The organism is Alkalihalobacterium sp. APHAB7 (assembly GCF_048323755.1).
In the GTDB taxonomy this organism is placed as follows: domain Bacteria; phylum Bacillota; class Bacilli; order Bacillales; family Bacillaceae_F; genus Alkalihalobacterium.
The window spans coordinates 114,253-171,923 of the sequence record NZ_JBLWFS010000007.1 but is presented as its reverse complement, the minus strand read 5'-3'; the positions used below and the strand labels follow the sequence as shown (position 1 = coordinate 171,923).

Annotated in this window: 58 protein-coding genes, 1 tRNA gene and 2 riboswitches (2 of these 61 only partly in view); of the genes, 11 read left to right on the top strand and 48 right to left on the bottom strand. The window is 37.6% G+C overall.

The window, feature by feature from the left end:
- Positions 1-142: the 5' portion of a cold-shock protein gene (locus ACNSTQ_RS09835; protein ID WP_075384919.1), read on the bottom strand. Its footprint begins 56 nt before the window's first position; the window shows 142 of its 198 coding nt (coding positions 1-142); it begins with the start codon at positions 140-142; its stop codon lies off the left edge, out of view.
- Positions 143-553: 411 nt separating this feature from the next.
- Here ACNSTQ_RS09835 and ACNSTQ_RS09830 point away from each other — a divergent pair, with 411 nt between their 5' ends.
- Positions 554-727, top strand: coding sequence for a hypothetical protein (locus tag ACNSTQ_RS09830; protein WP_418199664.1), 174 nt, complete (start codon positions 554-556; stop codon positions 725-727).
- 50 nt (positions 728-777) lie between these two features.
- Here the strand turns inward: ACNSTQ_RS09830 and ACNSTQ_RS09825 are convergent, their stop codons facing one another.
- From ACNSTQ_RS09825 to ACNSTQ_RS09810, 4 genes are all read right to left on the bottom strand, one after another.
- Complete coding sequence (locus tag ACNSTQ_RS09825) at positions 778-1,875, bottom strand: M24 family metallopeptidase (protein ID WP_418199663.1); 1,098 nt, start codon at positions 1,873-1,875, stop codon at positions 778-780.
- Positions 1,876-2,449: 574 nt separating this feature from the next.
- On the bottom strand, positions 2,450-3,712 hold the full coding sequence (locus ACNSTQ_RS09820) for a diguanylate cyclase domain-containing protein (protein WP_418199662.1): 1,263 nt from the start codon (positions 3,710-3,712) through the stop codon (positions 2,450-2,452).
- Between the two features lie 61 nt (positions 3,713-3,773).
- A complete protein-coding gene (gene panE, locus ACNSTQ_RS09815; RefSeq protein ID WP_418199661.1) occupies positions 3,774-4,697 on the bottom strand; it encodes a 2-dehydropantoate 2-reductase in 924 nt (307 codons plus the stop codon).
- Positions 4,698-5,149: 452 nt separating this feature from the next.
- Positions 5,150-5,488, bottom strand: coding sequence for a hypothetical protein (locus tag ACNSTQ_RS09810; RefSeq protein WP_418199660.1), 339 nt, complete (start codon positions 5,486-5,488; stop codon positions 5,150-5,152).
- 129 nt (positions 5,489-5,617) lie between these two features.
- Here ACNSTQ_RS09810 and ACNSTQ_RS09805 point away from each other — a divergent pair.
- Positions 5,618-5,701, top strand: a tRNA-OTHER gene (locus tag ACNSTQ_RS09805).
- Between the two features lie 16 nt (positions 5,702-5,717).
- Here the strand turns inward: ACNSTQ_RS09805 and ACNSTQ_RS09800 are convergent.
- The 9 genes from ACNSTQ_RS09800 to ACNSTQ_RS09760 form a co-directional block, all read right to left on the bottom strand.
- Positions 5,718-5,873: a hypothetical protein gene (locus ACNSTQ_RS09800; protein ID WP_418199659.1), complete on the bottom strand. Its 156-nt coding sequence runs from the start codon at positions 5,871-5,873 to the stop codon at positions 5,718-5,720.
- A 50-nt stretch (positions 5,874-5,923) separates the two neighbouring features.
- Complete coding sequence (locus ACNSTQ_RS09795) at positions 5,924-6,184, bottom strand: sporulation protein (protein WP_418199658.1); 261 nt, start codon at positions 6,182-6,184, stop codon at positions 5,924-5,926.
- Between the two features lie 108 nt (positions 6,185-6,292).
- Positions 6,293-7,480, bottom strand: a complete 1,188-nt coding sequence (locus tag ACNSTQ_RS09790; RefSeq protein ID WP_418199657.1) for a thiolase family protein — start codon at positions 7,478-7,480, stop codon at positions 6,293-6,295.
- 114 nt (positions 7,481-7,594) lie between these two features.
- On the bottom strand, positions 7,595-8,107 hold the full coding sequence (locus ACNSTQ_RS09785) for a TRAP transporter small permease (protein WP_418199656.1): 513 nt from the start codon (positions 8,105-8,107) through the stop codon (positions 7,595-7,597).
- 37 nt (positions 8,108-8,144) lie between these two features.
- Positions 8,145-9,455, bottom strand: a complete 1,311-nt coding sequence (locus tag ACNSTQ_RS09780) for a TRAP transporter large permease (protein ID WP_418199655.1) — start codon at positions 9,453-9,455, stop codon at positions 8,145-8,147.
- An 82-nt stretch (positions 9,456-9,537) separates the two neighbouring features.
- Complete coding sequence (dctP, locus tag ACNSTQ_RS09775; protein ID WP_418199654.1) at positions 9,538-10,716, bottom strand: TRAP transporter substrate-binding protein DctP; 1,179 nt, start codon at positions 10,714-10,716, stop codon at positions 9,538-9,540.
- 69 nt (positions 10,717-10,785) lie between these two features.
- Positions 10,786-12,303, bottom strand: a complete 1,518-nt coding sequence (locus ACNSTQ_RS09770; protein WP_418199653.1) for a class I adenylate-forming enzyme family protein — start codon at positions 12,301-12,303, stop codon at positions 10,786-10,788.
- A gap of 214 nt (positions 12,304-12,517) precedes the next feature.
- A complete protein-coding gene (locus ACNSTQ_RS09765; RefSeq protein ID WP_418199652.1) occupies positions 12,518-13,102 on the bottom strand; it encodes a TetR family transcriptional regulator in 585 nt (194 codons plus the stop codon).
- Between the two features lie 28 nt (positions 13,103-13,130).
- Positions 13,131-14,279, bottom strand: a complete 1,149-nt coding sequence (locus ACNSTQ_RS09760; RefSeq protein ID WP_418199651.1) for an acyl-CoA dehydrogenase family protein — start codon at positions 14,277-14,279, stop codon at positions 13,131-13,133.
- A gap of 259 nt (positions 14,280-14,538) precedes the next feature.
- On the opposite strand from ACNSTQ_RS09760, the gene ACNSTQ_RS09755 reads away from it, so the two are divergent.
- A complete protein-coding gene (locus tag ACNSTQ_RS09755) occupies positions 14,539-15,576 on the top strand; it encodes a LuxR C-terminal-related transcriptional regulator (RefSeq protein ID WP_418199650.1) in 1,038 nt (345 codons plus the stop codon).
- 139 nt (positions 15,577-15,715) lie between these two features.
- On the opposite strand, the gene ACNSTQ_RS09750 is transcribed toward ACNSTQ_RS09755, so the two are convergent.
- The 7 genes from ACNSTQ_RS09750 to ACNSTQ_RS09720 all read right to left on the bottom strand — a co-directional run bounded on the left by ACNSTQ_RS09750 (position 15,716) and on the right by ACNSTQ_RS09720 (position 21,819).
- Positions 15,716-16,387 (bottom strand): GNAT family N-acetyltransferase, encoded by a 672-nt coding sequence (locus ACNSTQ_RS09750; RefSeq protein WP_418199649.1) that lies wholly within the window; start codon positions 16,385-16,387, stop codon positions 15,716-15,718.
- A gap of 88 nt (positions 16,388-16,475) precedes the next feature.
- A complete protein-coding gene (locus tag ACNSTQ_RS09745) occupies positions 16,476-17,141 on the bottom strand; it encodes a GNAT family N-acetyltransferase (RefSeq protein ID WP_418199648.1) in 666 nt (221 codons plus the stop codon).
- A gap of 4 nt (positions 17,142-17,145) precedes the next feature.
- Positions 17,146-18,024 (bottom strand): carbon-nitrogen hydrolase family protein, encoded by an 879-nt coding sequence (locus tag ACNSTQ_RS09740; protein WP_418199647.1) that lies wholly within the window; start codon positions 18,022-18,024, stop codon positions 17,146-17,148.
- Between the two features lie 121 nt (positions 18,025-18,145).
- A complete protein-coding gene (locus ACNSTQ_RS09735; RefSeq protein WP_418199646.1) occupies positions 18,146-18,514 on the bottom strand; it encodes a winged helix-turn-helix transcriptional regulator in 369 nt (122 codons plus the stop codon).
- A gap of 72 nt (positions 18,515-18,586) precedes the next feature.
- Positions 18,587-19,405 carry a metallophosphoesterase gene (locus tag ACNSTQ_RS09730; RefSeq protein ID WP_418199645.1) on the bottom strand — a complete coding sequence of 273 codons (819 nt, stop codon included), beginning with the start codon at positions 19,403-19,405 and terminating at the stop codon, positions 18,587-18,589.
- 183 nt (positions 19,406-19,588) lie between these two features.
- Positions 19,589-21,127, bottom strand: a complete 1,539-nt coding sequence (locus ACNSTQ_RS09725) for a class I adenylate-forming enzyme family protein (protein WP_418199644.1) — start codon at positions 21,125-21,127, stop codon at positions 19,589-19,591.
- A 395-nt stretch (positions 21,128-21,522) separates the two neighbouring features.
- Entirely contained in the window at positions 21,523-21,819 is a 297-nt protein-coding gene (locus ACNSTQ_RS09720) for a Dabb family protein (RefSeq protein WP_418199643.1), read from the bottom strand.
- A gap of 459 nt (positions 21,820-22,278) precedes the next feature.
- On the opposite strand from ACNSTQ_RS09720, the gene ACNSTQ_RS09715 reads away from it, so the two are divergent.
- Complete coding sequence (locus tag ACNSTQ_RS09715; RefSeq protein WP_418199693.1) at positions 22,279-22,437, top strand: 2-phosphosulfolactate phosphatase; 159 nt, start codon at positions 22,279-22,281, stop codon at positions 22,435-22,437.
- Between the two features lie 77 nt (positions 22,438-22,514).
- Here ACNSTQ_RS09715 and asnB read toward each other — a convergent pair whose 3' ends face one another.
- Positions 22,515-24,362, bottom strand: a complete 1,848-nt coding sequence (gene asnB, locus ACNSTQ_RS09710; protein ID WP_418199642.1) for an asparagine synthase (glutamine-hydrolyzing) — start codon at positions 24,360-24,362, stop codon at positions 22,515-22,517.
- Positions 24,363-24,697: 335 nt separating this feature from the next.
- Here asnB and ACNSTQ_RS09705 point away from each other — a divergent pair, with 335 nt between their 5' ends.
- Positions 24,698-24,877, top strand: a complete 180-nt coding sequence (locus ACNSTQ_RS09705) for an H-type small acid-soluble spore protein (RefSeq protein ID WP_418199641.1) — start codon at positions 24,698-24,700, stop codon at positions 24,875-24,877.
- Between the two features lie 67 nt (positions 24,878-24,944).
- Here the strand turns inward: ACNSTQ_RS09705 and ACNSTQ_RS09700 are convergent, their stop codons facing one another.
- From ACNSTQ_RS09700 to ACNSTQ_RS09685, 4 genes are all read right to left on the bottom strand, one after another.
- Positions 24,945-25,424, bottom strand: a complete 480-nt coding sequence (locus tag ACNSTQ_RS09700; protein WP_418199640.1) for a low molecular weight protein-tyrosine-phosphatase — start codon at positions 25,422-25,424, stop codon at positions 24,945-24,947.
- 162 nt (positions 25,425-25,586) lie between these two features.
- Positions 25,587-25,871 carry a hypothetical protein gene (locus ACNSTQ_RS09695; RefSeq protein ID WP_418199639.1) on the bottom strand — a complete coding sequence of 95 codons (285 nt, stop codon included), beginning with the start codon at positions 25,869-25,871 and terminating at the stop codon, positions 25,587-25,589.
- 180 nt (positions 25,872-26,051) lie between these two features.
- Entirely contained in the window at positions 26,052-26,384 is a 333-nt protein-coding gene (locus tag ACNSTQ_RS09690) for a YolD-like family protein (protein ID WP_275116758.1), read from the bottom strand.
- 14 nt (positions 26,385-26,398) lie between these two features.
- A complete protein-coding gene (locus ACNSTQ_RS09685; RefSeq protein ID WP_418199692.1) occupies positions 26,399-27,607 on the bottom strand; it encodes a DNA polymerase thumb domain-containing protein in 1,209 nt (402 codons plus the stop codon).
- 314 nt (positions 27,608-27,921) lie between these two features.
- Between ACNSTQ_RS09685 and ACNSTQ_RS09680 the strand changes: the two genes are divergently transcribed.
- Positions 27,922-28,404 carry a YqeG family HAD IIIA-type phosphatase gene (locus tag ACNSTQ_RS09680; RefSeq protein WP_418199638.1) on the top strand — a complete coding sequence of 161 codons (483 nt, stop codon included), beginning with the start codon at positions 27,922-27,924 and terminating at the stop codon, positions 28,402-28,404.
- A gap of 55 nt (positions 28,405-28,459) precedes the next feature.
- Here ACNSTQ_RS09680 and ACNSTQ_RS09675 read toward each other — a convergent pair whose 3' ends face one another.
- Positions 28,460-29,257 (bottom strand): SDR family NAD(P)-dependent oxidoreductase, encoded by a 798-nt coding sequence (locus tag ACNSTQ_RS09675; protein WP_418199637.1) that lies wholly within the window; start codon positions 29,255-29,257, stop codon positions 28,460-28,462.
- A 570-nt stretch (positions 29,258-29,827) separates the two neighbouring features.
- Between ACNSTQ_RS09675 and proB the strand changes: the two genes are divergently transcribed.
- Genes proB through proC form a run of 3 tightly spaced genes read left to right on the top strand, consistent with a single transcriptional unit; the run spans position 29,828 to position 33,041 of the window.
- The gene (proB, locus tag ACNSTQ_RS09670) at positions 29,828-30,949 is read left to right on the top strand and encodes a glutamate 5-kinase (RefSeq protein ID WP_418199636.1); all 1,122 of its coding nucleotides are present in this window, start codon (positions 29,828-29,830) and stop codon (positions 30,947-30,949) included.
- Complete coding sequence (locus ACNSTQ_RS09665; RefSeq protein ID WP_418199635.1) at positions 30,946-32,190, top strand: glutamate-5-semialdehyde dehydrogenase; 1,245 nt, start codon at positions 30,946-30,948, stop codon at positions 32,188-32,190. Before proB ends, ACNSTQ_RS09665 begins: the two co-directional genes overlap by 4 nt.
- 17 nt (positions 32,191-32,207) lie before the next feature.
- Positions 32,208-33,041: a pyrroline-5-carboxylate reductase gene (gene proC, locus ACNSTQ_RS09660; RefSeq protein ID WP_418199634.1), complete on the top strand. Its 834-nt coding sequence runs from the start codon at positions 32,208-32,210 to the stop codon at positions 33,039-33,041.
- 116 nt (positions 33,042-33,157) lie between these two features.
- On the opposite strand, the gene ACNSTQ_RS09655 is transcribed toward proC, so the two are convergent.
- The gene (locus ACNSTQ_RS09655; RefSeq protein ID WP_418199633.1) at positions 33,158-33,916 is read right to left on the bottom strand and encodes a class I SAM-dependent methyltransferase; all 759 of its coding nucleotides are present in this window, start codon (positions 33,914-33,916) and stop codon (positions 33,158-33,160) included.
- A gap of 22 nt (positions 33,917-33,938) precedes the next feature.
- Entirely contained in the window at positions 33,939-34,976 is a 1,038-nt protein-coding gene (locus tag ACNSTQ_RS09650) for an NAD(P)/FAD-dependent oxidoreductase (RefSeq protein ID WP_418199632.1), read from the bottom strand.
- Between the two features lie 202 nt (positions 34,977-35,178).
- Between ACNSTQ_RS09650 and ACNSTQ_RS09645 the strand changes: the two genes are divergently transcribed.
- The gene (locus tag ACNSTQ_RS09645; protein WP_418199631.1) at positions 35,179-36,012 is read left to right on the top strand and encodes an ion transporter; all 834 of its coding nucleotides are present in this window, start codon (positions 35,179-35,181) and stop codon (positions 36,010-36,012) included.
- Between the two features lie 96 nt (positions 36,013-36,108).
- Here ACNSTQ_RS09645 and ACNSTQ_RS09640 read toward each other — a convergent pair whose 3' ends face one another.
- Positions 36,109-37,479: an aspartate kinase gene (locus ACNSTQ_RS09640; RefSeq protein ID WP_418199630.1), complete on the bottom strand. Its 1,371-nt coding sequence runs from the start codon at positions 37,477-37,479 to the stop codon at positions 36,109-36,111.
- A gap of 390 nt (positions 37,480-37,869) precedes the next feature.
- Positions 37,870-37,981, top strand: a riboswitch (TPP riboswitch).
- A 197-nt stretch (positions 37,982-38,178) separates the two neighbouring features.
- Between ACNSTQ_RS09640 and thiC the strand changes: the two genes are divergently transcribed.
- Positions 38,179-39,933 carry a phosphomethylpyrimidine synthase ThiC gene (thiC, locus tag ACNSTQ_RS09635; RefSeq protein WP_418199629.1) on the top strand — a complete coding sequence of 585 codons (1,755 nt, stop codon included), beginning with the start codon at positions 38,179-38,181 and terminating at the stop codon, positions 39,931-39,933.
- A gap of 100 nt (positions 39,934-40,033) precedes the next feature.
- On the opposite strand, the gene ACNSTQ_RS09630 is transcribed toward thiC, so the two are convergent.
- The 18 genes from ACNSTQ_RS09630 to bioB form a co-directional block, all read right to left on the bottom strand.
- Positions 40,034-40,378, bottom strand: coding sequence for a hypothetical protein (locus tag ACNSTQ_RS09630; RefSeq protein WP_418199628.1), 345 nt, complete (start codon positions 40,376-40,378; stop codon positions 40,034-40,036).
- Positions 40,379-40,463: 85 nt separating this feature from the next.
- Positions 40,464-41,477 (bottom strand): ABC transporter substrate-binding protein, encoded by a 1,014-nt coding sequence (locus ACNSTQ_RS09625; RefSeq protein WP_418199627.1) that lies wholly within the window; start codon positions 41,475-41,477, stop codon positions 40,464-40,466.
- Complete coding sequence (locus tag ACNSTQ_RS09620; protein WP_418199626.1) at positions 41,474-42,568, bottom strand: methyltransferase domain-containing protein; 1,095 nt, start codon at positions 42,566-42,568, stop codon at positions 41,474-41,476. The genes ACNSTQ_RS09625 and ACNSTQ_RS09620 overlap by 4 nt, the downstream gene beginning before the upstream one ends.
- A gap of 9 nt (positions 42,569-42,577) precedes the next feature.
- On the bottom strand, positions 42,578-43,393 hold the full coding sequence (locus ACNSTQ_RS09615) for an ABC transporter ATP-binding protein (protein ID WP_418199625.1): 816 nt from the start codon (positions 43,391-43,393) through the stop codon (positions 42,578-42,580).
- Positions 43,393-44,391, bottom strand: a complete 999-nt coding sequence (locus tag ACNSTQ_RS09610; RefSeq protein ID WP_418199691.1) for a FecCD family ABC transporter permease — start codon at positions 44,389-44,391, stop codon at positions 43,393-43,395. Before ACNSTQ_RS09610 ends, ACNSTQ_RS09615 begins: the two co-directional genes overlap by 1 nt.
- A 310-nt stretch (positions 44,392-44,701) precedes the next feature.
- Positions 44,702-45,466 carry a uroporphyrinogen-III C-methyltransferase gene (gene cobA / locus ACNSTQ_RS09605; RefSeq protein WP_418199624.1) on the bottom strand — a complete coding sequence of 255 codons (765 nt, stop codon included), beginning with the start codon at positions 45,464-45,466 and terminating at the stop codon, positions 44,702-44,704.
- 13 nt (positions 45,467-45,479) lie between these two features.
- Entirely contained in the window at positions 45,480-46,556 is a 1,077-nt protein-coding gene (gene cobT / locus ACNSTQ_RS09600; RefSeq protein ID WP_418199623.1) for a nicotinate-nucleotide--dimethylbenzimidazole phosphoribosyltransferase, read from the bottom strand.
- Complete coding sequence (locus ACNSTQ_RS09595) at positions 46,537-47,937, bottom strand: cobyrinate a,c-diamide synthase (protein ID WP_418199622.1); 1,401 nt, start codon at positions 47,935-47,937, stop codon at positions 46,537-46,539. The genes cobT and ACNSTQ_RS09595 overlap by 20 nt, the downstream gene beginning before the upstream one ends.
- Before the next feature lie 9 nt (positions 47,938-47,946).
- On the bottom strand, positions 47,947-49,026 hold the full coding sequence (locus ACNSTQ_RS09590; RefSeq protein WP_418199621.1) for a cobalt-precorrin 5A hydrolase: 1,080 nt from the start codon (positions 49,024-49,026) through the stop codon (positions 47,947-47,949).
- On the bottom strand, positions 49,019-49,813 hold the full coding sequence (gene cobM, locus ACNSTQ_RS09585) for a precorrin-4 C(11)-methyltransferase (protein ID WP_418199620.1): 795 nt from the start codon (positions 49,811-49,813) through the stop codon (positions 49,019-49,021). The genes ACNSTQ_RS09590 and cobM overlap by 8 nt, the downstream gene beginning before the upstream one ends.
- 9 nt (positions 49,814-49,822) lie before the next feature.
- Positions 49,823-50,530 carry a precorrin-2 C(20)-methyltransferase gene (gene cobI, locus ACNSTQ_RS09580; protein WP_418199619.1) on the bottom strand — a complete coding sequence of 236 codons (708 nt, stop codon included), beginning with the start codon at positions 50,528-50,530 and terminating at the stop codon, positions 49,823-49,825.
- Complete coding sequence (cbiE, locus tag ACNSTQ_RS09575; protein WP_418199618.1) at positions 50,531-51,739, bottom strand: precorrin-6y C5,15-methyltransferase (decarboxylating) subunit CbiE; 1,209 nt, start codon at positions 51,737-51,739, stop codon at positions 50,531-50,533.
- Positions 51,718-52,836, bottom strand: coding sequence for a cobalt-precorrin-5B (C(1))-methyltransferase (locus tag ACNSTQ_RS09570; protein WP_418199617.1), 1,119 nt, complete (start codon positions 52,834-52,836; stop codon positions 51,718-51,720). Before ACNSTQ_RS09570 ends, cbiE begins: the two co-directional genes overlap by 22 nt.
- 3 nt (positions 52,837-52,839) lie before the next feature.
- Positions 52,840-53,490, bottom strand: coding sequence for a precorrin-8X methylmutase (locus tag ACNSTQ_RS09565; protein WP_418199616.1), 651 nt, complete (start codon positions 53,488-53,490; stop codon positions 52,840-52,842).
- Complete coding sequence (cobK, locus tag ACNSTQ_RS09560) at positions 53,491-54,261, bottom strand: precorrin-6A reductase (protein WP_418199615.1); 771 nt, start codon at positions 54,259-54,261, stop codon at positions 53,491-53,493.
- Positions 54,262-54,269: 8 nt separating this feature from the next.
- Positions 54,270-55,154: a sirohydrochlorin chelatase gene (locus ACNSTQ_RS09555; protein WP_418199614.1), complete on the bottom strand. Its 885-nt coding sequence runs from the start codon at positions 55,152-55,154 to the stop codon at positions 54,270-54,272.
- A gap of 33 nt (positions 55,155-55,187) precedes the next feature.
- On the bottom strand, positions 55,188-56,801 hold the full coding sequence (gene cobJ, locus ACNSTQ_RS09550) for a precorrin-3B C(17)-methyltransferase (protein WP_418199613.1): 1,614 nt from the start codon (positions 56,799-56,801) through the stop codon (positions 55,188-55,190).
- A 188-nt stretch (positions 56,802-56,989) separates the two neighbouring features.
- Positions 56,990-57,178, bottom strand: a riboswitch (cobalamin riboswitch).
- A gap of 267 nt (positions 57,179-57,445) precedes the next feature.
- Positions 57,446-57,671 carry the 3' end of a biotin synthase BioB gene (gene bioB / locus ACNSTQ_RS09545; protein ID WP_418199612.1) on the bottom strand. Its footprint extends 776 nt past the window's final position, so only the last 226 of its 1,002 coding nucleotides appear in the window; the start codon falls outside the window, past its right edge; the stop codon is at positions 57,446-57,448.

The following is a 57,671-nucleotide window of genomic DNA, read 5'->3' as shown; positions in this document are numbered from 1 at the left end:
AAACAGTTTGACCTTCTTCTAAAGTTTTGAAACCATCGCCTTGAATAGCAGAGAAGTGTACGAATACATCGTCTTGTCCTTCTACTTCAATGAAACCGAAACCTTTTTCTGCGTTAAACCATTTAACTGTACCTTGTACCATAATCTTGTTCCTCCTATATGGCGATATGCCACATTGTATTACTATTTTTGCTCTTCAAATTCATTCAAGGCGAAAATACTTATTTAAGACTTTTCTTCCTTCAATCTTATCCGAACAACAATAAGTAAGTTTATTATAACAGGAATAGCAACAAAAGGAAACTAAAAAATAGTGTAATCGGAAAATTAAAATGATTTTCTCGAAGTACTGAAAATCACTTATCGTTTAGCCACTGACACCCTGTTACACAAGACTATGGTGATGATTATGTTGTATAGCACCGGAACTAGAAAACCTAATTTCATTTCAAAAAAGAAAGTAAATTTATTTAAGCGTAAAAAATATGAAAATTATGTTTACGTTCCTTAATATAGGCAATCCTATTAGTATTCTTAAGTAGGAGGTTTGGTCATGGAAGTAAACATGAGTCCCGAAGAAGTCTTACTTGAAATCCAACAACTTAATACTAACGGTGCCAATTTAAGCAAGAAATCGATTAAGAAATCAAATCCACAACTAATGAGATCTGCACTGCATTATTATCCTGATTGGGATAGTGCCATTGAGAAAAGTTTTACAGGATAATTCTCTTTGGAACATCTAGCTACCCAGTCAAGGTAGCTAGATGTTTTTTATTATTTTATAATTTGCAAGTTCTTCGGAAAAGCTGTTAAACATTCTGAACCCTCTTCTGTTATTAGTACATCATCTTCAATACGAACCCCACCTATTTGAGGAACATAGATACCTGGCTCTATCGTATAGACCATTCCGGAATACAAATAATCACCGTTATTTTCGTTCATTGAGGGAAATTCGTGAACTTCAATCCCTAACCCATGACCAATTCTATGGGTAAAATAATCACCATACCCTGCATCATTTATATAATCACGAGCAATTGTGTCGATATCGCCGATCCTCGTTCCTGGGTTACTAATAGAAAGAGATAAGTTTTGGGCTTGTAACACTGTTTCATAAATAAATTTTTGTTGATCAGTAACCGTTTGATAAGCAACGGTACGTGTAATATCGGAACAGTACCCTTCGTAAATAACCCCCAAGTCAAATAAGACAAAGTCACCTGAGGCAATTTCCTTTAAACCTGGATGTCCATGTGGCTCTGCCGATTTCGCACCTGATAATACCATCGTTGAAAAAGACATTTCACGGATCCCTTTTTTCTTTAATTCGTATTCTATGCTTGCAATGATTTCCATTTCGTTTTTTCCTTTACTGATCTCATGAACACCGACTTCAACTCCGAAATCCGCTAGTTTCGCAGCTTCACGTAAAATTGAGATTTCCATCTCATCTTTTATCATACGAAGTGTTCGTAATTTCTGATCTGCTGAAACAAACTTTGCTTCTGGAAATAACGATAGTAACTGCTCACTTCGACCATAAGATAAAACCTCTTTTTCAATCGCAATCGTTTCTACTTCTGAAACTCTTTGTTTAACGGCCTTTTGAAATACCTCCCATACATTGTCAGAGTCGTTATATCCGACTATTTCTCCCTTCCATCCTGAGGCTTTCACTGATTCTCTCTCCATATTTGGACAAATGAGAAAAGGCTCACTTTCAGGGAAAATCACTAAACCTAATAATCTTTCATGTGGTTCACTTCTAAAATTAGACAAGTAAAAAACATTATACTTAGATTGTATAAAAGCATATGTATAATTATTTTCCTTAACCCAATTTGCAAGATCTTCTAACCGCTTATTCACTCTTATCACAGCCTTTTTTAAAGTTATTTGCTCTATTAATGATTGGTGCGGAAATGCTATTTACAATTATATTATACTGAGCTTTTTCCAAGTTTTACACTAAACAGTATAGTCTCTGATACAAGGATTTGCTTTTATTATCTATTCATAGTATAATGATTTAATTACTTATAAAACACTTAAAGTTTTGATTTTATTCTTCAACCATAACATTAAAAAACATATATATAAAAGAAAAAATCATCTTGGCGTCTTTTAGGAAACTTCGTTAGCCTTATTTAAATGGCACGGCCTCGGAGCCGTAATGATGAAAGAGAGGTAGGGCTTTCATTATTTAGGGGTATCAAAGACAACACAGAGATATAATCGCGGCGAATTTTAAGTAACGATAAGAAATATATGAAGAAGGCGAGCTAAAAGAGAGCTCGCCTTCTTTTTTATAAACTATTTTACCAAACATCAGCTTGGCTTACAGTCCAAAAGCAAGATAAACAACCTATGAGGAATGTACCTTTTTATATGATTTTGAATTAAGTATGCGGATAATTCTCACTCACCATTAACATTCCATTACTTAATAAAACTCATATCGATTTCTTCCCTGTTTTTTTGCCCTATACAAGGCATTATCTGCTTTTTTCCCTAGCACACGGAGCGTGGCACCATTCGTTGGATAGATTGCAACTCCTACACTTATACTCATAGTAATCACTTGGTCTCCATACTTCCAAGGACTGCTTAAATGATTATAGATACGCTCAATAATTTTCTCTACATCTTTTCTCTCGCTTAGTTCCGTTAATAATATATTAAATTCATCTCCACCTATTCGAGCGACTATGTCAATATTTCTAACACTACTTTCTAAACGACTTGCAATTTCTTTTAAGAATTCATCTCCAACCTCATGACCATACGTGTCATTAATTATTTTAAAATGGTCTCCATCAATAAACAATAATGCAACCATATGACCATTTTTTTCCGCAACCTCGATAGCATGTTGAAATTTGTATTGAAACAAATCTCTATTCGGAAGTTTAGTCAAAGAGTCATAATACGCCATCTTTTTAATTTTTTCTTCAAATTGTTTTCTTTCTGTTATATTTTCTCCAACGATTAATATTTTTTGAATTTCATCTTTTTCCAAGATCGGAATAATGTCTAAGGCGAGCGCCAATTTTTTTTCTAGCTTTGATACCACAGAAACTTCAATACTTTCATGCTTTTTATTAGCTATCACTTGTGATATTGCTCGTTGTACCTTGCTAACCTCATCTCCATCTGCAATATATGTATCTAAGGATTGTTGTAATAGTTCTTCGGCAATAATGCCAAGTACTTTTTTATGAGAAGGAGATGCATAAGAAATCTTTCCATTCAATTCAACTAATTGAATTAAATCTGTCGAGTTTTCAGCAATTAAACGATATTTTTCTTCACTTTCTATAAGCCTTTTTTCGGCTAATTTTCGTTGAGTAATATCTCGTGTAATAGAAATAATATGCGAGACTTCATTTTTATCATTCATGATAGGACTTAGAATTGATTCTCCAAAATGATCGTGATCATCACTGAATTCAAAGGTAACCTGTTCTCTTCTCGTCAGCGCTTCTTGATATTTTCCGATTAAATGCTGTGCCTTGTCTTGCATAACATCCTCTACGGTTTTACCAATAATCTCATCATTAAATTTTAATTCCTCTTCCGCAGCTTCATTTAAAATCGAATAGCGAAATTCTGAGGGGCCGTGCACTTCCATTACAAAGATCAAATCTTTTATGTAGTTAATAAATCGTATAAATTCATGACGGTTCTTAATAAATAAGTTTTCCATTCTGTTACTCCTCTTTAACTACAGCAAACTGCTTAATTCTACCAACTTTCTAAATACACAGCTAGTTATTATTTATATTGACTTCATATACTTTTAGATGATGATAAATGATATGAAGTAACGGTACGTCTATATGAAATTGCTCAGCCAATGTGAGGATATATCCTTGAAGGTGATCTGCTTCTATTGTTATCCCCTTCTCAATATCTCTCAACATTGATGCCTTCATCGTGTAATCTTGTTTTTTCATAATATTCATTTGTTTTTCAACAATATCGTCTGCTATTGGTGCATTAGCAGCTCTCATTATAGAAGCTACTTCATTAAATAACTGAAGAGTTAATTCTTCTCCGCCTTCTACCTCAAGAATAGGACCAATGGATGAACGCATTAGTGTAGTAATTCCCGATAAAGCAGTGATAAATAAATATTTATGCCACATATCCTGATGGATGTTTGCGCTGACTTTAAATGATGCTTTTGTTTGACTAAAAACCTGTTGTAACATTTCGATACGAGAACTTCTTTGTCCATTAAGTTCTCCAAATATTAGTTGATGACTATTACTCGTTTGTATGACATGTCCCAATTCGTTTAGAGTAGTTTCAATAAAGCAGAAGCCACCTAACACCTTGTCATTTCCAAACACCTCTTGCAACCGATATATGTGATTAATCCCGTTTAACAATGGAATTATAGTCGTGGAAGGTCCTACATAAGGTCCAAGAGACTTTATGGCTTCTTCTAAATGTTGTGCTTTCGTTGCAAATATAATAACATCAAATGATTTATCTTCTTCACCAGACACTAACGTTTTAGGTTCAAGTTGAAGATCTCCATGAATACTTTTAATAACAAGCCCCTGTTGTTTTAGTTGCTCTTGTCGTTTTTCTCTAACTAAAAAAGTAACATCGACGCCACTTTCTACTAGACGCCCACCAAAATAGCCACCTACAGCACCTGCACCTAATATAAGAACATTCATTTTCATTCCTCCAGTATTAGACGTAACCATAATTTAGTAATCTACCACATATAGCGAACTTAGGCTAGTTTCTTTTTATAAGGCTCTTTTCTAAAAGAATGTTGCTTTTAGCTATTGGACCGTTAACCAATCGAAAGCTTGGTTCTTCACGCTTTCGTGAAGCTTTTGAATATAAATCAGCCAGATGGATAAATGAATTTATCCATTAGGGCTGATTTATATTCAAAAAACGGTCCAATAGCAACAAAGTTTACAAAAACAGCCTTTTATAAATACATTCCTATAGATTATAATACCTTATCTAGGACACGAAGGACGTTTAAAATTCAAAATCATTGTAACTTTTCTATATCCATCCAATAAGAAAATCTGCATAAAAAAGAGACGAATTAAAACCTCGTCTCTTTTCCCATGCCTTTCTAGACATATTTTACACCATTAATAACTAAACATTATTGCACATGTACAAGTTCAACTGGTCCGTGATCATCACAATGATCGCCATGAACATGATGGAGACGACCATTAACTAAATAATCAAAATGATCACCATGTGGTACAAGTTCATGTCCACAATCTTCTTCATGATTGCAGCCACATGAAATCGGTTTGCATTCTTCTGGATTTTCTTCACTTACAGGAATTGCACATTCAACCCAGTTTCCTTCTTTTTCATGATGCAAATGTCCATTATGAACATAATCAATATGGTCAGCATGTCTAATTTTCGTATGACCACATGCAATACTATGCTGATGGCTATGGTCTTCATGGTTATGCTGCTTACTCAAAAGAAATCACTCCTTATTAAACTTAGGTTTATTTTTCATTGTCAAAGCAACATCTATGCTTCATCTTTATTAATTTTTTGTGTATATAAATGAAAACAAAGCACAAGATATAGTTAAAGGGTCAGAAATGGATTTGTAGCTCAATGGTAGAGCGGCTAGTCATTCCATACGGAATAACTGAGCATTTAGTGGGTTCGATTCCCACCAAATCCACCTCTTTTTTTTTCCTCTAATCTTCCCCATCATTTGATCTTTGTTTATTTTCTCTTGTAGTATTACTTGCCTTTGGTACAAAACCAAATCCGGTTGAACTTAATTCCATTTGTTCATTGTTTCTTTTCTTACCATTCATTTGATCTTTTTGAGTCGTGTTTTTATTTTCCATATTTTCTCCATTCTGTCTTTATACTTAACAAATGAACTCCTTAATGGACATTAAAATAGTTGTTCAAATACTTCATTTAGCTGTTTGGTACGTTCCTCATCTTGTTCCTCTTCTGCATGTTTAATCTCTTGCTTTAGAATGATATCAAGTACTTTCATTTCTTCTTCTGCTAACCCACCAACAAACTCTTCTTCAGTTGAATAATTATTGTTCTCTAACCGATCGTAAACTCCTTGGCAAATTGGATGATCCTCTATGTAATTAGATAGTGCTTCTCTTAAATATGCCAGTGATTGATCCAATTCAAACACCCTTTCTCTTATAACGTTTATTGTACTTACTAAATTAGATTGTGTTATAGGGTAAAATTTATACATCACATGAAAAAAGACGCCTATTAAATAGACGTCTTTTTGTACTTATACATTTTCATTTTCAATAACAACGGCAATACCTTGGCCGCCGCCAATACAAAGACTGGCAACCCCATATCTAAGACCATTTCTTCTTAATTCATTAGCAAGTGACAATACGATACGTGATCCACTTGCACCGACTGGATGCCCGAGTGCTATTGCTCCACCGTGTACATTTGTTTTATTACGATCAAGTCCTAATTCTTTTTCAACGGCTAAATATTGAGCTGCGAAAGCTTCATTTATTTCAATTCGATCCATTTGGTCAAGAGTCAGTTCAGCACGTTGTAGTGCTTGTTGTATTGCTGGAACTGGACCAATCCCCATAATACTTGGATCAACGCCTGCTATTCCCCAGGAAACTATTTTAGCTAACGGTTTTTGATTACGTTTTTTCACTTCTGACTCACTCGATAAAATTAAAGAAGCTGCACCGTCATTAATTCCGCTTGCATTACCGGCAGTCACCGTACCATCCTTTTTAAAAGATGGCTTTAATGATGCAAGCTTTTCATATGTCATATCTTTTTTTACATGCTCATCTTCTATGATTTGTTTGCTTCCACCTCTTGAAGGAACTTCTACAGCTGTTATTTCTTCGGCAAAGATGCCCGATTGGATCGCTTCTGTCGCTCTTTGTTGGCTGAGTAAAGCAAATTCATCTTGTTCTTCTCTAGAAATCTCGTATTTATCTGCTAGATTTTCAGCTGTTATTCCCATACCAATCCCAGTATACTGATCAGTAAGTGTATTTAATAACATATCTTCAAACTGGAAGCTTCCGTATTTTACACCTGAGAAGCGACTTGTAAAATTAGAGTGAGGAGACATTGTCATATTTTCAGCTCCACCAACTAAGGCTAAGTTAGACTCACCTAAACGGATGCTTTGGGCAGCTGAAATGACCGATTGCATACCAGATCCACAAAGACGATTTACTGTTAATGCAGGTGTTTCAATTGGCACATCTGCCTTCAAAGCAATATGGCGGGCTAAATAAGCCGCATTCGTCGAACTGTGAATTACATTTCCAAAAACCACTTGATCAATATCTTTACCTTCCACTTCTGCACGTTTTAAAGCCTCTTGCGCAGTTACTGTTCCTAATTCAGTAGCGTTAACAGATTGAAAAGAACCTCCGAAAGCTGTAAATGCTGTTCGTGCTCCACCTAAAATGTAAATATTGTTCATATTATGTCCTCCAAACGATGTAATAAGTAATTAAAAATATAAATAATTCTCTTTATTCCATATACTAATTTCTATAACGCCCCGAAAAAATCCTACCAAAATTTTAAATATTGTCTAGGTGGTGCTCTTGTTTTTAATTAGCGGTTTGATAGCTGATAGAAGTACTTCTATTACTATTAACCCAAAACCAATAGGTATTAAAAAGTAGACTGGATAAACGGGTGTTAACTTCCCCCCGACAGCAATAGCCATTTGATCACCAACACCTGCCATTGCAAATTTCCACCCATATATTGTTAATAATGTAAAAATAGTAATCTCAATAATAATAATGATCCAAGTCGATACTTTTTTGAAACCATTCGGTGCTTTTTCAACTAATTCACCCAACCTAGGTAAGACGCCTGAACTATACGTATATGCTAGTGCAGGAAAAATCGCCAAGGGCATTAAGAAGTACTGTACAATTTCATAGGTACCAGAAATGGGAGAAGTAAAGATATTTCGCATAAATACATCAGCAACAATAATTAGCATCATGAATACTGCTGCTAAACCTCCTATAAATACACCGATTAACTTTAATTTTTCGTTAATATATATAATTTTATCAAAAGTTCCGTTCATCTCTATCACCTACTTTCTAATTGTAAAGTATAGATTTTCACCTCATTGTTTGTGGTAGCCACGTTGCTAATTGCGGGAAGGCAATCAATAACCCACCGACTACAACAGCAGCAACAACCGCAAATACTAATGACGTTCTGAAAAGTTTCTCGATTGGGATTTTGGTTACGCCTCCTACTGCATAAACACTTATTCCAACAGGCGGTGTAATAAGGCCTAACGTACAGATAACAGATACTAATATACCAAACCAAATTAGATCAATATTCGCTGCCGTTAATATTGGCAACAGAACAGGTACCGTCATTAAAATAACTGCAACTCCCTCAATAAACATAAATAAGAAGAAGTAGATTATCATGATAATCATTAGTAATATAACAGGATAATCCATTAAAGGTCCAAGCATCTCAATAATTTTTCTCGGAAGAAGTGACAATGAAATAAATCGGCCAAATAGAGAAGCTCCAATCACTATTAGCATCGCCATAACTGTAACTTTTGTTGTCTCAATAAGAGAACTTGCAATGAAATTTTTATTCACTTTTCCTAACACTAGCGCTACGATTAAACTAATAAATGCACCTACTGCACCTGCTTCTGTTGGAGTAAACTTCCCTGTATAAATTCCACCAAAAATTGAAAGTATGATTAAGGCTCCAGCTATTAAAATGATAATATAGCGACTGATCGGCGTGTCATGATCATCAACCTCTGGTGCAGGCATCACCATTTTGCCTTGGTATACCTTGAGATAGACGATAGTAACTGCGGAAAACACCACCATCATAAGGATACCTGGAATAAAGGCTGCAACAAACAATTGACCAATAGAAATCTGAACTGTTACTCCGTAAATAATTAAAATTACGCTTGGAGGTATAATCGCTGAAAGCGATCCAGACGCAGCTGCTAATGCACCAGCAAGTCCGTCTGGGTACCCTCTCCTTTTTAACTCTGGAACGGCAACTTGACCTAGCGATGCCGCTGTTGCTGTACCGGAGCCAGAAACAGCACCTAGAATTCCTCCTAAAAATACCGTTAATACACCTAGTAAACTCGTTTTCCCTTTTGAAAGCTTAAATACGAGATTATAAAAATCTTTGACAATTCCCGCTTGCATAATGAACTGCGCCATTAAAATGTAAAGAGGAATAGTCGTCAAAGCATAGCTTGCAGTACGATTGTATGGTTCGCTTTGTAAAAATCCATTAAGTAAGGGCATTCCTCCCAAAATATAAATACCTAGAATTCCTGATGTTAAAAGTAGAGAACTAATGTATTGCCCTGTTAGTAGCAAAAATAAAAACACGATAACAACAACAATAATTGCAATATTTTCGACCATTCCTTCACCTCACCATCGTATAAATACTGATATTAAATTTTAATGATAGGGAGCTGAAAATCAGCTCCCTATCACTTTAAAATTACTCCATATCCATGATTTCTTGCGGTAAAACCCCACCTGCTTCTACGATCATATCTCTCCATAGAAGAGCCATTTCTTTACCTGCATGACCTTGACCTTCTAAGTTCTCAATCCATTCAACCCAAGTGTCAACGATAGCTTGACTAATAAACTCTCTTAATTCTGGATCGAGATCATTAAGGTGTGTGAATTCTCCACCTTTTTCCATTGTAGAGTCTCTATTCTCTTCAGTTTCATCCCTCGTTAAACTTGCACCATCAAAGATAATTTCATCTGCTGCTGCCTTAAATTTTTCTTGAACTTCAACAGGTAATTTATCCCAAGTTTCTTGTGTCATTGCAGTATGACCAACAAAGTGGCCAAAGTTAGCTCCTTCTACTGCATGTTTAATTAATTCATCAAAACCAAATGCTTTCCAGTCTGGAATATTGTAGAAAAATCCGTCTAATGCGTTTCGGCTTAAGGCATCATAAGCATCAGTAATTGGCATTGAAATTGCTGTGATGCCTAAATTATCAGCTAAGATCTCATGTACACGCGAAGCTGTTCTAAGTCGAATCGCTTCTGAAAAATCAGATACACTTTCGATCTTTTGTCTTGTCGTTCCTAAAACATATGGCTCTGTTAATGGATTAGCAAAAGCAACTAAACCTTTATCAGCAAACTCTATCTCATAATAAGTTTTGCCATCTTTTAATTCACGATCGCTCTTCATCATATTTTGCATTGCTGTCGAGGCAATTACAGCATCTGATTCAAGCAATGGGAGCATTGTAACCTCTGAATATGGAAAACGTTGAGGATCATAAGGTGCCATGAATGTTAACGCAATGTCGATTGTTCCTTGACGAAGAGCATCAAATTCCGTACCTAAAGGAACAAGTTCTCCTGAAGTAAATGCTTCAAAGCTAATTGCACCATTTGTTTCACTATCAATTCGTTCCATTAAAGGTGTGAAAAACCCGCGATCCCAAAAGTGTTTAGCTGTAACTCCAGAAGAAGCTCTTAGTCGCATTTCTTCAATAGCCTCGGTTTCGCCACCATCATTACTTTCTGACGGAGCCGATGCACCTTCATTACTTCCTCCACACGCAACAAGTCCTAATGCCATTGTTGCTGCGACTGCAGCACCAACGATTGGTTTCATCAGTTTTTTCATTCTTTTCATTTTTTTCATGTTTAAACCCCCCATATGTTTTTAATTACAACTTCATCGTTTCATTTTTATTAAACTAGCAACCTATAATTAAATTGCTTCTGTGGAACTTCTTAATTCTGTTTTCAATACTTTTCCACTAGCATTTCTAGGAAGCTCTTCAACAAATTCAATCTCTTGAGGCACTTTATATTTAGCTAATCGATTTTGACAATATTGTAAAATGGTAGTTTCATCTATTTGCATACCTTTTTTCGTTGCTACGTAGGCTTTAGGAACTTCACCTAGAACTTGATGTGGTACTCCGATAATAGCTGCCTCTAAAATTTCAGGAATTTCATATAGAACTTCCTCAATTTCGACAGGGTATATATTTTCACCACCGCGAATGATCATATCTTTCTTTCGATCTACGATATAAAGCAATCCATCTTCATCTAAGCGACCAAGATCCCCGCTATAAAGCCATCCATTTTTAATTGTGTCTCTAGTTGCGGCTTCATTCTTTAGGTAACCCTTCATTACATGTGGACCTTTTACAATGATTTCACCAACTTTTCCAACAGGTAAATCTTCTCCTGTTTCATCGACAACTCTAACCTCACATTGTGGTAATGCTTCACCAACTGAACCTACTTTAGTTAAAGCATGTTGATCTTTTAATGTAGTAGCACCTGGAGAGTTTTCCGTTTGTCCATAAATGTTTTGTACTTGAACCTTTGGAAAAATATCCTTTACTCGTTTAATTAATTCGTACGGCATAGGGGCTGCACCATAAGTGAGAAGTCGTAAATTTGGAAATGATGATTCTTGTAAACTCGGTGTTGTTAAGAGAATACTGTACATTGCTGGAACACCAAAGAATATCGTAATGTTTTCTTTCTCCATCGTTTTTATCGTTTGTTCTGGAGAAAACCCTTCTTCAATGACAACAGCTCCTCCAGCATATATCGTTGGTATTGAAAACACATGAGCTGCAGCACAATGGAAAAGCGGGGCAACAATTTGCATTCGGTCCTTATTCGTTATTTCCATCGATTCCTTATGGATTTGGGCAATAGATAGGACATTTCTGTTCGTTAACATTACACCTTTTGGTCTGCCAGTTGTACCAGATGTGTAAAAGATTACAGAAGTATCATCATCTTCTCGCGATACCTCACCGACTTGTCGATCTCGTCCATTAATGATGTCCTCTAAACGATTTGATGTGTTTTCGTAACCTGTTGTAAGAATACCTTTTATTGCTGGTAAGTTAGGTAAAATTTCATGAACAGTCTCTTCAAATCGTTGATCATATATAATTCCTTTAGCTTCTGAATGGTTTAAGATATATTCGATTTCCCTTGGAGCCAGTTTGGTATTGATTGGTAATACTGCAAATCCTCCAATCTGACACGCATAATACGAAGTCAAAAAATAATCCGAGTTAGGTAGGACTAGCGCAACAATATCGTCCTTACCATATCCTAGTTCCTTAAAATACCCTGCAAGTCTCTCTGCTTGTTTATAAAATTGCTGATAAGTAGTTTCTCTTCCTAAGTATGATGAAATGATCGCATTTGGTTGACGTTCTACCATCTCTTTTAATTGCTCTGCAATAAACATGAGTAAATTCCCCTTTCAAGCCTTGAATATTTTGTAAGCGCTTAACTTTTATAACAATATAAATAATATAATATTCAGAAAATAAGTGATGGAAGTTCCCCTTCTGAACCTAAACCTAATATTAGCTGAACAATAATTAGTAAGCATCACCCAAAAGTGTGAAAAGTACCATTACCTAGTACTCATGAAACTTATTCTTAAGGTAACTGCTACTTTATTTAAGTAGTTTTAATAAGTAGTCCGAATATATATCTACAATTTCCTTCTTGCTTTTCTTACCTTCTGGTAAATACCACTGTTGAATCCAATTCAATGCCCCTAGTATCATCATTCTCGCCATCTTTACCTCAGTAATTTTAAATTCACCACTATCTATTCCTTGTTGAATGATCTCGTCAAAAATGTTCGCATACTTTTGTCGCTTTTCAAGTATAGGAGTGAGACGTTTTTCTGTAAATGTTTGCTGTGGTTTAATAATCATATTAAATGTTTCTTTTTCTGTGATTGCAAACTCCACATGAACTTCAACTGCTTTTTTGAACTTCTCTATAGAAGAGACATCGCTTCTTAAATAATCCTCTAACGTTTTTATCGCTGAAGATAAAATTAAATCATGACAGTGATAAACTAGATCATCTTTATTGTCAAAATAGTAGTATAACGCTCCTTTTGTCATCAATAACTCTGCTGCAATGTCTTCCATTGTTGCGCCGTGATATCCTTTTCTTGAAACTATTTTTGCTGCAGAGCGAATGATATCTTCTTTTTTCTTAGCTGTTTTCATTTCTCTAAGCCCCATTTAGTCGCTCCTCTACCTTATAGTTTTTTTATAACTCTAATTGTTTAGCAATAATTGTTTTCATGATTTCTGTTGTACCTGCGTAAATAGAAGCGACTGGTATATCTCTGTATCGACGTGCGATTTCATACTCCTCCATATATCCATATCCCCCATGTAATTGTAAGCATTCTGCTGCTACTCTTTTTGCCATTTCACTTATCCACCATTTGGCCATGGACACTTTTTTAGTGATGTCTTCTCCTTCCATATGTCGAACAATTAAATCATCAAGAAATGTTCTGCCTATCTCAATTTCTGTTGCCATTTCAGCAATCTTAAATTGTGTATTTTGGAATTGGCTTATTGATTTTCCAAAAGCTCTTCTATTTTTCACATAATCCATTGTAATTTTTAACATCTCTTCAGCTTCAGTTTGACACTGGATAGCCACAACAAGCCTTTCCTGTTGTAATTTTGTCATTAAATAGGAGAAGCCTTTTCCTTCTTCACCTAATAGATTTGCTACAGGAACCTTCGCATCCTCAAAGATTAATTCAGCTGTATCACCACTGTGCATTCCGATCTTATCTAGTTTTTTTCCTCGTGAAAATCCAGGAGTATCACGCTCAACTACTAGTAAACTTATCCCTTTATAAGCTGGATTAGCTTTTGGATCTGTTTTACAGACAACGATGATTAAGTCAGCATGAAGACCATTCGTTATAAATATTTTTCCGCCGTTTAAGATATAATGATCGCCATCTCTTACAGCTGTTGTTCGAATTCCTGCTAGATCAGACCCTGCACCAGGCTCTGTCATTGCTACCGCTGTAATTAGGTCTCCTGTAATACATCCAGGAAGCCAACGCTGCTTCTGTTCTTCACTACCGTACGTTGAAAAATATGGGGTTACGATATCATTGTGTAAACAAATTCCACTAGATACTCCTTGGCCTACTTTCTCTAACTCTTCATTCAATATGACAGAATACACAAAGTCCGCATTTAAGCCTCCGTAACTTTCATCGATCCAAGGACAAAGAAAACCATTACCGCCCATTTTTTTCCAAAATTGACGAGGTATCTCTCTGTCCTTCTCCCATTGTTCAAAATGAGGGTAGGCTTCTTTCTCTAAAAATTTTCTTAGCGTGCTTCTAAAAATACGATGTTCTTCTTGAATATAATTATTGTTCATAATTGAAGCCCTCCCTTTTAAAAAACTTTATAAATGAATACTAACACTTATTGAGTTTTCAAAAATCACCCATAAGGATGAATTAGAGTTGAATATTTAAAATTTAAACAAGATTCAAAAAATTGTGGACATTTTACAGATCTTTATTATAATAAGGTTTAACTAACCCTTTCTCAAACTAAATATCAATTTACATAAAAACAAAAAAATTGTTTTCAATTTTTAAAGAAAGTTTATATTTTATTAGGAGGGGAGCTTTTTGCTAAAAACGGAAGATTACGAAAAAGTTTTAAAGTTTGTTTCTTTAATCCAGGAAAATCATGAGGAATATTACGAGATCCTATTAGAAGGTATAAAAAACGTACTTGGATATAACAACTTATCTTTGTTTATTAACAATAACTCCTTTCAAAGAACAACAACTACATTTTATATAAATAGCAAAGTACTAGAGGCAAGCAAGAGGCATTATTATCAAATGGAGCTTTTAAACAAAAAGAAAATTCAAAATAAACACATACTTACTATTGAAGACTTAATATCTTACACACCCTTTCAAAATAGTGACTATCACCTAAATCTCCAAAGAAAAAATAAAGAGTACTACACTGTATTTATACCTTTAAAATGCGAAAGTAAAATAATTGGCCTAATCGGGATTCACAAGCCACTTTGCTCTGGTAACTACTCCTCTAATGAAATACAGATTCTTGAAAGCGTATCCAAATTCATTTCTATTAATTTAAAACGACATTTGGAATTTAAACAATTACAATATGCAAAGTCGATGTTAACTCGTTCTATGGGTGAACTTCCTATCGGTGTTTTAGTCGTAGATAAGAATTTCTCCATACTTTATAAAAATGAAGTTGCGATAAAATATTGTCCTAATTTAAACTATGCCGACAAAAATAACCCACTCACCAAAGTAAAAGAAGCTGTATTGGCAAGAATAAATTCTAATTTAACAGATGGACTAAATTTAACTATCGGAGAACTTTCATTTAGAATAAACACTCACGAGACTTGGGATATTAAGGACCAACATTTTACTATCTATATTTATTCTGAAACTAAACAAAATGAAGATCCTATAGAAAGGGCAACCATTGAGTTTGGACTGTCTAAAAGAGAAGCTGAAATTATCGGTCTTATTTCTAAAGGCTACAGTAATAACGATATTGCTAATAGGCTGTTCTTAAGTATTAATACTGTTAAGACTCACCTAGCCAATATCTTTAATAAATTAGGTGTGAATAACAGAACCTCTGTCATTCACAAGATTTCGGCAAGCTAATCAAATTTTTTTATGCAAACAGTTCGCACGAAAGTCTCGATACAGCCCATTTTTTCATTTATTTTTTATGCTAATTGTCAATACATCAAAGAGTCAGGTTGACCCTTTTGGTCATCCTGACTCTTTGATGTATTGTTATTTATAACGGTAAAAGCTTAATTGTACCTCTCCCTTTTAACACCTCAATCATAGTTAACCATTCTTGCGGTTTGTTAGAAAGAACTGCATAGTAAGTCGTTAAGAAATTGACTACTAAATTCGCTTCTACTTCAGTCGAATCCTCATTAAAAGGCATAAAACCTAAGTCAAGTCCACTGACTGCTTCACCGTCGTTCTTCCAAGAAGGGTGTACATAATTAAAATCAAGTTGTTGATACCCTAAATGTGAAAGTACTTCTCTTCGAACAAGCGGGTCCATTGACTTCACTTTTAGAGTACTGGAATGATCCACAACGTTCGGGTTATAAATTTCTGCAAACATACCGTATAACTCTTTTCCATTCTCGTTGGCTAACTGCTTCAAGTCTTTTAAACGGTGGTTAGCAAGGAACGGTCCAATTCCACGCCCGTCTTGACCTATAATTGTAAAGTCTGTCATTGCGATATTCCAATCTACATAGTAGCGATATTCAGTTGCACCTACAACCTCGTCTTCATTAACCGCTACAAATACGCGAATGTCTGGATCCTTTAAAGGTTCTTCCCAAAGTTCAAATTCAAGTACTTCTTCTGGTGGAAATACTTCTTGCATTAAGTTATGCATTTTTTTAAATAGAGGATCTTCAATACTAGTTATTCTAATGTAATCCAACAATATCACTTCTTTCATTGTAATCCTAAATACTAAATACTAACACTGTTGTATTTTTTCGATACTATTCTTACCAGCCTTAAAAGATTTATTTAAAAGGGTTTTTCCATTCCATTAAAACGCCATAGTTACATGATTCTTCATCATCTAAGTAATTTTCTACAATATGAATCGGTTTCCTACCGCATCTTAGGAGAAATGAAATCACAGGATCTTTCATGCTTCCCTTTATTATCGCACTCACATATTGACCTGGAGTCATTTCTTTTGCAGCTTTATGATAACTAGGCATCCGTCCCCCACCTAATAAACGATCTAGACCTTGTTGAATGACAACGTGATACATGGATTGCATCATCACTTTGCCAAGTCCCAATTTGCGATATTTCGGACGGACACTTATATCGACAATATAAAGCGTATTTCCTTTGGGGTTATGATTACGGATATACCCGTTATCCGTAATTTCTTCCCATGTATGATCAGCATCAGTTGGATCAAAGTCGACGCATAACCCTGTTAATGAACCAGCCAGCTCACCGTCAACTTCAACACATAGGGCACCAGCTTGAAACAAATCGACATGATTCGTGAGTTGTTCCTTATCCCACCATAACTCAGATGGAAAAGGTGGAGGAAAGCATTCTTTCTGGATTTGAATTAGATCATCAAAGTCGTTCTTTGTGTAATTCCGAATGACAGCAGGTACTGTCTGACCTTGATCATACGCATAGAATTCACTTCGATATAACATGATATTAAAATCCTTTCGCGTTCATTTTTTCCCAATCTGGGTATAAATCTGAACGGCGGTCTCTCCAAGTCGTAACAGAACCTCTTTCCCGAACTTCATATAATAGCGACAGATCTAAATCCGCTGTTACGATCATGTCATTATTTAATTCCCCTTCCACCATAATTCCTCGCGGTGGGAACGGAACATCGTTCGGAGTAATAACAGCGGCTTGCCCAAAGTTCGCTCGCATAAAATCAACCGTTGGAAGTGAACCAACCGTACCTGTAACAACTACATACACCTGATTTTCAATTGCACGTGCATGACTTGTATAACGAACTCGATGGAAGCCGTGGCGATCATCGGTGCATGATGGACAAAAGATGACATCTGCTCCTTTTGCTTTGACCATTCGAACGACTTCAGGAAACTCGATATCATAACAAGTTAAGATCGCTATTCTACCTTTATTAGTATCAAAAACTTTCACTTCATCTCCAGCTGACATGTTCCATTCATTTACTTCTGTTGGAGTAATATGAAGCTTCGCTTGTTGTTCAATTCTTCCATCAGGATAAAAAAGATGTGCGACATTGTATAAACGATCGTCTATACGAATGACATGTGTTCCACCAATAATATGAACGTTCATTTTTTGTGCAAATGATGAAAAAAGAGATTGGTATTGCTCTGTAAACCCTGGTAACTCATTTATAGTTAACGAAGTTCCTTGCTCACTTCCAATAGATAATAGTTGTGTCGTGAAAAATTCTGGAAACAATACAAACTCCGCTCCAAATTCGGCTGCTGTTTTTAAGTAGTGCTCACTTTGTTTTGCGAACTCCTCAAAAGACTTAATCGTTTGCAACTGATATTGTACGGCAGAAACACGTAATTTCATAAACACATCCTCCTTCTTAACTACTTTTTCTTAGTTGATTATCTTTCAGAAAACCAACTTTAACAAGTAGGGACTTTTTAGTAAGGAGGTTACTTTTTAGGTACCTATTGATATATAGGGCTTAGCTGTCCCTCTTAAGGTCCTCTATTCGCTTTTTTCCCCAGTCATACATTAACTCAATAATGGGCAATAGCGTTTTCCCAAGCGGCGTTAACGAATATTCAACCCTCGGTGGCACCTCAGCAAATACTTCTCTATGGATAATTCCATCTTCAATTAATTCCTTTAATTGACTCGATAACATCTTATGAGTAATCTTAGGAAGTAACTTTTGAAGTTCACTAAAGCGAAAGGAGGTTCCTTGTGCTAAGTACCATATAATAACAATTTTCCACTTTCCACTTATGACCGACAGAGTTAATTCTTTTTCGCAATTAAACTCTCTGTTTTCAATCTTTTCTTTAATTTCTTTTCTTAAAGTATCTGCCATTTAACTACCTCATATTTCTTTAATTTGTTTCTTCCTAATTGATCTTGCTCGGTATCCAACATCATGCTTGACCTACTCTAAATGAAGAACTGTCAATGCATGTTGAACTTCTTCTTTTGTATTATGGAACCTCCACTGATTTGCATACCCTAAACTACTGCAAATGAATTCCGTTCCACTACTCTGTACTTTTCTACGAAAATGAACATGGCCACATAACGCATAATGTACGTTTTCACTCTTGGCGAGTTGTTCATAATCCTTACTACCGAGGTATGCATTAAAAAAATCCCAAATACGATGCGGGGTTGGCACAGTGAACTTTTGATGAGATACAACATGGGTACAAAAAATCACTTTTTCATGTTGATGGTACCTTAGTTGTTCTTTAAAATTATTCATAAAAAATTCATGAACTTCTAATGAGTTAGCAGCCCAATCTGTATATTCTTTATCTTGCCACGTACTTCCTTTCTTTTTCATCTGATTAAATTCAGCAAATGTATATTTACTTGTATTACCAAAGCTAAAATCATACCACCCTATATCACCTAGTAACGTCCAATCATTCCCTAAACGTTGGGAACCATTTGCTAAATTTCTTGGGTGCGTTTTTAATTCATTATAAATCTCCCATGTTTTCATGTTAGGATGATGGATATTCCACAGATCATGGTTTCCTGCTACAAAGTAACACGGGACGTCTAGTTCTTCTTCGATCTTTTCAACTGTAGCTAGGGTCCTATTATAATCATTTGAAACATCTCCACCTATACAAAGTGCGTCTAACTTTTGTTCTATCGCTTGGTCTAATAAAACATCCAGTATGTCCGCTCTTCCCCTTTTTTCATTAATGTCCAGGTGGAGGTCAGCAATAAATCCTAATTTCACACCATCACCTTCTCTTTTACAACTGAAAATTAGTACCTTAAAGTATAGCAAATTTAAAAACAGTTCACATAACTGTTTTTAACTACTACCACCGAACCTCATTACACAGAAAAAGGAGAAGAGCTTTTTCTCTCTTCTCCAGCAACGTCGGAACTTAATCAAGTTACAGATCTTTCTCACTAATTAATTTACAAGATCCCCTGTATACTGCTCCCGCAATTTAAACTTTTGAATTTTTCCTGATGCATTTCGTGGCAATTCATTAGTTAATAAAAACCTCTTCGGCACTTTATAACCTGCCAATCGCTGTCGACAAAACGCTATAATCTCGTCTTCTTCTAATTGTTCACCTTCTTTAACAACTAAAACGGCTGTTACAAGTTCTCCCCACTTCGGATCAGGGGTACCGATGACAGCGCTTTCAATAATAAGTGGGTGTTCATCGAGAGCATACTCAACTTCAACCGAGTACACATTTTCTCCACCCGAAATCACCATATCTTTTCTTCGATCCACAAGCGAAAAATACCCATCCTCATCGACTGAAGCTAAATCACCTGTATAAAGCCAGCCATCACGTAACGTTTTTGCGGTTTCTTCCGGTTTCTTATAATACTCTTTCATAATTGCTTCTCCACGTAAAATCAATTCTCCTACCTCACCTACTGCTACTTGTGCACCACTATCATTGACTACTTTTACTTCTGTAAATAGAGAAGGCCATTTTCCGGACTTACCGATCTTTGTTTTGTGGTCTTCTGGCGATAAGTAAATGCCTGTTGGTCCTCCTTCTGTTAAGCCGCAAAGATTATAAAATTGGTCGGTCTTAAATAAATCTATACTTTTCTTGACTAATTCTGGTGACATTGGAGCCGCTCCATACCCACAACGGGTAATCGAAGAAAGGTTAAGCTGGCCCGAATTTGGAACGTGAGTGAAGAAGTTATACATCGTTGGAACTCCAAAGAATAAGGTAATGCCATGTTTTTCAATCGTTTTTAGGGTTTCTACCGGGTGGAAATCTTGTTCAATCACATTCGTTGCACCTAGAAACACACCAGGTATGAGAAACAAGCAAAGCTGTGCGCAATGAAATAACGGAGCTACATGCAATAATTTATCTTCACTTTGAAGCCCTAATAAACCCGTCATTCCAATTGCAACTTTGAATACTCGTTGATGATCGAATAATGCTCCTTTCGGTTGACCGGTTGTACCCGAGGTGTACAGGATGTGAAGATCATCCGTTCCTACTACTTCTACTTCCGGTTCCGCCGTACTTTCAGACAACACGTTTTCATAGCTTCTATTTTCGGGTGTAGTTGCTCTTGGTGTAACAATCACATCCCGAATTGCAACAATATCTTCACGTGCTTCATTGATTAGTCCTTCTAACTCTTGTTCACAAATAACCATTACACTGTCCGATTGCTTCAATATATAATTTACTTCTCTTGCAACAAGCCTAAAATTAATAGGGACAATAACCGCTCCAAGTTTAGCTGCAGCAAAATAACTGATTGCAAAATAATCCGAGTTCTTCATCATGAGAGCGATCTTGTCTCCCTTTTTCAATCCGATACTCGCTAAGCCATTCGCAAAACGATTGACAGTTTCATTAAACTGCTTATACGTATGCTCCCTTCCCTTAAATGTAATAGCTAACTTATCAGGATGACGACGAGCATTTAAAGCCAAATTACTTGTAATATTCAATTTCATAGCCCCTTTCAAAAAATAATAGAATTTACTTTACACATACTTTCCTCGTAGTAGTAATTGGGAGATTACCAATTAAACTATACTAACCTTTTGCAAGTTCTATTCCAATAAAAGAAATTACTTTAATCCCTAATATTCCAGGGCTATTAATTATAAATTTTTTATAATACGTAAGGAATTCGTACACCCTTCATTTTTCTCGCTGTTTGAATTTAATACAAACCTTTTAAATAAACCAGAAAAAAGTAACCCTATTCTCTTATTTGCCTCTGTATTTTTTTACTAGTATAGAAGCATTACTAATTTACTCTTCTACATTAACTAAATAAAGAGATAACAAATCACACAAATAAAAGACGCCCTTCCTATGACGTCTTTTATTTATTATTTAAATACTATTCAATTTCATAATCTAGGACAAGAATATCTTTAAGCCCTACTTCTTTTAAATAAGAAACTAGTTCTAGATGTTTAGGATGAGGGCCATACACGTCTAGAGCTTCTCTATTTTCAAAACGGACCGTTAGCCCTATCTCAAATCCATGGTTTCGTTCAGAAAAATTGGTTCCTACGGCTAAGCTAACAATACCAGGTATTTCATCTTTAAGTGTTCTTGCCATTTTCTTTACTTCAGCTTTTTGTTCACTCGTCGTTTCCTCACTAAATTTCAATCCAACAATATGTTCTATCATATTAATTCCTCCATAGTCTGTTTTTTAATAATTCAGTCATGAAGCTCTATACTCACCTATGCAAATTGTAAAAACCCCAATGAGATCGCTTACAATTAGATGGATATTACTGAATATTAAGAAAATAATTAAAATAATAATCCCAGTATATATTAAAGTAATTAATGAAGTCAAAGTTTCAGTCGCGGGAATTAAACCTACCGATAGTCAACATCTCGGACTTGTCTTCCAACAAGTTTAGCCATGATACATAAATCTACAAAAAACTTTTCTACATACTAATTTGAACATGTGGGCGGTTCGTTTATCGAAAATTCAGTCCACATAGACAGGAAGGGTATTAAATGGGGAGAAGAATTTCAGTACTCACGCGAAAAGAAGAAATTGCTGAAGAGAAGCTAAAAGACTGTATTACAGGGTTATTGATGTGTTACTTGCTACAACCATCATTTCGACTATATTAAACTATCGTCCCTTGCATCTGATGATACTTCTTTCATTTTAATCGCTTGTGCTGGTAATGACAGTCGTTTCTCCCTTGAAGACTTTCTTTGTGCGGTTTACCTCATGGATGAACTTCTAAAGCACCAAGCTAGGCACCTCAACAACAAAATATAGTTGCTGTACTACCTAGTAGCAACTATATTTTGCATCCAGTCAAGGAGCGTAAACATTTATGAGTTACCTCTTTGTTTTTATGCTTTTATTTTTACATTATAATGCTTCAACCAGTGGTCCATTTGAATAAAATGAGCGATGAGCTGCGGACCTGTCATCAGTTGCCCGAACCATGGCGTTTTAAATGAAGCTCCGCCGCTTTCAGCGATTTCTCTCATTTTAGTACGATCAATTAAATCAAATAATGGTGAGTCGTTTTGATTAAGGATTTGAAGCATTTCTGTCTTTACTGCATTCGTATAATGTGGGTTATGCGTTTTCGGATATGGGCTTTTTTTGCGATATAACACTTCATCCGGTAAAATTCCTTCGAGTGCTTTACGCAAAATCCCCTTTTCTAAACCATTTAGACGCTTCATTTCCCAAGGAATGTTCCATACGTATTCTACGAGACGATGGTCAGCAAATGGGACACGAACCTCTAGGCTAGCCCCCATACTCATTCGGTCTTTCCGATCCAGAAGCGTAGTCATAAACCAAATGATATTTAAATACGAAATTTCTCTTCTACGAGCTTCCTCTTTCGTATCTTCTTCAAACCTAGGTGTTTCTGCAATCGTTTCTTTATATCTTTCGTGAACATAAGAGTGTAGTTTCAGTTTATTTTTCCACTTGTCTTGTAGAAGTGCTTCTCTTTCTTGTGTAGAACGCATCCACGGGAATCCATTATAATTCATCACTTCAGGTTTATGGAACCAAGGATACCCACCGAAGATTTCATCCGCACATTCTCCAGATAAGCCTACCGTCACATCTTCTTTTATTTTTTCGCAAAACCATAATAAACTCGAGTCAATATCAGCCATACCTGGTAAGTCACGTACTTCAACAGCTTTCTTTAAATAGCCTGCGAGATCTTTCATAGAAATGACGTGATCTGTGTGTAACGTACGAAATTCCTTTGACACTTTTTCAATCCATGGACCATCTGCGTTCGGCTGAAAATCATTGGCTTTAAAATATTTATCATTGTCAGCATAGTCAATAGAATACGTTCGCAAGTCACCCTTGTTATCGCGCTCAAACACATTAGCTGCTAGAGCTGTTAATGCACTAGAGTCAATACCTCCTGATAAGAACGTACACACTGGAACATCAGCTACTAATTGACGTTCGACTGTGTCTGTTAATAACCAACGAACTTTTTCTGCCGTCTCATCAACATTATCAACATGTTCCTTACTTTTCAACTTCCAGTAGCGAGTAATTTTAGCCCCGTTGCGGTCATACAGCATCGCATGTGCTGGTCGAAGCTCTTCAATATCTGAGAACACTCCATGTCCCGGTGTACGTGATGGTCCTAGACCTAACACTTCAGAAAGTCCGGTTTCATCAACCGTTGGTGATATGTCCCGATGAGCAAGAAGTGCTTTTATTTCAGACGCAAATAGTAATTTTCCGTTTTGGACGGAATAAAATAATGGTTTCACACCGAGACGATCACGGGCAAGGATTAAACTTTGATCGTGCTCGCTCCAAATCGCAAACGCGAAAATACCATTTAACTTTTCTAAGCAATGAAAGCCCCACTCTATATATGAAGTTAACAGAACTTCGGTATCGGAATGTCCCTTAAACGTATGTCCTCGTTGAAGTAGCTCTTTACGAAGATCTTCTGTATTGTATAATTCTCCATTATAAATTATTGTATATGAACGATTTCCTTTCGTTCTTGTCATCGGCTGAATGCCGCCTTCTGGATCGACAACAATAAGACGAGTATGTCCTAATGCCGCATGATTAGAGCTCCAAATATTGATATCATCAGGCCCTCGACGTGATAACGTCTTCGCCATCTTTTCAACTTCAGCCTGCTCTTTTACCATATTTCGCTTCCAATCAATCCAACCTGTAATACCACACATCTATATCAACCCTCTTTCGGGAGTAATTTATTTAAATGGGTCCAATGCCCATATCCCATCGTATTCAGAGTTATCGTAGGTTGTTACTCTCCTATTGCCTTGTAATCCCTTACACGACAACATTTTTTTATAGTTAGTTTAGAAGAGCGTTCGTTCAGCAATTAAAAAACCAGATGAAATTCAATTAGTCCTTGATGACCATACTTGAAGATCTTTCACCTGATTTAATTCATAGCTATGCATAAAACGTTGGATTTATCCTCATAATGAAGACAGAATTTGAAAAATAGGGCTTCTTACGTGAGTAGGGAGCATATAAAAGGAGTGAGGTAAAAGTGAATTCACAACGAGCTCAAGAAATCGTAGAATCTATGAAGAATGTTCAAGTACTTTTTAACGGTACTCCGGTTATGATCCAACATGTCGATCATGATAAAGAAACTGCACGAGTGTATGAAAAGAGCCAGCCTGAAAACGAAATGACAGTTCCTGTTCAGCAACTAATGGAACAATAAACTTGTGATTCTAATTTAAAACTACATATCTATATTTTGAATTTAAAGAAGAGCTGACCTCGTGTGATCAGCTCTTCTTTAGATTTTCTTGTTCACATATGTATGAAAGTAATTTCTCACAACTCTTATTTACTAATTCATATACTTCTTCGAAATTGCCTGTATAGTACGGATCTGGAACATCAACAACATCACTTTCTGGAAGAAAGTCAAGAAGCCTTGCAATTTCTCCTGTTTGCTCATGCTTTGCCATTGCGTTTAAGTTCCCTACATTTTCAGCATCCATTGCAATGATATAATCATAGTTCTGTAAGTCCGGCTTTGTTACCTTTCGTGCCTTCATACCACTATAATCAATTTTGTATTGGTCTAAGATGTTTCTCGTTCCCTCGTGCGGCGGTTTGCCAATATGCCAGTCTCCCGTTCCTGCCGAATCAATCTCAAATCCATCACTTAAGTTTGCTTCTTCCACTTTTTTCCGAAACACAGCTTCTGCCATCGGTGATCGGCAAATATTACCTAGACAAACGAATAATACTCTTACCATAGTTTCTCTTCCTTTCTAGATCCCATCCATACCGTAAATGTTAGCGTAATTCATTAGGATAAGCAACGTCCTGTCAGTTCTTACAATCCACTTGAAATTTGTAGTTTCTCTAACTGCATTATAAAAAGACTGGCCCTTTTGAGTCAGTCTTCATTATATGAATTATTCTAAAATAAAGATTTCTCTATGACTTTCCTTTACTTTCGCCAAAACTGCTTCAATATTCGGGTACTCTTTACCAATACAGTATCGTTCTACATTACATAAACTATCTTCCTCACCTCGAAAAATTTGGACGATCTCTTCAATTCCCATCTTTTTCGTTTGAACGACTCCATCTACATATACTGCATCATTATTTTCAAACTTTTCATAAATGACATGGAAATTTGGCTTTGTCTCCCCAATAAAAAACTCTTTCGTTTCGACTAGATCATGAACGCGCACGTTCTCTTCACTTCCTATTCTAAAAATTTTGTAGCACCTACTAACTATACACCTTCGTCATACCATTTTTGAAAAACATTTGTGACCATTGCTTTACAACATCTTGAAGGTTTCGTTTCAATTTACGAGATAGAAACTATTGTAGGAAAGCCAAACCAATTTTATACATAAAAATGGTTTTTACTTGTAAGTTTTTACATCAATAATCTCATCCAGTTGTAAATAGTTTTTGCCACCAAATTGATCAATCAGGTGCAGTTTTCTTTCTTGTTCATTAAAATGATGAACCGTACCAACCATACAATGGTAGTCATAGTTTTCATAGTAAGTAAAAATAAGTGATGCGTTATTTGCCATCCCTTCACAAATCTGTTCATTCATTTCTAACAGCTGTTGCTCATCGAGTTGAGGCTTTTTTTGATAAGTCAGCTCCTTTTTTAACTCACGAAGTAAACCTACATGTTCTGGAAGCATCATCGCTGTCCACTTTATATTTCCACGATCTTTAATCATTTATTTCATCTCCTCTACGCTTTATGACCGCCAAGAAGCGTACAACGGTATTTAGCTGTACCCGCTTCCGTGTAAGAAACAGCTCGTAATAAGGCATCTGATCCATATTTATTTCGAATGGCATCCATCGCATAACCTAATTCCTTTTTCCGTGGTTTCGCTGGATCCAGCAAACTGAGCTGAACATGAGCATCATCACAAACATTCGATAGCGCAATTGTAATTTGCCTTACCGTTTCTCCCCGATAATGCTTCTTCATTAAATGAAGACAGGCTTCATAAATATCCATGGTCAGGTTGGTCGGTTCATCAAGGCTAACTGAACGGTAAAAGCCACCTCCATACTCTTCCTTACTGTAGCCAAGACCTAAACTTACGGTGCGTCCTGCCTTCCCAGCATTTCGAGCTCGTCTCATTACTTCCTCACACATCTCTAAAATGACACATTTAATATCTTCTCTTTCTTTATAATCACGAAGTAAAATTTGTCCTTTGGCAAAACTAATCTGCCCCTGCATAATCGGTGCGCCGAGCTCTGACAAATCAATCCCCCATGCGTGGTAATACATTTGATTTCCCATAACGCCAAACGCTTTCTCTAATCTTGTCACGTCATATTGAGCAAGCTGTCCTACGGTTCGAATCCCTAGACGATTTAAGCGTTTTTCTAACCGCGAACCGATACCCCACATCTCGCGCAACGGTAAGGGCCATAACTCATTTTGTAGATCCTCAAAATCCCACTGGGCTACCCCCGTCTTTTTGGCTTGAATATCTAGACAGAGTTTGGACATAAGCATATTCGGACCAATCCCGATCGCACATGTTAAGCCAAAGTCTCTTAACATGTCTTGACGAATACGCTGCGCTAATTGCAAAGGTGATCCCCAAAGACGTTCGGTACCATCTACTTGAAGGAAACTTTCATCCACACTATAAACGTGAATGGCTTCAAATGGGACATAGCGAGTAAAAAATTTTGTAAGTTCCACTGACGTATCTAGATACATCGCCATTTGCGCATTAACAAGCTGGATGCGAGGATCATCCGGAATTTCAAATAACCGACTTCCCGTTTTAATTCCAAAGTCTTTTTTTAATTTAGGTGTCGCCGCAAGTACAACACTTCCGGACCTTTCCGTATCAGCAACAACAGCTAAATAACACTCTAATGGATCAAGCCCTAGCGCTAAGGCTGAACAACTGGCATAAAAACTTTTCATATCGACACAAAGAATACTGCGCTTTTCAATCGTTTCATACAATGGTTGCGGAACCAAATGAACCCCCCCAAAAAGGAACTTGTGTTCGTATTTTATTCTTAATTATAACCGAATATACGTTCGTTTTTCAAATAGAAAATATTTACAAACGATTAGTGGATTAAAAGTAATAAAAAAATGAGTACTAAATACTTTCAGTGCTCTATCTTCATTGGAATAATACTAAAATAACAAAGTTACCCTTGAAAGTTGCATTTAATTAAAAAAAAAGGGAAAATTACTATAAAGACGAATGTATAGGAGATTTGTAGTCAATGAAATATTTTCAACCTGATTTTGAGTTAAAACATTTTACTGAAATTACAGCAGAATGGCTAAAAACGAATAATATAAAAACAATTTTATCGGACTTAGATAGCACACTTGCCATTCACCACCAACCCGGTGGAGAAGATGTAGAAGAATGGGTCAACATGTTAAAAGAAAATGGAGTCGAACTTGCGATCATTTCAAACAATAGCCAAGGTCGTGTTGATCGCTTTTCAGAGCCTCTAGGAATACACGGCTTAGGACGCAGTGGAAAACCGGGGATACGGAAGATTGAACGCTATATGCAGAAAATGGGTGCTCAAAAGGAAACGAGTGTATTTCTTGGAGATCAGCTATTTACCGATGTTTGGTGTGGCAAGCGCCTAAATATGAAAACAGCTCTTGTTCATCCAGTTGGTGAGGAGCACGAGCCTTGGAACATTAGACTAAAGCGAGTATTTGAAAGACTAATTCGTAGAAGATGGTAAAAGCGAAGGTAGAAACTGTTAAAGTTTCTACCTTTTATGATTATTTAACGGTTAATTACTTTTGATAAAACTTTTTGCCACCGATCTTTTCAACGAGACGCGGAAACAGTTGATACAACGATGAACCTACATCCATCCACCATGGTAAATTTAGCTCTCGCTTCGGCTTAATTATCAATTCCACAATACGTCTCGCTACAACTTCTGGGGCTAACATCATCTTTTCCACATTCTTTTTATACGTACCGGTTTTGTCTGCTTGATCAAAAAAGGCTGTTCGAATAGGTCCTGGATTAACAAGACTTACATAAATATTCGTATCGTGTAATTCCATTCGCAGTGCATTTGTAAACCCTCTTACCGCGTGCTTGGTTGCTGAATAAACACTTGATTTTGGTGTAGCAATCTTACCTGCTTGTGAACCAATGTTAATGATGTGCCCTTCCTGTTCTTCTAAGAAGTAGGGCAGAACCGCTTTTGTACAAGCCATCAGCCCTAAAACATTCACATGAAACATCTCTTCAACTTGATGGAAATCAGCCTCGTTAAAAGCATCAAAATAACCAATTCCAGCATTGTTGATAAGAACATCTACCGTATCATGGTTAGCAACCACTTTTTCAACCGTCTTTTGCACACTTTCGAATGATGTAACATCTAATGGATAATAATACGCTTGTATAGCATATTTTTTCTTGATTTCCTGTTTAATCATTTCTAATTTATCAATAGATCTAGCTAGTAAAATTGGTGTTGCTCCCATTTCAGCAACGTGAAAAGCGAGCTCTTTCCCAATCCCACTAGAAGCACCTGTTATTACAATTTTTTTATGTAGAAGCTGTTTCGTTGTCATCTTTTCCTCCTAATTAATTAGCCTATCTGTATAGTTATTCAGAAAAACAATCAGTCACACCTTGACGGAATGGCAAGATCGACTTATAATAGTCTCCAAAGTATAATGAGCGTTGATAGGAATAGTAAACAGTAACATGTGTCCAGAGAGCAACACCCACCGGCTGAAAGGTGTGCCACCACTGAAACTGTTGAACCTGCCCTTGAGCTGTCAGGCAAACCTGACCGTCGCCGGCGTTAACGGTTCCGAGAGGGCTTGCTTATCAGCTTGCCAACAAAGGTGGTACCGCGGATCCAACTCTTCCGTCCTTTTATTTTATTAGGACAGAAGAGTTTTTTAGTTTCTTGGGATTTTTTCTTCTATCGCTACCCGAGCGCTTTCGCTTTTCTTGTCTAGCTGCAGCGCTCAGCGACTAGTGAGACTTCGCCCTCCTCCTTACGATAAGTCAACATCAGCTCCTTTATCTCTTTCGGAGAGGCTCCAGTCCATACGTCGCTACCCGAGCGCTTTCGCTTTTCTTGTCTATTTTATCACTTTACATTGACTCTACAAATAAAAAGAGGGATGACGATGACGAAACAACGAATTGTCGTAAAAATCGGTAGTAGTTCGTTAACGAATAATAACGGTGGGCTATCCATTAATAAAATTTCTGAACATACTGCGGCTATAGCAAAGTTGAAACAACAAGGTCACGATGTAATTCTCATCTCTTCCGGTGCCGTGGCTGCCGGATTTACACATCTTGGCTACCCAACTCGTCCCGTAACCATTGCTGGTAAGCAAGCTGCTGCTGCAGTTGGGCAAGGTTTATTAATGCAAGCATACACCGAAGAATTCAAAAAACATAACATTGTTACAGCGCAAATGCTACTTACGAGACATAACTTTTCAAATCAAGAACAATACAACAATGCTTATTCTACTTTATCCGAACTGACCAAACGTGACGTCATCCCCATCATAAATGAAAATGACTCCATTTCTCTTGAGGAGCTTACGTTTGGCGATAACGACATGCTATCCGCGTTAGTTAGCGGACTTATTCATGCGAATACACTAATTATTCTTACTGATATTAACGGATTATACGATGACAACCCGAAGACCAATCCGAACGCAAAAAAGTTTTCATTCTTACCAGAAGTAACCGAAGAGTTGCTCGAAGCTGCTGGAGGTGCTGGCTCAAGTGTTGGTACAGGAGGTATGCGTTCAAAAATCGAAGCAGCCAAAACGGCCCTTTCCGTTGGTGTTAAAGTATTTATAGGCTTAGGGTCAGGATCAGATAAGCTTGTCGATATTATTTCTGGAAAAGGTGATGGCACTTATATTGGCTATACCGATCACCACATGATGAAAAGTAAAAAACAGTGGATCGGAATTCATTCTGAAATTGCAGGTAAAATCACGATTGATCCTGGGGCTGAAACAGCAGTCATTCACAAAGGAAAAAGTCTACTCCCTGCTGGCATTACCGCAGTGGAAGGTAACTTCTCGACTGGCGATGTAATTGAAGTCATTAACCAAAAAGGTGAATTAATTGGAAAAGGTCAAGTCAGCTATTCATCGAGTGAACTGGAATTAATTAAAGGATTCTCAAGTGAAGAAGCAAAAAAACAGACAAATAAAGAACGATCAGAGGTCATTCACAGAAATTTATGGGTAACGATAAAGGAGAAGATGATCAAATGAGTGAACTCATTCAAAAAGCAAAAAAAGCAAAAGAAATTACAGCAGATCTAGCTGTATTAACGACAGAACAAAAAAATGAAGCATTACTACTTATAGCAGGTCAACTGATTGAAGAAACAGACTTCATCCTTACAGAAAACGAAAAAGATATTTTAGCTGGCAGAGAAAATGGTCTTACCGAATCACTGATTGACCGACTAAAGCTGACGAGTGAACGGATCAAAGATATGGCAGACGGTTTAAAGCAAGTTGCAAACCTTGCTGATCCGATTGGTGAAGTCCTTGAAGAATGGGATCGTCCAAATGGATTACAAATCAAAAAAGTAAGAGTACCTCTCGGTGTGATAGGGATGATTTATGAAGCAAGACCCAATGTAACCGTTGATGCCTCTGGGTTATGTTTAAAAGCAGGAAATGCTGTTATTTTACGTGGAAGCTCAACCGCCATTTTTTCAAATAAAGCAATTGTTCGAATCATTCATCGCGGACTAGAAAAAAGTCAATTACCAATTGAAACGGTTCAACTTCTTGAAGATACAAGTCGCCAAACAGCTTCAGAGATGTTTAAACTGAATGAATACTTAGACGTGCTTATTCCCCGCGGTGGTGCTAACCTTATACAATCCGTGGTTAAAAACGCTTCGGTTCCAGTGCTAGAAACAGGTGTTGGAAACTGCCATGTTTATATTGACGAAACAGCCAATAAGGAAATGGCCATTTCAATTGCGGTTAATGCGAAAACTCAACGCCCTTCTGTATGTAATGCGGCGGAAACGATCCTCGTTCATAAAGATTGGGCAAAAAATCACTTACAAGATCTTTTAGCCCAGCTAAAAGAAAAGAACGTTGAAATTCGCGCAAATGAAAAAGCGTGCCAGGTCGATACTAGCTTAATGGCTGCTACTGAAGAAGATTGGGGCACAGAATATCTTGATTTGACTGTGGCACTTCGAGTAATTGATAGTGTAGAGGAAGCGATTGAACATATTCAAACATATGGAACAAAGCATTCTGAAGCCATTATTTCTGATGATGCTGAAAGTGTCAGCAAATTCTTAAATTACGTCGATGCAGCTGCTGTATACCATAATGCGTCCACTCGTTTCACTGACGGTTTTGAATTTGGCTTTGGTGCGGAAATAGGGATTAGCACACAAAAGCTTCATGCTCGTGGTCCAATGGGACTCCCTGCATTAACATCAACGAAATATGTCGTTCGCGGCACTGGACAAATTAAGTAAAGGGCAGGTGGTAAGTAATGTTAAAAGATAAAACTGTAACATTCGTAGGAGCCGGTTCAATGGCTGAAGCCATTTTTGCTGGACTGATTAATAAAGAGTTATTAAAACCAGAACAAATTATTGCAACAAATCGAAAAGATATTGCTCGCCTAGAAAGCTTAAAGAGTACGTATGGCATCCAAACGACTACTAATAAAGAGGAAGCACTGTCTCAAGCGGATATTGTTGTACTAGCAATGAAACCATCTAACGTTATTGATGGAATTGAACTGATTAAGCCATTCATTCGAAAAGAACAAATCTTCATTTCGGTTTTAGCTGGAGTGACGACTCATTACCTTGAAGAACTACTTGGGATGGAGGCACCTGTTATTCGTTCCATGCCTAATACTTCAGCGAAAGTAGGCGAATCAGCTACCGCTCTATCTGCTGGAAAATTTGCATCAGAAGAAGACACAAACCTTTCTGCTCAATTGTTTAAAGCCATCGGGACCGTTCACATTATTCCTGAAGACAAACAAGACGGCTTTACAGGAGTTGCTGGAAGTGGTCCAGCCTATATCTACTATTTTGTTGAAGCGATGGAAAAAGCAGCAAAAGACCTTGGATTAGAAGAGGAAGAAGCAAAAGAAGCTATCATTCAAACATTAAAAGGCTCTTTAAAGCGTCTTGAGTCTACTTCAAAGACGTCTGCACAGCTTTATAAAGAAGTGATGAGTCCAAATGGAGCAACAGAAGCTGCCTTAAATGTGCTTGCCTCATACCAATTCCAAGATGCTGTCGTTGCTGGAATTAAACGATCTTCTGCAAGAGCAAAAGAAATGGGTCAAATTTTTACAGAGTCGAAGTAAAAAAATGCCTTCAAAATCATCTATCTTATGATTTTGAAGGCTATTTATTTGTTTAGTACCGTCCTGCATCATTCAACAAAACTTCTATTGATAAATCAGAACCCCCAAAAATTACCTCAATCGTCTTTTTCTTTTTTACAAATATAAATCATCGAATGACTCTCTTTGGTTAACGGTGTTTTATCCCATTTTCCATACTGATGGAGAATTGTAAAGCCATGAAATGCTAATAGTCGTTCCATTTCCTTAGGGTAGACATAGCGAAGCTGAATATGAGTGATCTCATCGTTCTCCTTACTTCGTCTAATGGTCTTGTACGTTTGAATTTGGGCTAATTCATCATATTGACTGACTGTGTAAACATCGATCTTTTGACCTGCAGCGTCATGATAAGACCGCCAGTATTCCTCTTCTTCAGGTTGCATTAATTCTTCTTTTGAAGGAAACCTTGTTCCAAACAGAAATATACCACCTTTTTTCAGGTGCCGATATACTGAAGAAAGTAAATCATCTTGTGCTTGATTGGATAAAAAGTGTTGAAACGAGTTGCCTACCATAAATACAAATGAACTTTTTATATCAAGATCTAGCTTTGTACAATCCTGGATTATTAAGCGAATATCAATCTCCTTTGCATTCGCTTTTTCTTTTGCTTTACTTACCATTTTTTCATGCAGGTCGACACCAACCATTTCTATCCCCTGATCTGCAAGACGCAGTGCTATTCTTCCCGTTCCGCAAGCCAACTCGATCACAGGTCCATCTACTTGTTTGGCAAACTCTACGATCAGTGGTAAATCTTCTAAAAATGCCTCATTCTCTAAATCATATAAATCAGGGTCTTTATATTCTTCTAGATTGTTATTTACACTCATATCGTCTATCATTCTCCCCTACCTAGTTATTGGCACTTGAAGGTTGATCATTCCGGTGTAACATCCAATCTGATGCTGCTAATCCCGATAGAATAGCACCTTCAACAGCTCCTCGTTTAAAGATATCTCCAGCAAAAGCGATAGGTCCCGGAATGGTTGTGGCAACCAATTCATCAGGGTGTAAAGCTTCTGGTTTTGAATAACGCCAACGCTTTAACTGTTTTTCTAGTATCTCTCCTTCTCCTAGAAGAGGCTTTGCTGCTTGAATTAGTTTTTCTATGATGACCTCGTCCTCTTGATCATAATGTTCACGAGACCAATATTCGTTTCCGTGTATCGTCACTACCGTTGTGTCCGATATGCCTTTTTGTTGATTATCACCTAGGAACGACACTACCCCTTCTTTTATTTGAATCCCACCTGGCTTTGGTATATTCGTAGGTGCATCTAGTGCAACAATTGCACATAAACAAGGAAAATAACTCGTTGCCTTAAGATCTTCTTTTATATTTCCCTCCACCTTTACTCTTTCAATTAACTCTAAAGATTGTGGTGTAGGTGAAGTTAATAATAACTGGTCTGCGGTAAAAGATATTAACTCTGCTTCTTTTCCTTTGCGTACAATTACAGACCATTTATCCTCTATCCACTCCATTCTTTCAACTTTATGGTCTACTTTAATGTTTACATCTTGTGCTAATTCCTTCATTAAAGCATTCATTCCGTTCTTACCTGCATAACGAGGGTAACCGTCATTATGTAATGATAGACTATTAAGTTCTGTTACATTATTCATTTGATGAAATCCATTTGTCCAAGTATGGATAAGGCCAGCTTTCTCCCACTCCTTTACAAGAGCTTTCATTTGCTCACTACGAGCAGTAAAGAATTGTGCACCGTGATCACTTCTACCACCATTTACTCTTCTCGTAGCCATTCGACCCCCGACACTTTTCCCTTTATCTAATACGAGGTATTTCACACTTTTCTCTGAAAATTTCTTTGCTGCCATAATTCCAGCTAACCCAGCACCGACAATAATGACCGAATAATGACCCATTATCTCCATCTCCCTCTATACAACATTTCCTTTATTGTAACAAAATGAATATTGTTCGTGGGTGGCAATGTGTTGAACGAAGTTATGATGTTTACTTCCCCTATACATAAAAATCTAGTAAAATAAGTAGGTATGCATTTAAAGCTTAAATCATTACCTTGTAGAACATAGATGATTAAAGAGTAAGTTTTGGAGGAGAGAGATGGCTTCACAACAAGCTAAAGAAAACAAACAACCGCATCGGATTTCGGAATACTGTGCAAAAATAGTTGAACATAAAGCATTTACCACTACGGTCATTACATTTATTATTATAAACGCCATTGTTGTAGGGATCGAAACATATCCTAATGTTTACCAAACGTATACAAGTTGGTTTTACTATGCTGACATTACATTATTATGGATTTTTACAATTGAGATTGCCCTAAGAATGATTGCTGCCCGTCCAACCTACACCTTCTTTAAAAGCAGCTGGAACTGGTTTGATTTTCTTATTGTTGCGGCAGGACATATTTTTGTAGGTGCACACTTTGTCACTGTTTTACGTATTCTGCGTGTTCTTCGGGTCCTACGAGCGATTTCCGTTATTCCTTCATTACGGAAATTAGTTGATGCGCTCTTATTAACGATCCCCGCACTAGGGAATATTATGATTTTAATGAGCATTATCTTTTATATATTTGCGGTTACAGGAACGATGTTATTTGCCGATGTCGCACCTGAATATTTCGGTAATTTACAATTATCGTTATTAACCCTATTCCAGGTAGTTACTCTAGAGTCGTGGGCTAGCGGGGTTATGCGCCCCATATTTGCAGAAGTAGCTTGGTCGTGGATCTATTTTGTCCTCTTTATACTTGTCGGTACCTTTATTGTATTTAACTTATTTATTGGTGTTATCGTAAGTAATGTAGAAAAAACAAATAAAGAAGATGACGATAATGATGAGGCCGAAATGAAAAATGAGGTGCGAGAACTTCGCAAAGAAATTGTGGAACTTAAAAATATGATGATTAAGATGAACAAAAGCTGAGGAAATCCCCTCAGCTTTTTACTTATTTTATTCCCATTTTATTTGGCCCAGCTTCGCCTTCCACCCAGTCAAACTCAATCTCAAACGAATGCTAGGTTATTCAATTGACTCGTCCGCCGCTCCAAAAAACTCATCATATAGGGCACGAACTGCTTTCTCTTCATCTTCTTGGCGAATACCAAACACTAAACTGACTTCCGAGGAACCTTGGTTAATCATTTCAATGTTTACATCAGCATTGGCAAGTGCCGTAGTTGCACGTGCTGAAAGGCCGATCGTATTGTGCATTCCTTCGCCAACCATCATAATCATGGAAAAATCGCGCTCTACATACACATCATCTACATCTAACTCTTCTCGAATACGAGTAATGATGCGATCTTCTTTCTCTCCATCTAACTGACACTGTTTTAAAATAACAGACGTGTCATCAATTCCAGATGGGATATGTTCATATGAAATGCCTTCTTCTTCAATAATTTGAAGTAATTTACGTCCAAAACCGATCTCGCGGTGCATTAAGTACTTCCGCACATATAGCGTACAAAATTCTGAGTCACTCGCAATTCCGATCACTGGATTTAAAACGCACGCACGTTCAGCCATAATCATCGTTCCACGAGCTTCTGGATTATTTGTGTTTTTTATACATACAGGAATGGACTGACGAAATGCAGGCATAAGCGCTTCATCATGAAATACCGAAAAACCAGCATACGATAACTCACGCATTTCACGATATGTCATTTTCTTAATGTTCACAGGATTTTCAACGATCTTTGGATTGGCAGCAAATACCGAATCAACATCTGTGAAATTCTCATATAAATCTGCCTTCACTCCTGCAGCTAAAATAGATCCTGTGATATCCGATCCACCTCGAGGGAAAGTAACTAAAGTTCCTTCTTTAGAGTAGCCAAAGAACCCTGGAAAAACAATCACACCTGGACGTTCCCTTAGTTGGAACAAATGATCGTAGCTTTCCGGAAGAACTTGAGCGTTCCCAGGTTCATCACTCACTAATAACCCGGCCTCTTTTGGATTTACATATTGCGCTTCAATTCCGGTACTTTGAAAGTAAGCTGCGATTAACTTTGCATTGTTGTCTTCACCGCTCGCTTTCATTTGATCCATGAATTTCCCTTCATGTGAAGTATCAAAAGCTACTCGGGCTTGTAAATCCTCTTTAATCGTTTCTATAATATCTGCTGACAAATTGAGATCTAATGCAATCTCTTCATAACGGCCTACGACGGCACGTAGAGCATTCTCAACGTCGCCCTTTTCTAACACGGCATCAGCTAACTGTATAAGTAAATCCGTAACCTTTGTATCTGTTAATTCCCTCTTACCGGGCGCTGAAACGACTACAAATTTTCTTTCTTCGTTCTCGGCAATGATTGAAGCCACTTTACGAATTTGCTCTGCGTTCGCCACTGATGTTCCACCGAATTTCGCTACTCTCATCTCGTTTCTCCAACTCCTATAAAGTTTTTTTCTGTTCCCTTAATATTTCAATAATTCATAATTTATCATAGCCCTTACCTGTTTGCAAAGTTGAATAAATTGGATATCGTAGGCTATGTAAGGATATATCACCAACTGGTTTATTCAACCTTCCCATTCTCCCCATTCACGCTAATCGATAGAAAACCCTCCCATATGGTTGGATTTTCATGTGACAGTAACACTTTACAGGAATAAAGAGCTAAAATTAACAAACAATATTCGACATTTCCTGGCAAAACTCCTGCTCACCAGAACGATATTCATAAATTATTCTTAACAACAAGAAAAGGAAAATAGATCCAATTAACTGTTTTCTTTTCCAAAACTTTGTGTTAATTTAATAGTACAACTGAAGAAAACGGGAGCTCCATAGCAAGGGGCTGAGAGGACAACTGATACTGTTGTCGACCGTGAACCTGATCTAGGTAATGCTAGCGGAGGGATTTGAAGAATATTTATGTCCATTCGACCGCTTTCTAGCGGTCTTTTTATTTTTATAGTGTGCGCATATTATTAAAGTCGTTGACATTTATAACAGTCAAATGATTTTTAATTGTTGCTGCTATAAAAAGGATGAAATTTCTTATATTGTGACCCCCCTCCTCCATGATCGGTTCTATCATCAAGAACTTAAATCAAACTTAGGAGGATTTTTTTATGTCAATTCTTAACCCATTTCCAAACAGTAAGAAAGTTTATGAGAAAAGTAGTACAAACGATTTTATTGCTGTTCCTTTCCGTGAAATTGAACTAAGCCCAACCTCATTTGATGGAGAAGAAATTCCTAATGAACCGTTTAGGGTATACGATACGACTGGGCCTTACACAGACACTAACTACCAATCAGATGTAAGAAAAGGTTTGCCTGGTTTACGCAAACAATGGATATTAGATCGTGGTGACGTTGAATATTATGAGGGTCGTGATATAAAACCCGAGGATAATGGTTTTATTGATATTGAAAGAACGAAAGCTGTGGAAGTCTTTGATACAACAAGCAGGAAACCATTACGAGCGAAGCAAGGGAAGAATGTAACCCAACTCCACTATGCTAAAAAAGGAATGATCACACCTGAAATGGAGTTTATTGCGATCCGAGAAGGTTTAGATCCTGAATTTGTTCGATCTGAAGTAGCGAGTGGAAGGGCGATTATTCCATCGAATATTAATCACCCCGAGAGTGAACCCATGATTATCGGACGCAACTTCCACGTAAAAATTAATGCGAATATTGGGAACTCTGCAGTCAGCTCCTCAATAGAAGAAGAGGTTGAAAAAATGACGTGGGCGATCCGCTGGGGTGCCGATACAATCATGGATTTATCTACAGGCAAACATATACATACTACAAGAGAATGGATTATTCGAAACAGTCCAGTTCCAGTAGGTACAGTCCCTATCTACCAAGCCCTTGAAAAAGTAAATGGAGTCGCTGAGGACTTAACATGGGAAGTCTATCGAGATACATTAATTGAACAAGCGGAACAAGGTGTAGATTATTTTACAATCCACGCGGGAGTGTTACTACGTTATGTCCCGCTTACAGCTAATCGTTTAACCGGTATTGTTTCTAGAGGTGGTTCCATTATGGCCGCTTGGTGTCTGGCACATCACCAGGAAAACTTCCTCTACACTCATTTTGCTGAGATTTGTGAAATAATGAAAGCATACGATATCGCCTTCTCATTAGGAGATGGTTTACGTCCAGGTTCGATTGCTGATGCGAATGATGAGTCCCAATTTGCTGAGCTTGAAACATTAGGCGAATTAACGAAAATTGCTTGGGAACATGATGTTCAAGTAATGGTCGAAGGTCCTGGACACGTGCCCATGCACAAGATAAAAGAAAATATGGATAAACAACTTGATATTTGTCACGAAGCCCCTTTTTACACATTAGGTCCACTAACAACTGATATCGCACCAGGCTATGACCATATTACTTCAGCGATCGGCGCCGCGATGATAGCTTCTTATGGTACTGCCATGCTTTGCTATGTAACACCGAAGGAACATTTAGGGTTGCCGAATAAAGACGATGTTCGTGAAGGTGTTGTGACCTATAAACTTGCTGCTCACGCAGCAGATTTAGCAAAAGGCCATCCAAATGCCCAAAGACGAGACGATGCACTTTCAAAGGCGCGGTTCGAATTCCGTTGGCGTGATCAATTTAACTTATCATTAGACCCAGAAAAAGCAATGAGTTTTCATGATGAAACCCTGCCGGCAGAAGGTGCCAAAACCGCTCACTTCTGTTCCATGTGCGGGCCTAAGTTTTGCAGTATGAAGATCTCTCAAGATATTCGTCAAACCGCAAAAGAAAAGGGAATGGATGAACATACATTGTTAAAAGAAGAAATGGAGAAGAAATCTGAAGAATTTAAAGAACAAGGAAGTAAAATTTATAGATAACAAGTAAAAAGAAGCTGATTCATAGATAACTAATTTATGAGTCAGCTTCTTTTTTTATAAAAGGTTGGGTAAAGCAAATCACTTAAATCGAAAACTATAATTATTGTAATTGCCATTCCCCATCGCGATCCCACTTTCCTGTACGAAGCCCTACAGTTTCAAGTAATAGAGAAATTAGCGTTCTTGATTCACCTATTAATGAACTTTCCGTACAGTCTGAATCGGGTCTGTACTCCATATCAATCGCATCTTTCAGTGTTACTTCCTCTAAAAAGTTAGTAACATCAGCTTCATTAAAGCAAGGAGGGGCAACATATACGTTAAGGGAATGATCGACTATCATTCGGGCATTAGCTGGTGCGACTTCTGTCGTTTTAACCAATGATCCAATTAAAGCAAAAAGTATAATAAAAACGGAAAGCAATATAGATATTTGTTTGTTCATTTTTTTCATGCCTCTCATCTAGCTTGTATTCTATTATTTATTCTAGTACGAATTCATCAGATGAGCAATGAACAACACTTGAACTTTATTTGTATAGGCCGTTCACTAAAATTTCTAAAGCATATGGCGCTCGGATCCCTTCTGCAGCTGCAGATAATGGGATTACTATAAAGTTCTCTTTTTTTATAGCAGTGACATCCTCAAGGGCTGGATGACTCAGTAATGTTTCTTTTTTCTCTTCAGCCGTCGTTTCGCCATAATCAACAATGATAATTACTTCAGGATCTCGGTCCACTACTTCTTCCCAGCTTACTTCGGCCCAGTTTTTATCAATCTCACTAAAAATATTTTCTGCTCCCGCTAGCGTAATTAACGAATTCAGAAAATTTTGCGCCACTGTAAAAGGTGCCGTATCTCCGCTATCAAATACAAATACTTTCTTCTTTTCTGTTACCTCTGGAATATCTTTTTGTATATCAATTAGTTCTTCTTCCATTGAAGCAATTAATTGTTCTCCTCTTTCCTCAACGTTAAAGATACGTGCTATATTTCGAATATCTGAATAAATATCATCAATTGTCGGTCCCACTTTACTAGAAGACTCATGTAAGTACGCATTGATGCCAAACTCTTTTAATTGTTCAACAGTACCGATATTATCCTCACGAAATGCACTTGCCCATCCTGCATAAGCAAAATCTGGTTCTTCTGCTAGGAACACTTCTTGCGATGGGTATTGATTCGAGAGAACAGGTATTGACTCATAAGCTTCCTTAAATTCTGGTAAAACGGCATCATCTAAATATGCGGTTCCAACCATAAACTCTTCTAAACCTAGGGCTAACATCACTTCTGTCACATGTTGATTTAATGTAACGGCACGCTTAGGCGCTTCAGTGAACACTAACAGCTGCTCGTTATTTTCGATTTCAGTTGCTTCATATTCATTTTGGTCGACCTTTTCACTTTCTTCTAATTGTGTACTATTCGTTCCTGTAACCTCTTCGTTTGTTCCTGTCTCCTGTCCACACCCAACTAGCAGTATAGATGTTAGTATAAGACCTGATAAAATCGACTTCATTTTATATAATTTTTTCATATTACATTCTCCTTCGTCGTATATTTGGCAATAATTGTCCAACGATTACTTAATTGGTAGTCTGTTACGTCTCCTTGAATGGGGAATGGATACCCCCCATTTGTCCAAACCTCACCTTTATAAGGTTCGAGATTACGTGAAAGATCATTTATATTCTCACTAAGTAATTCATCTCTTTTTAATACCGCTCCAATTCTTTTTGTTGCTAAGTAAGGCATTAATGTTGTTGGCGAAGTACGTTGATAGCTAGTTTGATAGTTTTCGAACATATCCATTACTTCAAAGCCCTCTGCTTTTAATAGATAACACATCTCTCTAGGAAGTATTAGACTATACTCCCTGTCTACTTTAAATCGAGATACTTCATTATTTTGTTCATATGTTTCATAGGTTATAGTTGTTTCAAATGTCTGTTGAGGTAAGTAAGTTTGTCCTTCAATTGTTTGATATATCCGTTTTTTCCCCCAATATTTACATTGTCTCATCTTCCAACTTCTATCGTTGGGTGGAATGATAATATCTACCGCTACTAAACCTCCGTTAACTAGATGGTTCTTTACATTTGCTAAAACTTGTAGCTGCTCTTCTGGTAACAGGAAATGTTGTAAAAAACCTTCTGTTAGTAAAACATGGCTGAACTTCTTGATAGAAGAGGTGAAATCTAATGCATTCTCGTATAGTAAAACTAACTTGGAAACATCACTTAACCTTTTTCTTTTCTTTTCAGCTATCGCCAGCATATCTTCACTCGTATCGAGCCCTATGACATCAACTCCCTCAAAAGCTAATTCATACGCGATTCTGGCAGTACCAACTCCTAGCTCTAATACAGAAGGTTCAGAAGTAGTATTAATCATTTGTTTAAAGAATTTCACACCACTTTTTCCAGTAAAAAGATCGAAATACTCGGCTTCAAGGCCAATATAAGGTTTAGTCTGTTGTCTTTCATGCCGTTCCCCCTGCATGCCGCAGCGATTACAAAGGGACCCAGCTAACTGTTCAAATGGTGTTCCTTTTGGAATTCCGTTTTTCGTATCGCCATTTCTTTCTTCATATTGAAATCCACAAAAATTACATTGATATTCGCCCATTCCTTCCTCCTAAATATGCGAAGCAAAAGATCGTAAGTTTTCCCCTTTTGATTTAGCCACCGTTTTTGAAGTATATAAAACATGGACTTTCTCAGTAATTGGGTTCTTAATGATAGTCCCATTAACACAGAACACATCGGCTAATAGCTCTTCTGTTAACACTTGCTCTGGTGAACCTTCTGCAACGATTTCCCCTTTATTTATAACTAGTAATTTATCGCAATAAGCAGCTGCTAAATTTAAATCATGTAATGCAGCTAAAGACGTCAGTTTCAAGCCTTTCACAACATCCAGAAGATGTAATTGATGATGAATATCAAGATGATTTGTTGGCTCATCTAATATAAATAATTTTGGTTCCTGCGTGAGGGCCCTAGCTATTAATACCCTTTGCTTTTCACCACCTGACAAATCTGAAAAGCTCCGATTTCGATAATGCTCAATTCCAACTTCGTTTAGCGATCGGGTAACTATTGTTTCATCGTATTCATTATCTTTTTCTAATAATCGCTTATGTGGATGCCTGCCCATACGTACAATATCTTCTACTGTAAAATCAAATGGCACTGAGCTTTCCTGACCAACAACAGCTACTTTTTGAGCAAAGCAACGATTTTTCCACTTATTTGTATTCGACTGGTTAACAAGTATGGACCCGTTAGAAGGTGCATAAATACGATAAATCGTTTTTAACAATGTTGATTTCCCACTGCCATTTGGTCCAATCACACCAACAAACTCTCCATCATTCACGTGAAAATTGATATTTTGAATAATTGGCTTATGGTCAATTTTCGTTATTACATTTTGGACTGAAACCTCCACTACTTTCCACCATCCCCTGTTCCAAAAGAATAGTTACTTCTTCTTAATAACCAGATAAAAAACGGACCACCACATATTGCTGTAACAATACCTATTGGTAATTCTTGAGGTGAAACTACAGTTCTTGCAGCCACATCTGCCCATACTAGAAAAATCGCACCTATTAAACTACTGACAATTAACACTCTTCGATGATCAGAACCAACCATTAACCGGACGATATGTGGTACCATTAATCCGATAAATCCGATCGCACCACTCACAGAGACCATAACTCCAGTTAATAAAGCCGTTAGTAAGATTAAAAATTTCTTAAACACATCAATATTCATACCTAGCGTTGTAGCAGTTGCGTCTCCCATCAAAAGTAAATTAAGAGGACGATAGGATAAAACTAAAATAACGATGCCTATAACTAACGAGAAAAAAGGGACGGGAAGTTGCTCCCATTTGGCACCAGCCAAACTACCCATCATCCAAAACATTGCATCTCTTATTCCTTCTTCTCGCGGAGCAGAGATAACGATATAGCTCGTAACGGCAGATAACATCATCGAAACAGCAATTCCTGCTAAAAGCAGGCGGACAGTAGATATTTTTCCACGTACTTGTGCAAGCATAAAAACAAGTAATACTGATACCAGTGCACCTAAGAAAGCTGCTGCTGACAATGCATATTGACCAAATAGCTTGAATGCACCAAAGATGATGACTAACGTTGCACCGACAGACGCCCCAGATGATACGCCAAGAATGAATGGATCCGCTAATGAATTACGAACTAAAGCTTGAATAGCCACACCGACAACAGCTAGTCCTGCTCCTACTACTGCACCTAATAAGACCCTTGGAAACCGAATTTCCCATATAATTTGTTCCTGTGATTTTGACCAATCCTGAACGATGAATTCGTTTAGGATTGGCAGTTTAGAAAAGGCTATTTTCCAAACAGTTAATGGTGAGATAGAAACAGGACCAATCATCACAGCTGCGGTCATCGAAGTAATTAATATACTCGCTAATATGAAAACAAAGAGTAGATGTGAAACATTTAGTATCTTTTTCTTATGTATTAACTTAGGAGAGGTGTCGCTTTTCATGTCAGCTTGCATTTATCGTCCTCCTTTTATAAATCGTAATCATTACGTTTTGTATTATACGCTACTATTCTCGTTTGTCAAAAACTTTTTATTTGTTTCAACTTGTGGGTAAAAACGGTCTAAAAATTAAATAAACTCTTGCACCAAATATAGATACAATCTAAAAGGAGTTGTATCTATATTTGGTAGTTGAGATCTTCAAGAAATGTTAAGACACTCCTAAAGCATCTTCTTTATACCACTTGATCTTTCCTCGTAAAGTTACAATTTCACCAACTAGGATAATAGCAGGATGAGAGATACTAGCTTCTCTCGCCTTCTGTTCGATCGTTTCTAACGTACCTACAACAACCCTTTGTTTTTCCGTTGTCCCCCATTCAATTATAGCTACCGCAGTTGAGGACTTTTTTCCGTGAAGAATTAACTGGTTACAGATTAAAGGTAAGTTTTTTACGCCCATATAAAAAGCGATCGTATCTATTCCATTTGCTAATGCACTCCACTTAACTTCATTATTTTCTTCGTTTTGCAAATGCCCTGTAACCATCGCAAAGCTAGAACCGTAATCACGATGAGTTACAGGTATGCCAGCATAAGCTGGTGCAGCTATTCCAGACGATACACCTGGAACAATTTCATATGGGATTTTATGGCTGGCCAAAACTTCTGCTTCCTCACCTACTCTACCGAACACACAAGGGTCGCCACCTTTTAGTCTAGTGACCACTTTTCCTTCTTTTGCTTTGGTCACTAATAATTCATTGATTTGCTCTTGTTTTAACGTATGCTGCTTCGGTAGCTTTCCGCAATATATAAACTCAGCACTTACATTCGCATAATCAAGTAAAGATGGGTTCGCTAATCGATCATAAATAATGACATCCGATGTCTTAATACACTCCAAGCCTCGGACCGTAATTAATTTAGGGTCACCCGGTCCTGCGCCAACTAAGTACACCTTTCCGTTTTTCATTTCGTTCCCGCCTTTATACCGTACTTTCTGTTGCCTCATTTTTCTTTTCGATTCCTAGATCAGCGAAAGTTGCCATCTCGGTTAAAATTCGTGTTGCCGCATCTAGTAGTGGATAAGCTAATGCCGCTCCCGTTCCTTCTCCTAATCTTAAATCGAGCGAAAGCAATGGCTTTTTATTTAAATACTCAAATACAGCCTTATGCCCTGGTTCGACCGATTGGTGGCTAATGATTAAATAGTCCTTAATCGTAGGGCACAGTTCATAAGCGACTAATGCCGCTGCAGTCGAAATGAACCCATCGACGATTACAGGCATACGATTTGCTGCAGCTTGTAATAAAATTCCCGTCATCGCTGCAATTTCAAGTCCTCCGACACGAGCTAACACCTGAAGTGCCGAGGCATTGTTTACATTTCGACGTCTTAGAGCTTCTTCAATGATTGCTATTTTATGTTGATGTTCGTCTGCATTGAGTCCAGTCCCACGACCGACAACATCTTGTACGGCGACTTTTGTATAAGATGCAATTAATGCACTGCTAGCCGTTGTATTTCCAATTCCCATTTCCCCAATAATAATTAACTCATGTCCCTGCTTAATTAAGCTTTGAGCAACTTCCATACCCGCTTCAATTGCTTGAACAGCTTCTTGCTCACTCATCGCATCTTCTGTAAGGAAATTATTAGTGCCGTTCTTTACCTTTTTCTTGACTAATGCTGGATGGTCGAGTATTCCATTAACGCCGACATCCACTACGGTTACAGTTGCCCCGATTTGATTTCCAAGAACATTAATCGCAGCACGACCGATGAAAAAGTTATGGATCATTAATTTGGTAACTTCTTGTGGGTACGCGGAAACACCTTCTGAAACAATGCCATGGTCTCCAGCACAGACCACTATGGCAGGCTTTTTAACAGTTGGCCGCTCTTTCCCTGTAATTCCTGCTAATTGAATAGCTATCTCTTCTATCCTACCGAGCGCTCCAATTGGTTTTGTTAATTGGTCGACATGTTCGCTGACGTTATTCATCACTTGTTCATCTAGCGGTTTGATTTGGGACAATATTTCATTGATTTTCTGCATCATTCTTCTTCTCCTTATACTCTAAACATTTCTCAACAAAGGACTTTGCCATATCTGGATTAGAAGCAAAATGAATATGCGTATACCCAGCCACTAGATGATCTGTTTTATAACCCTCTTCTTTTTCACCACGAAGTGCTTTTACAAAATAAGCCCTTTGAAAATCTTCTTTATCACTTTCAAAGGTTGAATAATGGAACTCATGACCACGAGCTTCTGAATTTTTGTCTAAAAGAAACGTCCCATCGATAGCTTTTACTTGTCGATACCCGAGGGCGGCTAAACTGCTCTGCATCTTTACTTTTCCAGGTATGACACCAATCATCGGGTATGTTTGCCCTTCACTATTAGTAATGGAATCTGTTAAGTACATAAACCCTCCACATTCTGCAAAGGTAGGCAGTTCATTTGTTATAGCATCTTTAATATCTCTTCTAGCTTGAGCATTTTCTGATAGCTCTTTTGCAAACTCTTCCGGGAAACCACCGCCAATGTACAAACCGTCTACTCCAGCCGGTAACGTTTCTCCTTTTAGAGGACTAAAGAAAATAAGTTCTGCACCTGCTTTTTCCAACAACTTAAAGTTTTCACGATAATAAAAGTTAAACGCAGAATCATAAGCTACGGCAATTTTGACTTTGAATTCTTCCTCTTTCTGCTTTAAAAATAAATCCGTTTTAGGTTGGAGAACTGGGCCTTGTTCTGATATTTTTAATAACTCATCTAAATCGATTCGATCAGCGACTACTTCACCAAGTTCATTGAAAAATTCGTCGAGTTCACCTCGTTCAATCGCAGGGATTAATCCTAAATGGCGTTCTGGAATATGTAAGCCATCACCTTTTAATAAGTACCCGACCACTGGAACATCGCATTCTTGTTCAATGGCTGTTTTACAAAGTTCATAGTGACCTTTGCTACCAGCTTGGTTTAAAATGACACCGGCAATATTTACATTTGGATCAAGTAATTGATATCCTTTAACAATCGCAGCCGCACTTCTAGCCATACTCGCAATATTAACTACTAAGATCACTGGCGCTTGAAGAAGTAGGCTAATCTCAGCTGTACTGCCACTATTACTTTTTGGGCTTTTTCCATCATAAAAACCCATTACTCCTTCGATGATTGAAAGGTCCGCATCTTCACTTGCATTAACAAAAATATCATTAACGATGTCATGGTTTAGCATCCAACTATCGACATTTCGGGAATGTCTCCCTGTCACAGCTGTATGATAACTAGGATCAATATAGTCCGGCCCACACTTAAACCCTTGAACAGTTAAGCCTTTCTTTTTAAAGGCCGCCATTAAGCCGATTGTTAACGTCGTCTTTCCAACTCCACTATTTGTTCCTGCAATCACTATTCTTCGTTGCATCATGTCACACCCTTACTTTTTAACAGCAATCGATATCGTTACATTGCCACTTTTCTTTTTTTCTAATAGAAGCTCATCTACTCCAGCTGCTAGTAGTGCCGCCGGTTCGCTGACACCATAAGCACCGGTAAATTTATAAACCGTTTCAGACGGATTTTTTATCGGAACCGTGTTTAGTTGCTCTGGAGTATAGTAGAGGAAATCCCAGCCCAATTCATCACATACTTGGATCAGCCCTTCTTCATCCTTTTTCAGATCAATGGTTGCAATCGACTTCACCGATTGAATGGATATGTGTTGATCTTTCAACGTTTCGGAAATGACTTTTTTTATTTCCTCCGCACTCGTCCCACGATTACAACCCATCCCTAAATAAACAGATTTGGGACGGTATAAAACTCCATTCTTTAATAGCTTTTGTTCTTCTTCTTTTGATAAAATTCTATGAGTAATAACTAGTGCTGCATTAAAATCGATATCCATTGCTTCTTCATACGATTGTACCACTTTCATTTGCTTCGGTAGTGGCCGTTCATGTTTCCACCAAGTTTTTTCACCTGATTCTTGCAAGATAAGAAGTGGTTCCTCATTCACAACAGCTGCACTTACTGGTGTGACATTTGAAAAGTCTTCAATTACCCAGCTAAATTCACGTCCAAATATATCCACCGGAATCGTCTTTTGCACATCAGATGCTGTAGTAATTACTGGAGTCGCATTAATGAAGGAAGCCACTTCACGTGTTAAATCATTAGCCCCACCAATATGACCTGAAAGCACACTAATTACAAATTCTCCTTTATCGTCAATCACTACTACCGCGGGATCCGTTTTCTTATCTATTAATATCGGCGCAATCATTCGCACAACGGCTCCTAATGAAATCACCATAATGATTCCATCATATCTTTTGAACATATCAGGTAATAAAAGTCGAATGGAACCTTCGAATAATTGAATATTTTTTTCCGTTTCATCACCCTGTTCAAACTTTCTCATGTAGTATAAATCCGCTTTAGGTATGGATGAACTTAATTCTCGAATTAACTCCACTCCATGCTTTGTAATGGCAACGATTGCAATGTTATCCATTAACTGACTCCCCTATACGATAACCGTGGGTAAACGATTTATCATAGAGCTTAGATTCATATTTTCCTTCTTCCATCAAAAGTTGCTCATTGGCTGCTTTACTAATGATAACCATCGCTTGTTTACGAATTCCTTCTGACCTCATCGTTTCATCTAATTGACCTAATGTTGTTTTAACCACTTTTTGATCTGGCCATGAGGCACGATAGACTACGACAACTGGATCCGTCTCAAGCCATCCTGCTTCTAGAAACTCTCTCACTACTTTCTTAATTAATGTGGCACTTAAAAATAAACATGTCGAGCTATGATGACTTGCTAAATCTTTTAACTGTTCTCGTTCTGGCATCGGTGTGCGCCCTTCTGCTCGAGTGAGAATAACGGTTTGCGTTAATTCAGGAACCGTCAACTCGATTTGGGCAGCAGCAGCAGCTGCAAATACTGAACTAACACCTGGAATGATTTCGTAATCCACATTAGCACGTTTTAAATAACGCATCTGCTCTAAGATCGCACCATAAACAGAAGGATCGCCTGTATGAACTCGTGCGACACTTCGCCCTTGTTTAACATTCGTTACCATACAGTCAACAAGCTCTTCTAAATTCATACCTGCACTTTTTAATACTTGCGCATCTGATTTTGCTACTTCCATTAATTGTTCGTTCACAAGAGAGTCGGTAAATAAGATGACGTCGGCTTGCTTTAAGATATTTTGACCTTTGACTGTTATTAGTTCTGGATCTCCAGGACCTGCTCCCACAATATAAACTTTTGCTTCCAACAATGGTTTCACCTACTTTCTTACTAACATTAACGTTAAATATTCGAGTTCAGCATTCTTTAATTCACGAACATCTTTCCAAATATATTCCTCACCTGATGTTACTTTTGTGACGACTGTCGCTTTATCAATTAAATCTAGCTCTTCTAATAGTTCAATTATCATTGGTAATACTTTGGCTACTTTTATAAACACCAGTCCATCATGATCTTGTAGTGCTTTTTTCATGTCATCCCGGTTGTCCGTTGCTGGAATAATCCCGGTCCAATCATCACCGTCAGCAAGAGGAATGCCTAGCCTTGATGCAGCCCCATTTACACTCGATATACCAGGAATGGATACAATATTAACTTCTGGATGAAGCAGCTTCATTAAGCGGTACATATGAATAAATGTACTGTATAACATCGTGTCACCTTCTGTTACAAAAGCAACATTTTTTCCTTGTTGAATACACTCCCATACTTGATCAACAATCGTCCGCCACTCTCTATCAAGAATTTCTTGGGCTTTTGTCATTGGAAACACAAGGCCGAGCATTTCTTTATTCTCTGTATCAATATATTGTTCTACAATTTGGTAAGCATAGCTTTTACTACCTTTTCTCTTCTTGGGGTAAGCAACAACATCTGCTTCTTTAAGCATCCTGTAGGCTTTAATCGTAATTAGTTCTGGATCCCCAGGGCCTACCCCAACACCATAAATGGTTCCGATCGTCATTTATTGCTCCTCCTTCTTTGTTGCTGTAATAATATAGATTGGATTTAAACCTTCAAAACGGTTCATATGTAAGATAGGTCTACTTCTTGAAATCTGTACGAGACGAATCGATGTTGCAACCCCTAGCGAATGAAAAGTTTCATTTGCTAGATAAAGAGTTTCAATCGTGGCTGCATTGAGAACTATTCGTCCTCCTTCTTTTAAACGGTCGACACAGATTTTTAATAGTTCTTTTATTTCTCCACCTGTTCCGCCAATAAATATGGCATCTGGATCAGGAAACTCATCTAGTCCTTCTGGGGCTTTATTACATGTCACTGTAATATCCGTTCGAAACTTCTTCGTATTTTCTAAACAGTTTTCATAGTCTGCTTGATTTTTTTCAATCGCAAATACTTGACCATGTCTAGCAATTCTTGCACTTTCAATTGCCATAGACCCTGTACATGTGCCAATATCCCATATGGTTGAGTCCTCTTGAATATTTAATTCTGCTAAACTAAGAACTCGCACTTCTTTTTTCGTAATCAGACCTTTATCCGGCTTTCTTTGTTTAAATTCATTATCTGATATTCCAATTGACCAAGTTGGACCTTTTTTATTCCATTTTAAAATAACGATATTGAGCGGGTGGCCTTCATAAGTGGACATTTCTTCTAACGAAAGTGAAACCACTTTTTCATTTTCTCCACCGAGTGCTTCTGCTACATAGGCATCATACTCTTTCATCCCGTATGAAAGAAGATACTTTGCAATACTTGCTGGGGTGTTCATTTCATCTGTTAATAGACAAACTTTTTTCTTGCCATCGATCTTTTGAGCTAACCCTTTCATCGCACGTCCATGTACACTAATAAACGTACAATCATGCCAACTTTCCTGTACTTTTGCAAAAGCTTCCTGAATTGAGCTGACATTAGGATAGATTTCGACGGGGATTTTTTTTGCTAGATAACTACCAATCCCGTAAAATAAAGGGTCTCCAGAAGCTAACAGAACACACCTTTTCGTTGAAGACTGAAGTCGATCTACGATAGCCTTTAAGTTCCCCTTTAATGTAATACGCTCACCATTGAAATCTGGAAAAAAGCTAAGATGACGTTCTCCCCCTATTAAACATTCACATTCATTAATCCACTTTTCATAAATGGGTAATAAACTAGATTTTCCGCCATCCGTTATTCCTATCACTTTAATGGGTTGTCCCATAATACAACCTCTCTTCCTAACACTTCTTTATTCATTGATATAATATAGACTTCTATATCTAATCCACCTCGAATTTCTTTGAGACTCATATAACCTATCGATTGACATAACTTTGAGAAAAAGGCATGATGCCCATGCTCCAACATGAGTGTCCCTACTTGGGATGCAGTATTAGCTCCACGAATTTCTTCCTGTAACTCGTTTGGAACTCCTGCTTCTTGTGCTACTTCAGCTAGAAAATTGAAATCAACTGGCGCACTTTTAGAGTGCACCATCATAACCCCTTGAGCTACTTTTGAAAATTTCCCCATCATTCCAACAAGCGTTATTTTCTTTACTTTTTTTGCTTTACATTGCTTTAAAGCAAATCCGACGAAATCACCCATTTCAATAAAAGCTTCTTCCTTAGCTTCAGGATAATTTTCAATGGCAAACTTTTCACTTCTCCCACCTGTCGTTAAAAATAAGTGATCGCATCCGTTTGTCACAGCTACAGAAATAGCTTGAGCAATACTCGCTTTAAACGCTGAAGTTGAAAAGGGTACAACTGTTCCTCTTGTCCCTAATATTGAAATGCCTCCAATAATGCCTAGCCTACCGTTTAATGTTTTCTTCGCAATTTCTTCTCCATCAGGAACAGAAATGACAATACTTACACCTTTTATGAGAGAAAATTTCTCTAATACGTCTAAAGCCGCCTCAATAATCATTTTTCGAGGTACAGGGTTGATGGCAGCTTCACCGACAGCTACTGGTAAACCAGGCTTTGTCACTCTTCCTACCCCGACACCACCATCTAAATGAACTCCTTCATCATGACTTAATTGAACGGTTGCAATAATTTGGGCTCCGTGGGTCGCGTCAGGATCATCCCCACCGTCCTTAATGATGGTTGCGCTTGCTTTACGGTCAGTGAACCGTACATTTTCCATGTTGAAAGTTACCACATCACTATTAGGTAAACGAATGGACACTTGTCTCACTTCTTTCTGCAAGATGAGTGAAAGTAAAGCGGCTTTTGTTGCTGCCGTTGCATTAGCACCTGTTGTATATCCATGCCGCATATCCTTCGGGTCTTTTTCAACTTTCTTTCTCATATTCTATCCCTGCTTTTCAGCCATAATTGATAATGCATTTAACGCAGCGACAGTAACTGGGCTTCCTCCTTTACGTCCGATGTTCGTAATAAATGGAATATCTAATTTAGCAAGTTCTTCTTTCGATTCAGCAGCTGATACAAAGCCAACTGGCATCCCTATAACAAGTCCTGGTCGTGCCTCACCGTTCTTTACTAAACGAATTAACTCGAGTAATGCGGTAGGTGCATTCCCGATGGCAAAAATTCCACCTTCAGCTTCTTTAATAGCTTTGCGAATGGAGATAATCGCCCGTGTCGTATTGAGACGTTTGGCTTCTTCCATGACATCTTGATCAGATATATAAACCTGAACACTACCACCAAACTTTTCAATCCTCGGCTTACTGATCCCCACTTGAACCATTTGTACATCAGCAACTACTTTCTTTCCCGAACGAATGGCTTGAATACCGGCTTGAACTGCATCTCGGTGAAAAACAACACTACGCCCTAACTCGAAATCAGCAGACGCATGTATAATGCGTTGAACGACTGGATATTGTTCTTCCGTAAAATCGTGTTCACCTAACTCGTCAGTGATCATCTGAAAACTTAACCCTTCAATTTCTTGTGGTTGTACAGTTAATGGCTTAAATTCTGTTTGAAAATCCATTTATAACACCTCAACTTTTTGATTTATCATTTCTAAAACATCCTCATAAGATCTACAAACGATGCCGTAGTCTATTTTAGGTCTTGAAATCATTACAATCGGTATGTTTAGTTCTTTTGCCGCTTCAACTTTTTCATCCACAGAACCGACCTTTCCACTTTCTTTTGTGATCATAAGTGTTACATTATATTGCTTAAACAATGCGATGTTTAACTCTTTAGAAAAAGGACCTTGAATCGCTACAATATTTTTTTGTTCAACGCCTAATTCCTCACATTTTTCCATGTTATCTTTACGTGGAAGCATCCTTGCAATTAATCGAATCCCATTTACATTCAATAGGTGCTCTGTAAAAATTTGAAGTGTTTTACTTCCAGTTGTAAGCATAACCGTACCCTTTTTGTCTTTGGCCAGTAGTGCTGCTTCTTTATAAGAAGAAACATTCATAATCTGACCAGTATGACCTTGATACTCTTCCCGTTCATAGCGAATATAAGGTACTTGTGAGAGACGGCTCGCTTCAACTGCATTTTTCGATGCTTCTTCCGCAAATGGGTGAGAAGCATCGACGATCATTTGTATTCTTCTTTTTTCAATAAACACCGCCATTTCTTCAGCGGTTAGTCTTCCAACAACGGTATCAATATTCGCTTCGCGAAGAGAAATGGCTGCATTATCTGTTACGACCGAAGCAATGATGCCATGCTCTGCATCTCTTAGTGTTATCGCTAATTCCCTTGCATCACTTGTCCCAGCTATTATATAAATCATTTTTCATCCTACCTTTGAACCTCGTGATTATGGGTGTGATGATGAGTATGTCCATGATGGTCGTCATGGTCGTGGTGATGATGTATATCCATATGTTCCATTGCATGTATCCGGTAAGAACAAACATCACAATTGAGTTTTGCTTCCCCTTGCAGTGCCTCTTGTGCCCTCTCCACAAAAATTGTTTTCAGAATAGGATGGAAACCAAAAAATTCAGTCATCGAGAAATGTAATTCTGGATACTCAACTTGAAAGGCTTGAAGCTTTTCAGCCATTCTGTCCATTAATATTCCTGTAAAGAAAAAGTAAGGAATAATATAAATGTTCTTCACTCCAAGCTTTATGGATCTGACAACACCTTCTTCAACTGTAGGTGAAGTTACACCAATAAATGACAGTTCGACATTAACCATCCCTAATTTTTCAGAAAGCAATCTACCTATCTTGTATAGTTCACTATTCGCATCTGCATCACTGCTGCCACGGCCGACTAACAAAATGCCGAGATCATCTTTTCCTTTCTTGTTAGAAAAGCCAACATCATGCAGACGTGATTGTAAAATATCAAACACTTTATCATGAACACCGATTGGTCTACCATAAGTAAATTCAACATGTGGATACATGGCTTTCGCTTCATCAATTTCAACAGGAATATGAATTTTGGCATGCCCCGCTGAAAAAAACATCATTGGAACGAGTGCGACTTTCGTTGCTCCTTGATCCACACATCGCTTTATCCCTTCACGTATCGTCGGAGTGGAAAACTCTAAAAAGCAAGTTTCAACGATTGGATACGGTATATCACCTCTCATTGACTCAACAAATTGAAGCAGTTGTTCATTACCTTCCCGCTTTTTTGTACCGTGACCGATAAATAAAATTGCATTCATTGCGCTTCCTCCTTTTTTATTCAGAACTGTCTTTTAATCCCCACAAGCCATATCTACTACCACTTGCTCGGGAACTTCCTTGTAATAAAACCCTTCAACAACTTGTACTCGTTTAAAAAACTTATGAAACCGTTCATTAGGTAATCCTCGATTTTTGTAATCTTCTACGATCCTAACAACAAGGTCGACAAGCTTTTCGCCTTCCAACCCTTCAGCAACAAGTTGTCCGACATGAGCATTTCTCCCGGTCGTTTTAGCTCCTAAAAACAGATCAAACCCTTTCTTACGATAAATGATCCCAATATCATTTGTAGGTGCGCTATAGCAAGCCATTCCACAGCCATTAAATCCAATATTCATTTGCTTGGGTACAGACATTCCACCAACTCGTTTTTGAAGTTGTTCCACTTGTGGAATAGAATCGGCTTTTTCACCATCACAAAAATCACATGCTTTTATGTTGACCACTTTACCTATTGGGAGCAATAAAAAATCTGCACTTGTTAAGCTCTCCGCAATTTCATTTGGGTTAGATGTCTTAACAGATATTTTGATTAAGTGATCCGGGGTATACTCAAGTGTTGCTTCATCTCCTACCGTTTCCACCAATGTCGCCAATTGTTTCGGCGTTATTTTTTTATTAGCAATCCCTGGTGAAACCGCAAACTCAAAAATATCTTCTTGTTGAAAAGAGACACCTTGTTGTTGGTCACTTTCTAAAGGTTTTGTTTTAATTTCTAGCTTTGAAATTGCCTCTTCTGCTAACATACGCGAACTGAGCGGTCTGTCAGCTGTTATTTTTTCATCTTCCTTGCCTCCATGAAGTGCCCACGGTTCTGCTGCTTTCTTTAACCGTTCATGTGGTTTTAGGTGTTGTTCAGTCTCATTCAACGTATATTTCCGTTGATACCCTCTTGGAGTAATCATTTTTCCGTCATAAATGAACGTAGAGTTATTTCCGATAATAACAGTGGTTAACATCCCGATTTCATGGTCTAACATATGCTCTAAATCGGTAATAACAATTTGTTCTCTTTCTCGGTAAGCACTTTTCACCAATCCAACTGGTGTTTTTGGCGAACGGTAATTTAATAAAATCTTTTGTGTCTCAACAATTTGTCTTGTTCTTTTCCCACTTCGTGGATTGTATAACGCAATAACGAAATCTGCTTCGGCAGCAGCATCTACCCGCTTTTTAATTAATTCCCACGGTGTTAGATGATCGCTTAAACTGATTGTACAGGCATCATGCATGATCGGCGCTCCTAATAACGAACCACAGGAATTAATAGCCGATATGCCAGGTATAATTTCTACCTCAACACCCGTCTCCTCTTGCCAGCCCTTTTGGATGAGAACTTCATATACAAGGCCAGCCATACCATAAACCCCTGAATCCCCACTAGAAATGACGGCAACTTTTCTTCCTGTTTCCGCTTGGCGAACAGCTTCTTGTGCCCGGGTCACTTCTTCTGTCATACCAGTTCTGACAATTTCTTGAGTTGTAATTAGCGGACGAATTAAATCAACGTATGTACTATAACCGATGATGGAATCAGCTTCTACAATCGCTTCTTTCGCTCTAAAGGTCATATGCTGTTCACTACCAGGACCAAATCCGATAATTAATAACTTACCTCGCTGCATCTACATCTCTCCTTTAATGGTTAATTTAATTTTTAGAGGTATAAACCAAGTCAATACACGAAATAAAAAAGCACCCCTAACCATAGAGTAATGGTTAGAGATGCTTATAACTTCTAAATAAAATAATCCGCATGAATACTAAATACAGAAAATCCGCTCTCTAACACCTCCCTATCTCCCGTAGGTCAGACAGTGTTGTTAGAAAAGGCAGGTCTCCTGGCTTATGGTTATTGCAATCTATTCCTTCCCATTCATAGAACAGTGGCTTAATAGACTACAACCAAATTACAGTGGCGGGACCGCGTCGGACTTTCACCGAACTTCCCTTTTAAAGATTTTAATATGTTAAAATCTTTACCCTTTCCCAACATATGTGATTGTATTAAAAGATTAATTGAAAAGATAAAGGTTTGTCAATCTATTTTTAAGGCTGTTTGCGTAAACTTTGTTGCTTTTGGACCGTTTTTTGAAGATAAAATAGCCTTTTCAAGACAAATTCATTTGTCTGAACGGCTATTTTATTTTCAAAAGCTTCACGCATAGCGTGAAGAGCCAAGCATTTGCTTGGCTTACGGTCCAAAAGCACGAAGCAACAATCTTTGTAAAAAGAGCCATTTTTAAAAATATCTAAAATTGTCGATTAATTATAGAGCACACTCTTCTATCTCAAAACCTAAATCTTCAATAATGTTATGGTCTTCAGTTACTGCTTGACCTTTCGTAGTTAAATAGTCACCTACGAATATAGAGTTTGCAGCAAATAATGCTAACGGTTGTAATGTACGAAGGTTTACTTCTCTTCCTCCAGAAACACGAATTTCTTTTGAAGGGTTAATAAAACGCATCAACGCAAGTACTTTTAGGGATTTC

Coding starts and splice junctions, on each gene's coding strand:
- ACNSTQ_RS09555 (WP_418199614.1), bottom strand. CDS start 55,154: ATGAATGCAATTTTATTTATCGGTCACGGTACAAAAAAGCGGGAAGGT.
- ACNSTQ_RS09610 (WP_418199691.1), bottom strand. CDS start 44,391: ATGACCGCAGCTGTGATGATTGGTCCTGTTTCTATCTCACCATTAACT.
- cobT (WP_418199623.1), bottom strand. CDS start 46,556: ATGATGCAGAAAATCAATGAAATATTGTCCCAAATCAAACCGCTAGAT.
- ACNSTQ_RS09680 (WP_418199638.1), top strand. CDS start 27,922: ATGAAATATTTTCAACCTGATTTTGAGTTAAAACATTTTACTGAAATT.
- ACNSTQ_RS09765 (WP_418199652.1), bottom strand. CDS start 13,102: ATGGGGCTTAGAGAAATGAAAACAGCTAAGAAAAAAGAAGATATCATT.
- panE (WP_418199661.1), bottom strand. CDS start 4,697: ATGAATGTTCTTATATTAGGTGCAGGTGCTGTAGGTGGCTATTTTGGT.
- ACNSTQ_RS09650 (WP_418199632.1), bottom strand. CDS start 34,976: ATGGGTCATTATTCGGTCATTATTGTCGGTGCTGGGTTAGCTGGAATT.
- ACNSTQ_RS09790 (WP_418199657.1), bottom strand. CDS start 7,480: ATGAACAATATTTACATTTTAGGTGGAGCACGAACAGCATTTACAGCT.
- ACNSTQ_RS09595 (WP_418199622.1), bottom strand. CDS start 47,937: ATGATGCAACGAAGAATAGTGATTGCAGGAACAAATAGTGGAGTTGGA.
- ACNSTQ_RS09760 (WP_418199651.1), bottom strand. CDS start 14,279: ATGAACAATAATTATATTCAAGAAGAACATCGTATTTTTAGAAGCACG.
- cbiE (WP_418199618.1), bottom strand. CDS start 51,739: ATGGGACAACCCATTAAAGTGATAGGAATAACGGATGGCGGAAAATCT.
- ACNSTQ_RS09590 (WP_418199621.1), bottom strand. CDS start 49,026: ATGGATAACATTGCAATCGTTGCCATTACAAAGCATGGAGTGGAGTTA.
- ACNSTQ_RS09800 (WP_418199659.1), bottom strand. CDS start 5,873: ATGGAAAATAAAAACACGACTCAAAAAGATCAAATGAATGGTAAGAAA.
- ACNSTQ_RS09630 (WP_418199628.1), bottom strand. CDS start 40,378: ATGAACAAACAAATATCTATATTGCTTTCCGTTTTTATTATACTTTTT.
- ACNSTQ_RS09785 (WP_418199656.1), bottom strand. CDS start 8,107: ATGAACGGAACTTTTGATAAAATTATATATATTAACGAAAAATTAAAG.
- ACNSTQ_RS09725 (WP_418199644.1), bottom strand. CDS start 21,127: ATGAAATTGAATATTACAAGTAATTTGGCTTTAAATGCTCGTCGTCAT.
- ACNSTQ_RS09640 (WP_418199630.1), bottom strand. CDS start 37,479: ATGAGAGTAGCGAAATTCGGTGGAACATCAGTGGCGAACGCAGAGCAA.
- ACNSTQ_RS09665 (WP_418199635.1), top strand. CDS start 30,946: ATGAGTGAACTCATTCAAAAAGCAAAAAAAGCAAAAGAAATTACAGCA.
- cobK (WP_418199615.1), bottom strand. CDS start 54,261: ATGATTTATATAATAGCTGGGACAAGTGATGCAAGGGAATTAGCGATA.
- ACNSTQ_RS09690 (WP_275116758.1), bottom strand. CDS start 26,384: ATGATTAAAGATCGTGGAAATATAAAGTGGACAGCGATGATGCTTCCA.
- cobJ (WP_418199613.1), bottom strand. CDS start 56,801: ATGCAGCGAGGTAAGTTATTAATTATCGGATTTGGTCCTGGTAGTGAA.
- cobA (WP_418199624.1), bottom strand. CDS start 45,466: ATGAAAAACGGAAAGGTGTACTTAGTTGGCGCAGGACCGGGTGACCCT.
- ACNSTQ_RS09740 (WP_418199647.1), bottom strand. CDS start 18,024: ATGAAATTACGTGTTTCTGCCGTACAATATCAGTTGCAAACGATTAAG.
- thiC (WP_418199629.1), top strand. CDS start 38,179: ATGTCAATTCTTAACCCATTTCCAAACAGTAAGAAAGTTTATGAGAAA.
- ACNSTQ_RS09720 (WP_418199643.1), bottom strand. CDS start 21,819: ATGATAGAACATATTGTTGGATTGAAATTTAGTGAGGAAACGACGAGT.
- ACNSTQ_RS09685 (WP_418199692.1), bottom strand. CDS start 27,607: ATGAAAAGTTTTTATGCCAGTTGTTCAGCCTTAGCGCTAGGGCTTGAT.
- ACNSTQ_RS09645 (WP_418199631.1), top strand. CDS start 35,179: ATGGCTTCACAACAAGCTAAAGAAAACAAACAACCGCATCGGATTTCG.
- ACNSTQ_RS09745 (WP_418199648.1), bottom strand. CDS start 17,141: ATGTTATATCGAAGTGAATTCTATGCGTATGATCAAGGTCAGACAGTA.
- ACNSTQ_RS09780 (WP_418199655.1), bottom strand. CDS start 9,455: ATGGTCGAAAATATTGCAATTATTGTTGTTGTTATCGTGTTTTTATTT.
- ACNSTQ_RS09570 (WP_418199617.1), bottom strand. CDS start 52,836: ATGAGAAAGAAAGTTGAAAAAGACCCGAAGGATATGCGGCATGGATAT.
- proB (WP_418199636.1), top strand. CDS start 29,828: ATGACGAAACAACGAATTGTCGTAAAAATCGGTAGTAGTTCGTTAACG.
- ACNSTQ_RS09675 (WP_418199637.1), bottom strand. CDS start 29,257: ATGACAACGAAACAGCTTCTACATAAAAAAATTGTAATAACAGGTGCT.
- ACNSTQ_RS09625 (WP_418199627.1), bottom strand. CDS start 41,477: ATGAAAAAATTATATAAAATGAAGTCGATTTTATCAGGTCTTATACTA.
- ACNSTQ_RS09820 (WP_418199662.1), bottom strand. CDS start 3,712: ATGGAAAACTTATTTATTAAGAACCGTCATGAATTTATACGATTTATT.
- cobI (WP_418199619.1), bottom strand. CDS start 50,530: ATGACGATCGGAACCATTTATGGTGTTGGGGTAGGCCCTGGGGATCCA.
- ACNSTQ_RS09620 (WP_418199626.1), bottom strand. CDS start 42,568: ATGGGCGAATATCAATGTAATTTTTGTGGATTTCAATATGAAGAAAGA.
- asnB (WP_418199642.1), bottom strand. CDS start 24,362: ATGTGTGGTATTACAGGTTGGATTGATTGGAAGCGAAATATGGTAAAA.
- ACNSTQ_RS09830 (WP_418199664.1), top strand. CDS start 554: ATGGAAGTAAACATGAGTCCCGAAGAAGTCTTACTTGAAATCCAACAA.
- dctP (WP_418199654.1), bottom strand. CDS start 10,716: ATGAAAAAAATGAAAAGAATGAAAAAACTGATGAAACCAATCGTTGGT.
- ACNSTQ_RS09565 (WP_418199616.1), bottom strand. CDS start 53,490: ATGGATTTTCAAACAGAATTTAAGCCATTAACTGTACAACCACAAGAA.
- ACNSTQ_RS09735 (WP_418199646.1), bottom strand. CDS start 18,514: ATGGCAGATACTTTAAGAAAAGAAATTAAAGAAAAGATTGAAAACAGA.
- proC (WP_418199634.1), top strand. CDS start 32,208: ATGTTAAAAGATAAAACTGTAACATTCGTAGGAGCCGGTTCAATGGCT.
- ACNSTQ_RS09770 (WP_418199653.1), bottom strand. CDS start 12,303: ATGTTTATTGCAGAGCAATTAAAAGAGATGGTAGAACGTCAACCAAAT.
- ACNSTQ_RS09655 (WP_418199633.1), bottom strand. CDS start 33,916: ATGAGTGTAAATAACAATCTAGAAGAATATAAAGACCCTGATTTATAT.
- ACNSTQ_RS09700 (WP_418199640.1), bottom strand. CDS start 25,424: ATGGTAAGAGTATTATTCGTTTGTCTAGGTAATATTTGCCGATCACCG.